The sequence below is a fragment of the Pseudomonas sp. PDM32 genome (assembly GCF_019219225.1).
Classification (GTDB): domain Bacteria; phylum Pseudomonadota; class Gammaproteobacteria; order Pseudomonadales; family Pseudomonadaceae; genus Aquipseudomonas; species Aquipseudomonas laurylsulfatiphila.
On the sequence record NZ_JAHUWE010000009.1, the window covers coordinates 286,070 to 340,391 of the forward strand.

Consider the following 54,322-nt stretch of genomic DNA (forward strand, 5'->3'; position numbering starts at 1 on the left):
ACGAAGCGGCGCGACTGATGCAGGACGTCTCGCGCCTGACCCAACGGGTCCGGCAAGTGGCCAATGGCTGGGAGAGCCGCCTGTGGATTGTCACCGACGAACTGCTGGAGTTCGAAACCCTGATCCCGGTGATCGACGAATTCGATGCGCTGCAATCCGGCGTACCGCTGCGCATCACCCAGGAAGTCCTCAAAGGGGTCTGGGAAGCCCTGCGCGAAGGCCGCGCGGACCTGATCATCGGCGCCACCAATGAGCCTGCGGCGATTCCGTCCTTGCGCTGGATGCAACTGGGGGAAATGGAATGGGTGTTTGCGGTGTCACCCAGACACCCGCTGGCCAAGGCCAAAGGCCCGATTACCCGGGCCATGGTCGCGCAGCACAGGGCCGTGGTGGTGGCCGATTCGTCCAGAGTCAGCGAGGGCAGCACCTACGGCGTCACCGGTGGGCAAGCGGTGCTGGCCGTGCCGACCATGGCCGCGAAAATCCTCGCCCAGTGCCATGCGCTGGGGGTGGGTTGGCTGCCGCGGCACCGGGTTGGCTCACTGCTGAAAAACGGCACGCTGGTTGAAAAGCCGATGGCCGACCCGCGCGAACCGAACATCCTCTACGCCGGCTGGCGTGGCGACCATGACGGTCGCGCCCTCGGCTGGTGGCTGGAGCAGCTTGAAAAACCAGGCCTGGCGACCCGACTGGTTCAGGGAACGGACCGGTTTGCCTGACGCCTGAGCCTCAGTTGGCAATCACACTCATATTGCGCCCACTGGCCTTGGCCACGTACAGCGCCTTGTCCGCCGCACCGATCAGGTCTTCGGAGCGAACCTGGGACGCACCATTGCTGGCACACACGCCAACGCTGACGGTGACGGCGCCTTCCGGGCTGTCGCTGTGGGCAATTTCAGCCTGCAGCACCGCGCGGCGGATTTTCTCCGCCACCAGGAATGCCCCCACGTAGTCGGTGCCGGGCAGCACCACTGCAAACTCCTCGCCACCATAACGGGCGGCCAGATCACCGGGGCGCTTGATGTTGTCGGTGATGATCGCACCGACTTTGCGCAAACACTCATCACCGGCCGGGTGACCGTAGCGGTCATTGAACGGTTTGAAATGATCGACATCGATCATCAGCAGCGCCAGCTCGCTCTGGCTGCGTCGGGCACGGCCCATTTCGGCATCGATGAACGCGTCGAGCTGACGCCGGTTGGCCAGCCCCGTCAGTGCATCCTTGAGGGCCAGGCCTTCGAGGTTGCGATTGACCTCCAGGAGCTTGTCCTGGGTGTCCAGCAACTCGACCTGCACCAGGTTCTGCTGCTTCATCAGCTTGATCAGCCGGAACCCAAGTACCCCGAGAACACTGAGCAACAGCGTGACGATGCCGGCGCTGAGCAGCGTTTCCTTGCGCCAACTGGCCAGCACCTCGTCCTTGTTCAGCGCGGCAAACACGATCAGCGGATAACCCTCGACCCGGCGGTACCCCGTCACCCGCTCGACACCGTCGATGACCGACGTGATCGTGGCCGTGCCCGCATCGCTCTTGGGCAACAACTGGGTGAACAACGGGCTCTTGGCAAGGCTGCTGCCGATATCCGACTCCTTGAAAGGCCGGCGGATGACAATGCTGGCGTTGTCGGCGATCAGGGTGATCACGCCATTGCTGCCCATGTCGATGCTGTCGTAGAGCTGCAGGAAATGAGTGAGGTAAATCGTCGCCAGCGCCACGCCGGCAAAACTGCCGTCGGGATGATTGAGCCGACGCGAAACCGTCAGGATCCACTCGCCGCTCGACCGGCTCTTGATCGACGGCCCGATGTGCGGCCCTCGGCTGGGGTTGTCGCGATGGAAGATGAAGTATTCGCGGTCGGAATTGTTGACGCCGGTTTGGCCGGCGCCATTGGAATTGGCGAGCCATTGGCCATTTTCGTCGAATATGAACAAGCCATGGAGCTGGCTCAGTTCACTGCGCTGGGCATTGAGCAATGCCGGCAGCCGGGATTGATCCACACCGTCGTGTTCCAGGCGATCGACCAACGTGAACAGCAGCGTATCGGCCTGCTTGATCGTTGCCTGCGCTTGCGAAGCCAGGGTCTGCGCCAGGTTGGACATCACCACTTCTTTGTCATGCAGGTGGTACTGGCGTGAACTCCAGGCTTCCCAGATCACGATAGCCACCATCGACAGGCACACCGCCATCAGCAGGGTCACCGCCGAGCGGACCTTGAGCCTTGCCACGGCTGGCCGAAGCATTTCAATTTGATCGTTGATCAATGGATGTCCCATGGTGCTCCCTATGTCGATGACGGACGAACCTTCCTGATCGCCGTTTTTGCTCACTATGCCCGAGCCGGGCTCGCATTGATGTTAGCGCTGCGCCTGCTTTAGCGCCTCCAGCCACGCCGGATCCAGTCGTGTCTGTTCGATTTCGATGCCCTGCGCTTGCATCCGTTCCTTGTGCTGGTCCATTTCGCGGATCAACTGGCCATGGTCACTGGAGTTGCCATCGAGTTGATGCATCTGGTTCAAGCCCAAATGGTAGAAACGCAACAGCTTCATCGCAACCGGATCACCCCGTTCTACGGCCGCCGTTACATGATGCATGACATTTGTGATGCTCATCAGGCTGCGCTTGAGCTGCCAACTGTAGACCGCAGGCGCCATCCACGCCTGGCGCCAGAACACCTTGCGCATCAGCACGACCATCGCCAGCACGGCAACAAACACGCCACCGACATTGAAACGCAGATTGTCGCCCCCGGGCGTGCCGAACAGCGCCACCGCCGCCGTGGACAGCAGCATCGCCAGCGCCAGGAAGATCAGGGCAATGATGACCGTGCTGCGCCGCGTCTGTTGTCGGTAGGTGTCAGCGTTCATCGGCTGGATTTCGAACATTGCGTCGGGTTTCCTGAGCTGAAAGGGTAACAAGGGGTCTGAGGCAAAAAGACAGCGGGCCATTATCCCCTCTGCGGGGGATTTAGCTATGCTGGGGCTCCTTTTCATCTTTTCATCGTCAAGCGGGGGACATGGCGAGACCGCGCAGTTCGTGCCATCTTCTTTCATGAATACACATTATTCGGATGCCATTCGTAGTTGCTGTGTGAATGACATCGTTTTAAGGATCATTGAATGACCCAACGCCAAGTTATCAACGCCTCCGTCAGTCCAAAAGGCAGCCTGGAAACGCTCTCGCAACGGGAAGTCCAGCAATTGAGCGAAGCCGGTTCCGGCAGTACCTACACCCTCTTCCGCCAGTGCGCCCTGGCCATCCTCAACACCGGCGCCCATGTCGACAACGCCAAGACCATTCTGGAAGCCTACAAGGATTTCGAGATTCGCATTCACCAGCAGGACCGCGGCGTACGCCTGGAACTGCTGAACGCCCCGGCCGACGCCTTCGTCGACGGCGAAATGATCGCCAGCACCCGGGAAATGCTGTTCAGCGCCCTGCGTGACATCGTCTACACCGAAAACGAACTCGACAGCCAGCGCATCGACCTGAGCAACTCCCAGGGCATCAGCGACTACGTCTTCCACCTGCTGCGCAATGCCCGCACCCTGCGCCCCGGCGTCGAGCCGAAGATCGTGGTGTGCTGGGGCGGGCACTCGATCAACACCGAAGAATACAAATACACCAAGAAAGTCGGCCACGAACTGGGTCTGCGCAGCCTGGACATCTGCACCGGTTGCGGCCCCGGCGTGATGAAAGGCCCGATGAAAGGCGCGACCATCGCCCACGCCAAGCAACGTATCCACGGCGGCCGCTACCTGGGCCTGACGGAACCCGGCATCATCGCCGCCGAAGCGCCGAACCCGATCGTCAACGAACTGGTGATCCTGCCGGACATCGAAAAACGCCTGGAAGCCTTCGTCCGCGTCGGCCACGGCATCATCATTTTCCCGGGCGGCGCCGGTACGGCCGAAGAGTTCCTGTACCTGCTGGGCATCCTGATGCACCCGGACAACGCAGGCCTGCCCTTCCCGGTCGTCCTCACCGGGCCGAAACATGCCGCACCGTACCTCGAGCAACTGGACGCGTTCGTCGGCGCCACCCTGGGCGACGCCGCCAAGCAGCACTACCAGATCATCATCGATGACCCGGCCGAAGTGGCGCGCCAGATGACCCTGGGCCTCAAGGCGGTCAAGCAGTTCCGCCGCGAGCGCAACGATGCGTTCCACTTCAACTGGCTGCTGAAAATCGACGAAGGCTTCCAGCGCCCGTTCGACCCGACCCACGAAAACATGGCCAACCTGAAACTGAGCCTCGACCTGCCCTCCCACGAACTGGCGGCCAACCTGCGCCGCGCGTTCTCCGGCATCGTCGCCGGCAACGTCAAGGACAAGGGCATCCGCCTGATCGAAGAGCACGGGCCTTACCAGATCCATGGTGACGCGGCGATCATGCAACCGCTGGACCTGCTGCTCAAAGCCTTCGTCGCCCAGCACCGCATGAAACTGCCGGGCGGCGCGGCGTATGTGCCGTGTTATCGGGTAGTGGCTTAACCCTTTCGGTGTAATAACGCCGACGTGAGCTTTACCGTCGCGGACCGCAGTGAAAGCTGCGGTTCGCGGCACTCTATGGAAAGAAAAAAATGCGCCAACGCAATTCCGCCAGACTGCTGGTGATCAATCCCTTGCAACAGGTTCTGCTGTTTCACTTCCAGCACAAAGGCGATGCCCTCGACGGCCAAAGCCACTGGGCGACACCCGGTGGCGGGCTTGAGCCAGGTGAATCCTTTGAGGCGGCGGCGGTTCGTGAACTGTTTGAAGAAACCGGGCTGAATGTCGCAGCCGTGGGAGCCAGCGTTGCAGAGCGCAGTTTTCCGATGATGCTGCCCAGCGGCGAAACGGTATTGTCGGTTGAACGGTACTTTGTGGTTCATACCGACAGTGAACGCCTGTCCCGTGAGGGGTGGACGGCTCACGAAGTTCGGGTAATGGCTGACCATAAGTGGTGGTCCGTAGCCGAACTGCGAGTGACCCGAGAAACAGTGTGGCCGGAGCAGTTGATCGAGATGCTGGAAAGCGCCTGAAGCGTTCCTGCGTACACAAACCCTGTGGCGAGGGGGCAAGCCCCCTCGCCACAAAAGTTCTGCGTTTAGTCCAATGGGGCGACGTTATCCAGTGCGCGGTTGACCGCCAGGTCCGCCAGCATGATCACCTGCTGGATCCCCAGCAACATGCTGCGTTGCGGGCCATCCAGGAATGTTGCGAAATCACTGGCCATGACGCTCGCCGACGCCAGCGATTCACAGGCATGGGCCAACAGGCTTTCGGTGTCGATGTTCGGCGCGATGGTGAACATCGTGCTGGGGTTGTGGGGTGCGTTGTTTTTGAGGATGGCGGGTTTTAGGTGGAGGCCGGATGCACGTTGGGTGGTATCGGCTTCTGATTCGGGGGGATTGGGTGTGGGTTTGACCATGGTGAAGCTCCTTGATTGATGGAGCCGCCACAATTCGCTGCGAAACGAAGAAGGTGGCGGCCATACGCAGGTTCGCAGACCGGGAATCAAGGAACCCGGCAGACCCGAAAGTCTCCCGCGCACAGCCGCCATAACGCAAAACAGTGGGCGAACAAAAGCGCCAACTGCAAGGCAATGGTGGCGCTGAGCGCCTTGATTAACCTGGGCTGCGAAACCCGATCGCTGAATTTGCAACGATCGGGTAACGATAGAGTCAGGGGTCAAGGCCCACAAGCCGGCGGATTCTGGCGTAGTTGTAGGCAACGACGCAAGGCAGTGTAGCTTCACTCCTGGTCCTACAGCCTTCTCTGACATTCACAATTTCTGGCCATTTTGATGGTGTGAGGCAGAGGATTTTCGTTGGCTGTAAGGCCGTCTTCGCGGGCAAGCCCGCTCCCACAGGTGCTGAGTACAGCTCCAAAAAATTGGTCGGCTGTCTGGCCGCCTTCGCGGGCAAGCCCGCTCCCACAGGTACCGAGTACAGCCCCAAGAAATTGGTCGGCTGTCAGGCCGCCTTCGCGGGCAAGCCCGCTCCCACAGATGCCGAGTACAGCCCCAAGAAATTGGTCGGCTGTCAGGCCGTCTTCGCGGGCAAGCCCGCTCCCACAGGTGCTGAGTACAGCTCCAAAAAATTGGTCGGCTGTCTGGCCGCCATCGCTGGCAAGCCAGCGCCTACAGGGATTGGGTATACCTGTGAGAAATTGGTTGTCTGGTAGGCCGCCTTCGCGGGCAAGCCCGCTCCCACAATTTGACCGAGTACATCTGAAAGAAATTGGTCGGCTGTCAGGCCGCCTTCGCGAGCAAGCTCGCTCCCACAGAAGAGCAAAGGCCGAGCAGTCCACACCGCGCCGCTTCTCACCACTCATCAGGCCGAGCGTTAGCTCGCCTACCGCTCTTGATCTTGATCCACCCGCCCCCTCGGCAGGCTGAGTGGAGGTGTTCATCCGGGGAATGGCGCGCAGCGCCGTTCGACGCAGTCGAACTCATTGCATGTAGGTCGAAGCGAAGCCGACCGGAGGGCAATGCCCCCGGATGAATACCGGAGTGAAGGAACCCCGAGCCTCAGCGAGGGGCCGTACGTAAGGGGCGAGACTTTTTGGTTCCTTTTGTGTCGTTTGACAAAAGGGACCCGCTGTAAGAGCGGAACCGTAAGCCGCCGTTACCGCAGCAACGGATATGTACTCAATAACCCAAGAACCTGGTCGGCTCGGAGGCCGCCAAGGTCAAAAGATCGCAGCCTTGGGTAGTTCCTAATCATCCACCTCGTTCTGCGTCAGATACCGCTCCAGCGTCTCATTCTGCACAGGCTGGGAATTGTCCCCCGCCACCTGCCACAACCGCCGCTCGATCCCCTGGGCCAGCAAATGCCCCACCGCCGACTCGATCGCCGACAACACACACAACTGCGCCGGCTCGTTGGTGGTATAGCCAACCTCGGCCTCAAGCAGTTTCTTGAACTCGATGAACTTGAACACCCCGGCACTGCGACCGACCGAATAAATGGTCTTGCTGGTCATCACGTTGGCCAGCACCTGCCCGCTGCGCACGTCCACCGCCCGCAGGTTCACCGTGACCTGATCCACGCGGTACTCACGGGAAATGTCGATGCCCAGGTAGCGAGCCCCTTCCCCGCCACTGCGCACGTTGGTGTCGTAGGCGATGATCCCGCCTTCGAGCATCATGTTTGCCGCCTGCAGCGGCGGCAGCTCACCCAGGATGTTCACCGGGGTATTGGGTTTCTTTTGCGAGGCGCGGATGATCTTGCGCTCGGTCAACAGGTTTTGCAGCCCTTCACGCTCCAGTACCACGAACCAGCCACTGGCCTGCAAGGCGTCCATCAGCATGCTCGCCGCGCCCTGGGTCACGCTGGTGGAAAACGAGCTGGCCGGGGTTGGCTTGTATTGCCCGGTCTGGTCGCGGAAACCGTACACCACCGCCATCAACTTGCCCTTGGGGCGTGGCATGTTCAACAAGTCGTAATAGGTCGAAGCCCTGGGGGTCAGGGTCGGCGTTTCAGTGTCCTGTTCAGCGGACATCGGTTCACGCAGACCACAGCCGCAAAGCACCGCCAACAGCATCCCTAGCAGCATTATTCTTTTCATATCCATAACTCCCCATCGGCCCATATCCCCATCAAGGGGTGGTGGTGATGCCGTTTACCTGGATTTCCGACACTTCACCGGTTGCACGGTCGGTCACGTTGATCGTCAAAGCGCCCGAGTCGTCGATGACGTTGACGATAAAGGCGTCAGTCGACAGGCTCCCGGTGTTGCCCGTGGAGATGTTGTCCAGCAGTTGCCCCAGCAACCGCGATTGCAACTGACTGGTAAACCGCTCCAGTGCCGAAGTGCCGGCTACAGGGGTACGGTTGTTCAGATCGGGATCGTCGTAGTCGTTCTGCGCCTGGGCGTTGTTGAGCAGCCAGGTCCCGTTCAACGGGTTGCCGCCGAACGCCGGGTTGATGGGTGTGTAGACCAGTTCTGTGGCATGGACCAGGCCACCACTTCCCGCCCCGGAAAACCAGAGGCCGAGCAACCACAGTCCCGTACGCTTGCCGAAAGCTGTTTCCTTCATATTTCGTCCCTCTCAAGGTCGGTGGTGTCCTGCAACAAGACTTCCAGCTTGCGCCGCACGATCTCCATGCGGACCTGGTCGGCAGCCTCATAGGCCTCGTCTTTCAACTCCACTGTGTTCGGCGGCAGGAAGCGCCGATAAACCAGCCGTTGCTGAAACTCCACGGTCACCAGGCTGCCCCAGCGCGCCGAAGGTCTTTCACGCACCACCAGGTTGAAATCCATCGGGCTAGTGGCACGCAGGCGTTCACTGAACGAGTAATAAAAGTCATGGCCGATGTGCGAAATCGTGTCGTCGATGATGAACCCCAGCATCTCGTCGTCTTGCGCCGAGGCGAAGCTCGCCACCAGCGTCAGGACCAGTGCCGCGAGCCAGTGCCGGATCAAGGTTGCAATGCCTGAGGTGCGCTGGACTGTGCTTTCGGCTGCCCGCTGGTGTCATCGAGGAAGGCTTTTTCGGCCACGAACTGCCAGTCCTTGTAGCTGGCCATGCCATTGAAGTCCGACCACTGGCTGGGAAAGTTCACCTGCTTGAGCGGCTTCTCCGTGGAGGAGCAGTACACACCGCTGATCCGTCCGTCGACACCGCGTATCACCTCCCATTCGCCCCCCGTCATCGGCTCCGGGTACAACTTGCGGATATGGTGCCTGGCCGACGGGAAGCGCTCATCCTGCAACAGGTCCGCGAGTTCTTTCGGGTACATGGCGACGCCGGGCGAGCTGCGGTAATAGCTGCGCAGCGCCTGGGCATACTGCGTTCCGACCCAGAGCAACTGGTTTTCGCGATCCCGGCGTGAAGCGGTGGCCCACAACTCGCCGGCACTGGCCAGGCCCATGCCCATCACGACAATCAGAAACAGCACACCCAGGTAGGTGAAGCCGTCCTGGCCCGAAGGCTTACCACTCGGAGTAAAGGCTGCCATCACGAGCCCTCCCGGAGGCGCCACTCTTGATATCGGCCACCCCGCCCGCCACGCCTTCCGGTGGCGCGACCATGACCCAGGTGTCCTTGCGCTCGGCAATCGGGTCCAGCGGCTGGTTGCGCAGGTAGCGCAGTTCGACCAGTTGTTCGATAGAGTCGGGATACCGCCCGGTGTCCCCGTAGTAATGATCCAGCGCCTCGCGCATGGCCGACAGGCTCTGGCGCAGGGTGGTCTCTTTAGAGGCTTCCAGGCTGGTGAAGTAGCGTGGCATGGCGATCGTCATCAGGGTCGCGATGATTGCCATGACCACCATCAGTTCCAACAAGGTAAAACCCTTTTGCCGACGCATATGCTCACCACTCCCGATAGGCGATGCCATTGAGCCCCTTGCCGCGAGCCTTGGAGTAAACGTCAAAGACGTCCTGGCCCTCCCGCGGGTTCTCAGCCGAACTGTCATAGGCACGCAGGCCCCAGCCGCCCTCGTCGTCACGCTTGACGGTGGCCAGCGGATCACGGGGGATGCGCCGCAGGAAATAGAACTTGGCCCCCTTGGCGCTGCGCACGTCACGTACACCATCGACCAGCACTTTCAGGTTCGGCGGGTAGCCGTTACTGTCGAGCGTCTTCTCGATGTAACCGGCGTCGAAGGCGCGTTTATAGGCGTCGATGCCATCGCGGATCTGGTACAGCGCGTTCCGCAGTTCCTGCTCTTTGCCCCGACGCACCACCGTCTCGGTCAGCGGTGCGGCCATGCCGGCCAACAGGCCGACCAGGGCAAGCGTCACCACGACTTCGATCAGGGTAAAACCGCGTTGCGGGGCGTTCATGATCATGGCTTCCCGACAGTAACGGTGGTGGCGATCGGTGCGCTCATGGGGCCGGTCTGGACCGTCGTGTTCATCGAACGGTCAGGGGCCTGGATGTGCATGCTGGTTTCGGTGCCGGTCGGGAATTCCATATCCGACGGGCTTTGGTACGGCAGGTTGCGCACGATCCGCGGAGTGATCGACAGCACCAGTTCGGACTTGCTGACATCGTCCTTGTTGCTGCCAAACAGGCGGCCCAGGCCAGGAATGTCGCCAAGGCCAGGGATCTTGTTACCGCTGCTGCCATGGTCGTTGCGCACCAGACCGGCGAGGATCTGGGTTTCGCCATCATGCAGACGCAAGGTGGTCTGGGCGTTGCGGGTATCGACCTGGACTGGAATGGTGCCCTGAGCGGTCGGCGTCAGCGGCGTGGCGTTACTGACTTCCAGCGCGATCTTGATCGCCACTTCGTTGTTCAGGTGCACGATGGGCTGCACTTCAAGCTTCAGACCGACGTCGAGGTAAGTCACGCTTTCGGTGATCACCGGGCCCTGGGTCGAAGGCACCGAGGTGGCGCTGATGATCGGCACGCGCTGACCGATGTGGATGCGCGCCTGTTCGCGGTTGCTCACCCGGATCACCGGGCTGGCCAGGGTGTTGATGTCCTTGTCCTGGGCGTTGATCTTGGCCTGGGGCGCCGGGCTGATGGAAATCCGGCTCGAGTCGATGCCTTTGAGCTGGTCAAGGATGGACACTGGCGAGCCGTCGCTGTTGATCACACCGAAGGTGTTGGGCCATTGCAGGCCGAGGTCGAGAATGCGTTGGCGGGCGACTTCCATCACTTCCACTTCCAGCACCACTTCGGGGTTGGACTGGTCCTGCGACTGCAGGAGTTTTTCCGCCATGCGGATGGCGTCGCCGGTGTCGCGCATGGTCAGGGTATTGAGGCGTTCATCGACGAACACGTCGCGGGTCTTGAGCATGGTCTTGATCATGTTCAATGCGGTGTTGGCATCGATGCTGGTCAGGTAGAAGGTGCGCATCACCAGCTCCTGGTAATCCTTGAGCTTCTGCGGCGAGTCCGGGTAAATCAGCAAGGTGTTTTCATTCACCACTTTCTGGTGCAACTGGTTCTGTTGCAGCAGCAATTCCACGGCGTCTTCGATGCGCACGTCACGTACGAAGATCGTGGCTTTCATGTCCGGGCGCAGGTCCTTGTCGAAGATGAAGTTCAGGCCGGCGACCTGGGACAGCACTTCGAAAATGGTCTTCAGGTTGGCGTCGCGAAACTCCAGGGTCACCGGCCGGTCCAGGCGTGTGCGCAGCTGCGGGTACTGCACCACGTTGCGGCTCTGCACCAGGCGGATGTTGTCTTGCAGCTCCTTGGCGCCCTCGTTGGTCGGGTCCAGTTCGAGGATCTGCTTGACCTGGCGGTCGGCACCGTAGATGTCACCGCGACGCAGGTCGCCACGGGCCAGTTCGAGTTTCTCGTCCATGCTGCGCAGGTAGTCGAGTTGGCGCAGGGAATCCTGGGCTCGACGGTTGTTCGGCTCGATGCCCAGGACCCGGCTGTAGCCCATGCGGGCCCCGGCGAAATTGCGCTGGGCGCGGTCCATGTCGGCCTGGGTCAGCAGTGCCGTCACGGCGCGGGCCCGACCGCTATTGAGCGCGATGTGCAGATCGGTATCGCGAGGATTCTCGCGCAACCCCTGTTCGATGCGAGCCAGGCCGGCTTCGTACTGGCCAGATTCCATCAGGGCGGAAGCTTCTTCCTTGGCGACCTGCGCCGAACTGCATGCAGCCAGCCCTGCGCAGAGACAAAGGCTCATCAGCAAACGGGATTTGTTCATTCCGTACTCCCCACAGACAAAGTCTGAGCTAAATGCAGAGGCAGGTAGACCAGGCTCAGCTCCTCTTTGGAAATGCGCTCGATCCGCCAGGTTTCGTCGATGACATCCCCTTTGCGCACGACGTATATTTTTTCGCCGCTCTGCAAGAACACCTGCAGATCGGAACGGTCATCCAGCCTGCCGACAAACTGGAAGGGCATCGGCGGTGCAGTGGGGACCTGCACCTCTGGCGTCACGACCACCGGCTGCTCAATGACGGTGCCGAGGACCGCCTCCGCTTTCCAGCTGCGGGCGGCGAACAGGTCGCCTGCCGGGCTCAGGTCCTTGATCGGCACGACCGCCGCGGCGCTCGATGCAGCCGCCGCTGCGCCCGGGGCCTTGCCTTTGGCTGGCGTGGCCACGGCGGCCAGCGCAGGGTCGCTGTCGTCAGCCGGTTTGAAGTATTCGGGGAACCAGGCCAGCGCTGCCGCTACACCGAAGAACGCCACCCACCCCACCACTCGCTTGGTATTCATCATGACCTCGACAGGTAAAGGGTCATGCGGATCCGCCCGGTCAGGTCGGTATCGGCGATTTTCTTGCGTTGAAACTCAACATCCTCCAGCACCACCGCCGGCAACTGGCCGAGCAAGGCGTGCAGGAAACGCCGCAGTTGCGGATAGCTGCCACGCACCGGCAGCAGAATCTGATAACGGGCCAGGTGCGTCTTGGGGTCCACGCCCAGGGAATATTCGCCCCGGGACAAGGTGATGCGCTCCTGGGCAGCCAGGGCGTAGATCTTGTCGATGGCCACGGTGGCCTGTGGCTGGGACGGCAACTTGCTGCGGAAATCGTCGAGCTGGCGCTGCGGCACCACCGGTGCAGCCACGGTGCCGTCTTCAACCTTGGCCAGGTACTCGGTGGCTTCGCGGGTCTGCTGGTTGAGGCTTTGCAGCGACTGCCAGTCCGGCAGCAATCCGGCCAGGCCATAGCTCAGCGCCAGCACCAGCATGGCCATCCCTGCCAGCCCCGGAACCCCCAGGCCTTGCAGGTATTCGTGGACGATCAATTTATGGATTTGCATCGCCGATCTCCCAGGTAGCCGACAGGTTGAACTGCACCGGGTGTTCCGGCACGTTGGCGACAATTTCGTGACTCAGCAGCGACACGTCGGACAGCTCGTCGCTGGCTTCGAGGCGACGGTGGAAATCGAGCATGGCGTCCAGGTCCAATGCCTCGGCGCTGATCCGTACCTGGCCTTTGCGAGCGTCCGGGGTCAGGGTCAGCAGGGCAATGTTGTCCCGCGGCATGGCTTCCAGCGTGGCGAACAGACGCTCCCAAGGGCGGCGCAACTGCTGGGAGACCTTGCGCATTTCGGCCAGGTTCTGCGCCTGCTCGCGAGTTTCCGCCGGGGTCAGGCCGGGCTTGCTGCCGCTGTCGCCAGTGAGCACCCGCTGGGTGGTTTGCAGGTGGCCCTGCTGTTGTTCGGCCTCGTTGTTCAGGTGCTGCTGCACCACAAGGCAAGTCAGTGTCAGCACCACGCCACCGGCCAGCAGGCTCCAGCCCAGAGGACCTGCACGGCGGCGCGGCTGAAAGTCGAGCATCAGGGGGCGCATGTCAGGCCACCGCCCGAGACATGACGTACAGGCAATCGCGTACGGCTGTCCGGTCTTCTTCGAGGGTGCGCAGATGCACACCGGGCACATCAGGGGGCGAGTCGATGCGCGCCGGCGCATGCAGGTAGACCGTCAACGGCCGTTCGCTGGTGGATGCCTGCAACTGGTTCTCACGGCCGATCAGCGCCGTCAGGGCCGCATCACTGTCGCTGCTGCCCACCGAGCGCACCGACGTCCAGCGCCCTTCCCGGGCCAGCAGCAACACGCTGCGTACCGGTTCGGCGACCACGAACAGGAAGTCCCCGGCATCAAGGCTTTTATCGAAATGGTTGAACGCCGCCATCAGATACGGTTGCACCGAACGCAGGCGCAAGCCACGCGCGCTGACCAGGGCGCGCAGGCGGTCGAGCAAGTCCTGGGGCAGCGCGGTGGCGATGCGGTCATAACCGGCAGGCTCGGCCGACAGCACCAGGCTCCAGGGTTGCGTCGGTGCACCGTAGAGGTCTTCGAAACACAGTTGGGCGAAGCCGAGCAATTCGGCCGGGCTGCTGATCTGATCGCTCCAGGGCACCAGGCAATAGCGGCTGAAGTGTCCCGAGATCACCACCGTCAGTTCGGCCCTGGCAACGGCGTGTTCGGCCAGCAAACGGTCGAGCGTGTCGAGGGCCACCGCCCAGGCCTGAAAACCTTCGTCGATGTAGCCGACGCTGCCCAGCCAGTGGGTTGCACTGCCCTGGCGATGCCCCAGGCCTACACCGCTGGCGCCGAGCACGGCGACAAATTGCTCACGAGATAAAAGTGACACGATTGATCTCCTCGAGAGTGGTCCGGCCTTGTTCCACCAGTTCCAGCGCCGACTCGCGCAACAGGCGCAAGCCACGTTTGCAGGCATGGGCCTTGATTTTCGAGATGGGTTGACGCTCGACGATCATTTGCCGCAATTCGTCATCCAGATGCAGCAGTTCGGCAATCGCACTGCGCCCGCGATACCCGGTGCCCCGGCAATGCCCGCAACCCTTGCCGTGGACGAACCGGTAGTGAGCGACCTTTTGCGGATCGAGCCCCGAGACCTCCAGCTCTTCTTCTGTCGGGCTGTAAGGGGCGCTGCAACTGGTGCAGACCAGACGGATCAAACGCTGGGCCAGGACGGCATTGAGTGCCGAGACCAGGCTGTAGGGATCGATTTCCATCTGGGTGAACCGGCCGATCACGTCGAACACGTTGTTGGCGTGGATGGTGGTGAACACCAGGTGACCGGTGAGCGCCGATTGCACGGCGATCTGTGCGGTGTCCGGGTCGCGGATTTCACCGACCATGATCTTGTCCGGGTCATGACGCAGGATCGAGCGCAGGCCCCGGGCGAAGGTCAGGCCCTTTTTCTCGTTGACGGGGATTTGCAGCACGCCCGGCAATTGATATTCCACCGGGTCTTCAATGGTGATGATCTTGTCCACGCCGTGGTTGATCTCGGTGATCATCGCGTACAGGGTGGTGGTCTTGCCGCTACCGGTAGGCCCGGTCACCAGCACCATGCCGTAAGGTTCGGCGGCCAGCCGGCGCAACTGGCGCAGAGTATCTTCTTCAAAGCCCAGGGCTTGCAGTTGCACGCCACAGACTTTGTCGGCGAGGTCCTGTTTGTCGAGCACCCGCAGCACCGCGTCTTCGCCGAAGATGCTCGGCATGATCGACACCCGGAAGTCGATCTGCCGGCCGCTGATGCCGATCTTGAAACGACCGTCCTGGGGCACGCGCTTTTCGCCGATGTCCAGTTCAGCCATGACCTTGACCCGGGAAATCACTTGTTCGGCGAACTCGCTGCCCTGGATCTTGCTGATGTTGTTGAGCACTCCGTCGATCCGGTACTTGATCACCAGGCCGCTGCCGGTGGTGCCGAGGTGAATGTCGCTGGCGTGCATTTTCAGCGCGTCGTACAGCGTTGAGTTGACCAGTTTGACCACCACGCTGGCGTCTTCGCTGATGCTGGTCAGGGACAGGCTTTGCAGGGTGTCGATCTCGGCTCCGCCCTCGGCCTGGGCGTTGAGCGATTCCACCGCGTGGAAACTTTCTTCGTGACGCGCCAGGTAGGCCTTCAGGTCGTCGGCATGCACCAGGTACAGCGGCGCGCCGTGCAGGCATTCATCGATCCAGGCCAGGCGTGCGCTGTCGAAGGGGTCGGCGAACACGCCGATGACCGCTTCGTCGTGACGCAGCAGGATGAATTCACGCTTGAGGCATTGGGCCAGGGTCACCCGGTCGAACACCGGGGTGGCGCTGAACAGACTGTCGGTGTCGAGCACCGGGTAGTGCAGGGTGACACCCAGGCACTGGATGAAAGGCATGGGAGCCAGTTCACTCAACTCCCCGAGGGTGTCCAGCATCCGCTCGCCGGAACTGGTGGCCAGGGCGCGCGCCTGGGCCAGTTGTTCACTGCTGAAGCGAGTCGGTACACATTCCACTTGCGCCGGTTCTACGGCAAGGGATAGACGGTCCATGGCTTGCTCTCCAACGCCCGGGGCTTTGAGCCCTGTCAGCGCGGCGAGTCATTTCGGCACAAGCCGGAACGTCTTGTCGCGCCACTACTCCCCGGTGAGCAATTGTTCGTCGTCTGGCGCCATGGAAGCCGAAGTATTTTTTCGGCGATCTGCAAGCACCCAACTACCGTCGTACAACTGCAGCGGGAAACTCTCGGTCCTGCTCTGGCGTCGTTCGACGAATCCTTCGCAAGTGCTCACACCCGGCCTGGGCTCGCGCCGCCTGCCCAGAAGATCAAGCACTGCACGGGCCAATTCCGCCAACGGAAAGGGTTTGAACAGGATATGGCTGACTCCCAGTAGCCGGGCCCGCTCGCAAACTTCCGCGGTTGGATGCCCTGTGATCAGCACAAAATGGCACTTCCTGTTCTGGCGGACGGCATCGAGCACCTGAAAGCCTTCCATATCCGGCAAGCGGTAATCGAACACCATCACATCGGGTGCGAAATCGTCTGCTTCGGCGATTCCATGTGCACCGTCGTGAGCAATCCGGACTTCCAGCGCTTGCGCCTGCAGGTAACCCTGGAGGTTTTCCGCCAGCAGCTGTTCGTCATCAACAACCAGTACTTTGTTTAACAAGGTCGACTCCTTGAAACCGCAGGTCCGGGTTTTGAACCTGGCGGAGCGCGTGCCCTGAGAGGACTAACGCACACTTCATGCCAGACTGAGCGCCGGTAATTTTAGGTCTTCATGTCCTTGAATTTAAAAACAATGCCTTTTCGTACAGCAGTCCCATCCCCCAAAAACGGGGAAAGCGATCGAATGGGCATTGACGTTTTTCCCCCACTGTTGGGGAACACCCCTAGTCATCATTAATCCGCTCGATCCGATTGCGCGAACGCAATTGCGCCAATGCCTGCGAGCGAGCCTGTACCTGTTGCTGCCGGGCAAGATAAGCCCGAACCCTCTCAAGTCCTTGCTCCTCCGGGACATGGGTCGCCTCCGTGTGGTTCTCTAAATAGATCAGATGCCAGCCCACCGACGTGCGCACGGGGTCGCTGATGGCCCCCGGTGCCAGGGCAAATGCGGCCGCCTCGAACTCCGGCAACATCCGTCCACGGGGAAAGTAGCCCAGGTCGCCCCCTTCGCTGGCCGACGTGTCTTCAGACCCGCTACGGGCAGCGCTGGCGAAATCGGCCCCGGCAACAATGGACGCCCTTATTTCAATTAAGCGTAGCCGCGCAGCCTCGACTGTGGAAGCGTCGGCACCGGGCGCTACCTTGACCAGGATATGCCGGGCCCGCACTTCTTCGGGCCGGCTCAGCTCGTCTCGGTGTTCTTCGTAGAACGCCCGGACCTGTTTTTCGTCCGGCCCGGCGGTCTGGATGAGGTCATTGAACACTTGCCGGGCCGCCAGTTCACGGCGGATGTATTCGGTGTAACCGGCCTCATCGAAACCGGCATCTTCAAGACGCCTGGCAAACACCTCGGTTCCGCCCATGGCCTGACGGGTCTGATCGATCTGGTCCTTGACCACGGCATCACTGATCACCACGCCGCGCTTGACGGCTTCCTGCCAGAGCAATTCGCGATCGATCAAGGCATCCAGTGCGGCCTTGCGCAGTTGCCTGTAGGCTTTTGGATTGCGGATGTTGCCTACCGCCCGGCCCTGGTCTTCCAGGTATTCGGCGAAGTAGCGCTCCAGGCGCAGTTGGGAAATTTCCTCGCCATTGACCCGCGCCGCGGCCGGACCATTGCTGCACCACGCCACGGGTGCCCATAGCGTCAGCAAGACCAGCACAATGTTGAGTTTCATGATCGGCCTCCGGTCATGGCGTGGCAACCACAGGTTTATAGGGGGCGACCAGATAGAATCGCTGGTCCGGCAGATCCACCGTGACGATATGGGCACCGCTCAAACCCAGGCGTCGGCCAGGGCCAAAGCTCATCAGGGGCGTCAGCCCGGTATCGAAGTCATGCAGGCCTTCCAGGGCACTGACCAGCTTCTCGCGGCTGGCATCCCGCCCGGCCTGTTTCATGCCTTCGCTGAGCAGCATCATCGAACTGAACGCGCCCACTTGCAGTATCGCGTGCTGGCCACCGAGGCCCTGGTGTTCGCGCAACTGGGTCAGGGCCAGGCGCCCGGCCTGGGTCCAGTCGCTGGGCACGAACGGATAGGCCAGGAACACTCGCCGGGAAAATCCGCTGGGCACCTGCGTCAGATTGCCCGCCACCTGGTTCGAGGTGGCGAACAGGTAAGGCACCTGCCCCGCCGTTTGCAGGCGCTCGGCCAGTCGGCTGAAGCCGCTGCTGGTGCCCAGGTAAAACACCGAGCGCGAGCCCAGGGGCAAATCTTCCCCGCTCGGGTCGTAGGCTTGCAGGCGCACCTTTTGCCAGGCGTGCCCCTGCAAGTACTGGCCGAGTTCCTGCGCCGCCCGCCGTTGGCCGGATTCGTCCGGATAGGCGATCAGCGTCGGCCCCTGAAGCACCCGCAGGCTGGCACTGGCGTAATCGGCCAGGGCGATCAATTGCTCACGAAGCCCCGGCAGTGGTTCGAATATCTGCGGGCTGGCGTGGGGCGTGCCCTGCAACGACAGCGGCCCGATCAGCGGAATGCCGGCCCGTTCCAGGCGCACGGCGAGGTCCATGTCCAGTGCCGGCGCCAGCGGGGCGATCAGGGCGAACACCTGCTCTTCATCGATCAGCCGGTCCAGCGCCTTTTCGGCACTGGCGCGATCGGTACCGGGGTCGAGGATGGTCAGGCGCAACTGCCGGCCGTGAATGCCCCCCGCCTCGTTGATACGCGTCACGCAGCCCTTGAGCACCGCCGCCACCGTGCCGCTCTCCTCGCTCAATGGCCCGGTGCCTGGCAGCAACGTACCCAGGTGCAGACTGTCGGGGGTCAGGCCCGGATCGCGGTCTTCGGCCAGGCGCTTGAGGTACGCCGTGAGGTTGCGCTGATCGTTCATCGACAACACGAACCGTGGCATCGACGGATCGAGCCGGTTATTGCCGGGGTCGCGCCCCTCCTGCACCGCCCGTGCCAGGGTGCTGTCGCTGTAGGCCGGGTAACTGCGGCCGTTGATGTGCTGCTGGCCATGGCTACTGGCCAACCGCGACCAACTCAGGTCCGGTGGGCGCACCCCGCCTTCCGGTCGCCCGAGGCCGTCTTCGCCATGACAGTTGGCGCACGGCAGGCTGGTGGCCGGCAGCACCATGTTCGATGCACCGACCCGGGCCATGATCGGCTCGCCGCTGGCCGATACACCTTCGCGGTACAGGCGCTTGCCGGCACTTTCACTGAGGCTCAGCGGCAGCGCCTGGACGCTGAGCGTAAAGCCGCCAAAGAGCAGCAGGCCAAGGACGAGGGCAGTATTGATGGCCATGGCTAGCGTCCGGCCACGGGCATTGCCAGCAGCTGCAGGCGCTGGGCAATGGCGGCCGCCGGGGCATCGGGACGGATTTTACTCCAGCGCTTGTTCGCCACGTCACCGACGATCAACTGAGTGGAGTGCTGCTCGGGGGTCGGCACGATCTGACCGATACGACCCAATACAAGGTCCATTTGCGCCTTGTCGCCGGTAAGAAAAAACCAGTGGGGCCCATCGACGCCCTGTTTCAAGGTGTAAGCCTTGAGTACCGCCGGGGTGTCCCGCAGCGGATCACTGGTAAGGGAGATAAAGGTGATGCCGTCGGCCTTGTCGCCGAGCACTTCACGCACTTCCTTGAGCTTGCGGGTAATCAGCGGGCAAGCATCGTCGCAACGGGTGAAAATCACATTGAGCAGCACCACACGGTCCTTCAATGTGTCGCTGTAGAAACGCAGCGTGTTGCCGTTCTGGTCCTGCAACGGCGTGTCGGTGAACCAGGTCTTCGCGTCGTGGGTGCCGCTGGACGGCTGCGCGGCGGCCACCGCAGGCGCGGTTGTCTGCTCATGCCCTTCGTGGGCAAACGCCACTGAACTGAAAATGCAGTAGCAGATGCCCAGGGCAAACCAGTCGATGGCTCTCATGGCTGTTGCTCCATGGCAATGGCAGTGTGCTTGGCGTGGACGTTGCGTTCACCACTGAGTTTCTCTACGGCCCGGGCCAGTTCCGTCGGGTCGGTGAAACCGTAATAGCGGGTCCAGAAGCGGTTGTTGCCGTCGCCCACCAGAATCAGCGGCGAGTGGTTCTTGAAGTCACCGCTGTAGGCGCCCAGGCCCTTGAGGGTGGCATCGACCGACTGCGGCGAACCGGTCAGCCAGCTCCAGCCCGGCCCCTGCTGGAAGGTGCGGGCGTAGTCGCTCAGGCGTTGGGGATCGTCACGCTGCGGGTCGATGCTGATCGACACCAGTTGCACCTCGGTGCCGACCCGCGCACCCAGCCGTTTCTGCACCTTGCCCATGATCGAGGACACCACCGGGCAGACCGTGGTGCAGCTGGTGTAGATGAACCCCATGACCACGATCTTGTTGCTCACCAGGTCTTTTTCCAGGCTGACGACCTTGCCGTTCTGGTCCAGCAAGGCCACGTCGGCAATCTTGATCCGGGCGGTCTCCTGGCCAGCCTTCCTGGCTGTCATGTCGTGCCCGGCGTGCTCGTCCGTCGAACGAGCCAGCGCCTGGCCGATACCGATGGCCAACAGGCAGAACGTCAGCAAGCCGCGATGTGCGAATCGGTTCATGTCAGTTTCCTCTTAGTGGGTATCGCCGGGTACGACCCGGACGCTGGCAAAGGTCTTGTCATCGAAACTCGAGCCCAGGGACGCCGCACGCACGTGCAGGTACCAGGCACCGTGCTGGTCGAGGGTTACCGGGGCTTCATACACACCGTCGGCGACTTCCAGCGCGGCAACCTCCTGTGGTCGCGAGGTCGGGGCGCGGAAGTAGCGCACCTGAGCATCCTTGACCCCGCTGCGTTGCGCCTTCTGCTTGCCCTCGACGATGCGAAAGCGCACCAGGTACGGGCTGCCCAGGTCAGCGGTGGACTTGTCGAGCATGAACTCCACTTTCGGCACCCCGCGGTGCGGGTCGAGCCGCTTGTCCTCCTCCACCAGGGTGCTGAAGCAGTGGATGATGTTCGGCTGGTTGAGCAGGAACGCCACGTCGAAACGCCCCGCCGCCGGTAGCTTGACCCGCGAGCTGTAAAGCCCCGGCTCGATTTCCCGCAGGCTGCGGTCAATAACCAGTGCTGCCCGCGCCACTTGCCCGCGATTGGGGTAGCCGGACATCGGCGCATTCATGCCTTCGGCGTAGAAGTAGGTGGTGTTGTCCACCGGGTTGACCACGAACACCGCGTTGTCGTCCCGCGAGACCGCCAGGCTTGACGCCAGTGGCAGATCACCGGCCATCCGTGGGGCCTGGGGTCCGGCCTCGAACCCCTGGATGATCGGCGTGCGGCCCTCGCCGAGGGAGGCCAGGTTGATCATCGTGACTTTCGGCGAAGCCAGCCCGCGCACGTAGGCATAGGCCTTGGTGAACACCACTTGCCAGGGCTCGGCGGAGACGTTCAGTTCATGGATCAACGCGTCGTTGGCGGTGTCGATCACCGCGGCCTGGTTTTCCAGGGTGTTGAGCACGATGCCAAAACGACCGTCGGCGCTGAAGCCCATCGGGCCCAGGCCCTGCTTGAGCCTGATCACCCGGCGCACCGACTGGCTGTTGCCATCGACGACGGTCACCGTGCCATCCTTGCCATCGGCCACATAGGCGGCGCCGGACAACGGCGAATACTTCACCGACAACGGGTGCGAACCGGTCTTGAGTTGTTTGCTGATGCTCAGGCTGGCGATGTCGACGATGCTCACCGTGCCATCGTCGCGGTTGGTGACAAAGGCAAAACGGCTGTCCTTGCTGAAAGCGATTTCGTGGTGCCCGGCCCCGGTGGTCAGGTGCTTGAGGGGTTTGAGGCTGGCGGCGTCAATCACCGTGACCCCGGATTGCCCGTCGGCCTTGGCGTTGTTGCCGACCCACAGCAGGCGTTCGTCCGGTTGCAGCGCCACGCGCACCGGATTGCTGCCGGCAACCACCGAGTCGATCAGCTTGAACTCTTGACTGTCGATCACCGCCACCTCGCCGGCGGCGGGCATCGAGACAAACACCCGTTTGTTGTCTTGGGGCGTCACCCAGTCCATCGGCGGCTGTTTCAGTTCAATGCGCGCCAGGGTGCTGGTGATGCCGCCGACAGACACCGACGGATCGATCACCGAGACGCTGGCGTCACGGTTCATCACCAGCAGGAAGTAGCTGTTGAGGTCGAGCAAGGGGCGTGCGCCGATGTTCGATTTGAGGAAGGTGCCGACCCGCGACTTGCAGCTACTGTCGCGGCCCTGGGCCTGGTCGGCGGCGACTGCTTGCGGGTCGAGCCAGGCGCCCGGCGAAACGCCGGACAAGGGTTGGCCCGAGGCTTTGTCCGTCACGCGAAATTGCACGTCGGCGAAGCCGCCCTCACGCAATACGCCGTCCTCGGCCAATGGCTTGACATCAAGGACCACCGAGATCCCGTCACGCTCTAGCGTCCGGTCGCCCCAGGTGTCGGGCAAGGCGACCTCGCTGAGCATGTTCGCAGGCGCGGTTCGCCACACGCCGATCCCGATCAGCGCCATGCCGACGATCAGCGCGCTGCCAACGATTTTGATGGTCCTGTCCATGTCGCATCTCCTCTTCAGAACCTACCTGTCCCTTTTGGTCACTCATGTGGCGAGGGGGCTTGTCGGATCGCCGCACCGCCCCGTAGGGCTGCGCAGCGGCCCCCTAAATCCACAATTGCATTCGCCTGACACACCGCATGTAGCGTTTTTACGACTGCTTCGCAGCCGAACGGGGGCAAGCCCCCTCGCCACAAAAGCTCGCTCCCACAGGGGTGGTGCTTTACAACCCCTTTCCTACGGTGTCGGTGCCGTTGTCGGCGCCGGTTCATTCGTGACCCGCAGCAAGCCCCACAGACCAGCGGTGTTGCCGAAGGACGCGTTGTCACGGAACAGGTAATCCCCGGCAATCGCATTGCTGCCACCGGCGCTCGGGTGCATGGCGCTGAAGTGGGCGGCCGGCAGCACGCTTTCGCGTGCGCCGATGTACATCGCCATCGGGTTCAGGCCGAACCGCACCGAACCGACGCCGGGGGTCCACATCGGATAGCCGTCGACATCGCTCTTCTCCGCCAGGTACGGATTAACCGACCAGAGGTGACCGTCGAGCTGGAAGGTCGAGCCGCGACTGCCGCCGGTCGGCATCAGCACATGGGTGCGGAACGGTTGCCCGGGTTTCACGTAGAACACCGGCGTTTGTGGATCGCCGCCCACCAATGCGTTGCTGTAGGCCATGTGGGCGTTGGGCACGTCACCATAACCAGAGCCGTCCGCGCGGCCGAACGGTGCATCCGGAGCGAGACCGAAGCGATACCACAGGGGCTCGGTCTTGTAGTTGATGGCCATGCCGGCGTTGTCCTTCGGATCGTTCGGCACGCCCATGCCTTCCGAGGCGATGCCTTCCACCGGCCGACCATTCGCCCAGCGCAGGTTCAAGGCGCGCTGCCAGACCATCGCGAAGTCACGGTAGACCGCCTGCCCTGTCGCAGTGACCGTGGCCGATGCACGCTTGGCGTCCTCGACCCAGGTGGCGCCGACCGGCAGCACACTCATCGCGCCGCCAAGGCCTTTTTGCGGCTGCTTGATCACATCCGCCGGGGTGAAATTCAAGCCGCCGAACTCCACCGCCGTGGCGTTGATGTTGTCGACGTTGCGGCCCAGTTGGGTCACCGGTTTGCCTTCACGCTCCAGGTGCCCGGCGTAGTACTGGTAGGTACGGGTCGGGTAGGCACCGCTGTTGCCGACCCGCGGTGGCACGGTCTGGATCGGGTTGACGCCGACGTTGGCGCCGTCGGATTTGGTGATGTCGTAGGCCAGCAATTGCGCATGTAGGCCGACATGGCTGGAGGGCCGCAGCAGGTTGTTGTTGAAGGTGGTCGAGCCGTTGCCGTCATTGCGATTGCGCTTGACCAGCCCCTGCAGGATGGCGGTCTGGGCCAGGTCAGGCATCACGCTCGGCAGACGGTTCTCCAGGGTGATATTGATGCAGTCCCCGGCCGCTGCGCGCAGCACCAGCGGTTCGACAGGCACCCCCGGCTTGAGCTTGCCCGTGCTCGGGTCGAGGTCGGCCTTGCGCACGTACAGGATCGCGGTCGGGTCATGGATCGGCCCGCTCTGGCCACCGATGGTGATGGTTTCGCCGTCCTCGGGATCGGTCACCGTCACCCGGGGAATGCTCACGGTCCGCGAGTTGAACACCAGGGTGCCGCCCGCCGGATTCAACGGCCCGCCGACATGCTGGCCGAGCCCCTCGGGGTCACCGATCGACAACCCCAGCGGATTGCTCAGGATGTCGTTGGCCAGCGCCGCCACGACCTCGTAGTTGCGCTGCACGGTGGGCCTTGTACCAATGCCGTTCGGGTTGGCGCCGACCCGGGGACAAGTGCCGTCAAACGCCACGGTGTTGCGCGTGCCCGCCGGCTTCGGGTTGTTCGGCAGGGCAAACAGATCGCTGCGTTGCGCGGTGTAGTTGCGCATCACGCCCCAGATGCCGTTCCAGTAGCCTTCGATCGAGGCATCCATCGAGTACAGATAGTCACCCGTGGTCGCCGCGGAACTGGAGAGCATCGACACCGGTGCAATGAAGCCCATCTGCTCGGAAATTCCGACCATTTGCGATGCACGCCAGCCCGAGTTGGAACTGTTGCCATAGCCGGTGCCGCTTTGCAGCCACTTCACACCGTGCAGGGTGACGTTGTGCTCCTCTTCATGGCCGCCGGCATGCACCCGCAACCGCACGTTGTCGCCGGTGTAGGTGCGCAGCATCGGTGTGAACGGGTCGCCCGGTTCCGCACCGCCACGGTTGATGTGTGGCGGGAACCGCGTAGTGCCGCCGGTCGGGCCGGTGGCCGAAGTCACCAGGTTCGGCGCCAGGTTCATCGCAGGGATCGCACGGTCGGTACGGCTTTGCATGGCAAACGACAGGTCGCCGCCGAGGCCGTCGGCCTGCATGCCGCGCTTACCGTCCGGGCCGACCTTGTTCGGGTCGAACACCCGCAGGCCCAGGGGTTCGTTGCGGTAATTGACCACGAACATGCCGGGGTCATCCACCGAGATTGCTTGCGGACATGGCCGGCTCGGGCAGCCAGGCTTGATGCCGCCACGGGCCTCGACCACCGACTCGAGCAGGTTGCCGGCGTTGTTGCGCACGGGCGGATTGATCGCATAGCGGAAGCTGTCGGATGTCGCCGGGAACGCCTGCGGATTGGGCACGCCGTTGGGGCCGGCGCCGACGTACACACCGGCTTCGTAGGCGTGCTGGAAGTCGCTGTACTCCAGGAAGAACTCACGGAAGCTGTCGTTCTTGCCGTCGTTGTCCAGGTCGCCGGTCGATATCACCGCCTGCCATGAAGTCGGCCCGCCGTCCGAGCGCGCGCCGCTGTACAACGGCTCGCCCGTTTCGGCGTGGAACCAGGTGGAACCGGCGGGTTCGGCCAGCACGGTGGCGTACAGGCCGATCTGTTGGTGAGTCGACGGGCCGAGGTGGTCGTGGGTGAAAATGGTCCCCAGGCCACGGTCGACACCCTTGGTGTTGATCACCGGATCGATGAACCAGCGCTGCATTGCCGTGCGCGCGCCCATCCAGTCCGCCCGACCATATTGACCAAAGAACGGATGCGCCTTGGCCACCGGGCAGGCGGGCGTGCCGTCACGCGGGTCGGTGCCCTGGCACTGGTTGAACGCGCGGATGGCATGGATGCGCTCCACCACGGCACCCGGGGAAAGCACGCCGTCCTCGTAGTTCCAGCCGTTGGACGAACCATCGGCGGACGTCAGGTCCCACTTCGGCAAGTGAATGTGCTGGCCGATCACATCGGTCGGGGTGCGTACCTGATAGTCGTCCATCTCATAGGTGGCCGGCACCAGGTTGGTTTGCTGGTACTGCACGCAGTCGAAGGTGTTCATGCGCATCACCAGCGGTTCCGGCGGACGCTGCTTGGTGATCACCGGCCAGGCGTCTTCCCACAACGCGAGGATGCGCGCCTGCGGGAAGTGGTAGCCGACCTTGTTGTACACCGCGTCGAACTGGATATTGGCCGCCTTGTAGATGCGCGGGCGGTCGGCGGTGAAAGTCGAGGAGCCAGTAAAGGACATGCCGTCGATGCGCTCGCCGCTATGGTATTCACCGCTGCCGGCACTGCTGGTCAGACGTTTGGCCCGATCATCCATGCAGGGTTCGTAGAACGGCGCACCGGCAATCGGCAAGGCGCCATTGGTGCGGAAGTTGCGCGCAACCACCGTTTTGCCCGGCAGCACGGCAAAACTGGGGTGATCCTTTTTGGCGTGGAAGGCCATGGCCGCCTGTTCGACTTCGGTCCCCTCTTCCGGCAGGTAAATCGGTTTGGCCCGCTTCACTTCCTTGGAGAAGTCCAGCGAGGTGGTCACCGTGTGCGCCTCGCCACCGGCCGACACGCCGTCCAGCGCATGGCGCCCCAGGCCACCGTCCCAGCCACCGGACTGGTTCGGGTCGAGGTTGGCCCATAGGCCGTTGCCGCTGGTTTTCAGCGCCTGGGCCTTGGCGGCGTCGAGCATGTCCAGCGGCGGGGTTGGCGGGCGTTGGCCGACCGAACTTTCCATGCCGCCGATCCAGAAGGGGAAACCGGGGTTTTTCAGGCTGCCGTCGGCGTTGCGATTGGCTTCGCTGCGATCGACCAGCGCCAGCGAGCCGATGGCTCTGACACCGCCATTGCCACCGTCATCATCGCCTTCGTCGTCGCCAGCGGCTATCAGGGTCTGGCCGATTTTCGGCACCACGACGACCTTGCCCGGCATCGGAGCCATGGCTTTGCCGGGCAGCGGTACCACCGCCGGGATCGGCGTACCGGCGATGATTTCGCCATCGGGCAAGGCCCGCGCACCGGCCGCCGGTTTGCCGTTGCGCAGCGCATAGGGTTGTTTGTGAAAGCCGTCTGCACCCTGCTGGGACACTTCGAGCCGGGTGCCTTCTTCGAACACATCGTGCACCCGCCACATGGCCCACATGCCCTGGGCGAAGTGCGGGTAGAAGTGACAGTGATAGATCGCATCGCCTGCTACGCGGTTACGGTTACCCGAACCACCGTTGGCGATTTCATAGGTGTAGCCGGAGCCCGGGCCGATGCCCTGGGCGTCCAGGTAATCGGTGTTGTCATCGTTCGGGTTGTACAGCCATTGATGCCCGTGCAGGTGGAAGATGTGGTGTTCGTAGCCGTTGTGGGTGTTGCGGAACTTGACGAAGTCACCGATGTAGCTGTGATTGACGTTGGACGGCTCCGACGGATAGAGCGCCATGGTCGCCTTGACCCCGACCTGGTCGGCACGCGGCACTTCGCCCGGGCGAATGTTTTCCAGGCCGGCGTTGGCCGGTACGTCCACCAGCATCGCCACGTCGCCCACGGTGTGCGAGCTGAGGAAAAACTCTTCATAGGCGCAAGACAGGCAATCGTGCATCGGTCCCACGCCCAGGCGGTTGGCGACCACTTCGGCGCCCATGCCGCCGGAGCCGTAGTTGATCATGAACGAGTCACGGGTCGGCTCCAGCACATGGCCCATCACCGGGTCTGCAAAGTACGCCGGGAAAGCTTGGGTGACGGCGGTTTCATCCTGGAACTGCGAAGCGAAATCGCGGAACGGCTCCAGCCGGTTCGGCAGCGCCGGATTGCGCTTGCCCATGGCTTCCAGTGGATAGGTCGAGGGCGGGAAGCTGCCGTCGGCGTTGCTGCCCATCACGATCGCGTCGCTTTCGCTGGAAATGATCTCACTGCCGTCCACCATATTGATGATCGGCGTACCGGCCTTGCCTTCGCGAATCCACGGCTCGCGCTGCGGGTAGCGCGCCTGGTAATCGACGATTGGCTGGCCGGCCGGCGTACGTCCGGTGCTGGCCAGGCGCATTTCTTCTTCCGTCAGGGTGTTGCGGTAAGTGCGCCCGCCCTTGGGCACGACCACGACCTGGGCGAACAGCCCGTTGGCGTTGTTGCCCGCGGCGCCCTCGCCACCGAAGGTCGCGCCACGGCTGCTGACGTCGAACGCGCCTTCACGTTCGGCATACAATGTGTAGGATCGGCTGCTGCCGGGGGCGACGAGGCTGTTGGCGTTGCGCCCGGTATAGGAGGCGATGTCATCGATGCTGTTGACGGCCTGCAGGCCGTTGACCTGGAAACCGACATGACGGTCGGCCACCTGCTCATCGGCCTTGAAGGCTTCGGCATTGCCGCCCTGGCCACCCTCTTGCTCGCCCTCTTGCTCAAACGCTTCATGACTGCCCGGGTTGGCCTGATAGGCCAGTAGGTTCTGCAGATTGACGGTCAGGCAATCGCCGGCAGCCACGCGCAACACCAGCGGACGCGGGCGCTTGTCGGGCCGCAGGGAAACCTTGCCCGGCACTGCTGCGCCCCCTTGGGCGAGGGAAATATCATGGTCATCGACCACATCGCGACGCAGCGCGAACATCATGCCGTTGACGTTCTGCGCCCCCAGGCGGTTGAACATCAGCGGCTGATCAAACGCCACGACGTTGGCCACCAGGTTGCGCTCGCAACGTGCAGCTGCGCTGGCAATCTCGATACCGAGCATCGAAGTCACCAACAGCAGTAAATTAATCAGGGACGGGGCGTGGGATATACCGACCATGGTCTCGGGCCTCGCTACAGGTTTGCAGGGAAAACTTCACGACAAATCGTCGAGAGCAATCCGCATGCCACAAAAAATAACGTTATTATTCAGTATGTTATAACTACTACTTAATAATCCGGGGGGGATATTCCCCACCCAATCCCCCACTTTTTCGCCGGGGCCACAATTCCCCACTATTGGGGAAAATCGCCCCCGCGGTTTCGATCACAGCGGCGCATCCGCGGACAACCCCTGCAAACGCCGATACTGGTTCAACACGTTGGGCACATAACGCTGGGTTTCGGCGAACGGCGGGACCACGTTGCCACGGCTGAGCACCGCTTGCGGCCCGGCGTTGTAGGCCGCTACGGCGAGGCGGATATCGTTGTCGAACATCGTCATCAGGCGCTTGAGATAGCGGGCGCCGCCCTGGATGTTGGCCTTGGGGTCGTAGACGTTGGTCACGCCCATTTCGCGGGCGGTGTCGGGCATCAACTGCATCAGTCCGCGAGCGCCCTTGGGTGAGGTAGCGCGGGCGTTGTAGCTCGACTCGGTCTTGATCACCGCGTGCAGCAGCGCCGCCGGCAGTTCATTGGCCGTGGCCGCCGCCGCCACCAGTTCGGCGTAGGGTTGCGCGGCGATCATCTGCGGTTGCTGGTCGAGGCTGACGACCGGCGCATCGGGTTCACGGATCACCCGTTCATAGTGGCGTCCGGGGCGGTGGACATTGGACAGGACGTAGCTGCCATTGGCGTCCACGGAAACAAACACATCGGCCTGTGCGGCACCGGTCAAGACCAGCAGACCCAGCAACCCGGTGGTGAGTGATTTCATTGTTAGACCTCCCCTTCCCGGCCCCGAAAAATGGGGGTAATGCCCCAATGGCCAGTTGTGCAACAGCCATACGCAAGCACTGTGCCGTAAGTGAGAAGGCCCGTAGCACGGGGGGTACAGAAGGATCACCAAGCATGAGCATGGCAATTGCATGCTGTTGAATGACAACTACTACATGGCAATTGGCAACACTGCTGCCTACCGTGCGAGGTCATCATGAATCAGCATCTGCGTTATGCCCGGCGATCCCAAAACGGATTCACCCTGCTCGAACTGTTGGTGGTGCTGGTGGTGCTGGGGCTGTTGGCTGGCATCGTCGCGCCGAAGTATTTCGCCCAACTGGGCCGTTCCGAAGTGAAAGTGGCCAAGGCACAAATAGAAGGCTTGAGCAAAGCCCTGGACATTTACCGCCTGGAGGTCGGCCATTACCCGTCGACCGAACAGGGTTTGCAGGCGCTGGTCACGGCCCCCGCCGACGAACCTCGCTGGACCGGCCCGTACCTGCAGAAAAAACTTCCCCAAGACCCTTGGGGCCACAACTACAGCTATCGCTATCCCGGTGAAAACAGCGAGTACGACCTGTTGTCCATGGGCAAGGACGGGCAACCCGGCGGCGAAGGCGAGAACGCCGAAGTCACCAACTGGAACTGACGGATATGGCGACCATGCGCTTTCATCTCAAAGCCGTCGGCAAGGCCGGTGTCGTCTCAATGACCGTCGATGCGCCGGGGCAAAGCGAAGCCAGGCGCATCGCCGAGGACCAAGGCCTGCGGGTGGTCAGCCTGCACGCCGAGCGACATTGGCGCGCGTTGCGCCTGCAAAGGCGCGAGACGTTCAACCTGGTATTGTTCAGCCAGGAGCTGACCACCTTGCTCAACGCCGGCCTGCCGTTGATCGATGCGCTGGAAAGCCTGGAGGAAAAGGAAAACGCGCCGCAAGCCCGCAAAACCCTGAGCGAGCTGGTGCGCCTGCTTTACGAGGGCAAATCGTTTTCCCAGGCCCTGGGCCAGTTGTCGGCCATTTTCCCGCCTTTGTACGTGGCGCTGGTGCAGTCCAGCGAGAAGACCGGCGCCGTCGGCGATGCCCTGGGTCGATATGTCAGCTATCGACAGCGCATGGACGAGGTTCGCCAGAAGATCATCAGTGCGTCGATCTACCCCATGCTGTTGCTGGTAGTGGGCGGCGGCGTGGTGTTGTTCCTGATGGGCTACGTCGTGCCGCGCTTCAGCCTGGTGTTCGAAGGGCTTGGGTCGAACCTGCCGTGGTTGTCGCAGATCCTGATGAGCAGCGGTATGTTCCTTCACGCCCACCAGGGCGAATTCTTCGGCGGCTTGCTGGCCATCATCGTCGCCCTCGTCCTGCTCAAGCGCCAACCGGCCTTTCGGCGGGGGCTGGACCGAGTGATCGAAAAACTCCCCGCGGTGCACCAGCGCATCTTCATGTATGAGCTGGCACGCTTCTACCGTTCCCTGGGCATTCTGCTGCAGGGCGGCATTCCCCTCGTCACCGCCATGGGCATGGTCCGCAACCTGCTCACCGTCGCCTCCCGCAGCCGGCTGGACCAGGCCTGCGAACGGGTGCGCGAAGGGCAATCGTTGTCCACCGCGCTGGAGCTCAATCAACTGGTGACCCCCGTGTCCCTGCGCCTGCTGCGCGCCGGTGAACAGTCCGGCAACCTCGGGCAGATGATGGAGCGCAGCGCCGACTTCTACGACGAAGAAATCAGCCGCTGGATCGAATGGTTCGTGCGGCTGTTCGAACCCTTGCTCATGACCTTCATCGGCCTGTTGATCGGGGTGATCGTGATCCTGATGTACATCCCGATTTTCGAACTGGCCTCGAGTATTCACTGACTTTTGGAACAGGGCCGCGCTGTCCGTTGCATTTCTTCAACCATCAAACTGAATAAATCAGCCTGCCGAGGTGTTTAACAGGTTCCCATGGGAAAAAGCAGCACGTTGCAAGCTTCATCAACGTTCCAGGCTCAAACAAGAAGACGGAGAACGACATGCACATCAATAAGCTTTTACTGGCAGTAGCTATTGGCGCGGTTCTGTCGGCGTCTACCGTACTGATTCCGGACAACCTGTCCGGGGTATCCAGTGCTCAGGCCAAGGATGGGGGTAGTGGCGGTGGGGGTGGCGGCAGTGGAGGCGGTGGTGGTGGTAATGGAGGCGGTGGTGGCGGCAATGGAGGCGGTGGTGGCGGCAATGGAGGCGGTGGTGGCGGCGGTGGCAATGGAGGTGGCGGCGGCAATGGTGGCGGCGGTGGCGGTAGTCACGGCGGAAGCGGCAGTGGTGGCAACGGCGGCAACAGCGGCAACAGCGGCAGCGGCCATAGCGGCGACCATGGCAGCAACAGCGGCCATGGCAGTGCCAACAGCGGTTCGAGCCACTCCGGAACGGCCTCGTCCTCAGGACGCAACGGCACCCATGATGAAGCGGGGGATGACCATGGCGTCCACGCCAATGGCGAACCCGGCGATGACCGTGGCGTTCATGCCAATGGCGAGCCCGGCGATGACCGTGGCGTCCATGCCAATGGCGAGCCCGGCGATGACCGTGGTGTCCATGCCAATGGCGAGCCCGGCGACAACCGTGGTGTCCATGCCGAACCCGGCGATGACAAAAGGAGCTGATTCCCGCTGATTCCAATACAACACAAAACCCTGTGGGAGCGGGCTTGCTCGCGAAGGCGGTGGGTCAGTCAACAACTTCTTTGACTGTCACACCGCCTTCGCGAGCAAGCCCGCTCCCACATTTGATTGTGTCGACCATTTTATTACAACCCACCCTCAGACTGATCCAGCGCCTCGCGCAAGAACTCAACCAGCACCTGCACCGGCCGCGAACTCTGACGATGCTGCGGATACACCGCCGATAACGTCAGCGGCTCGGGGCGCAAATCCTCCAGTACCTCCACCAGCCGTCCATCCGTCAACGCCGAGCCGACGATGAACGCCGGCAAATACGTGATCCCCAGGCCGGCGATAGCCGCATCCCTGAGCACCTCGCCGTTGTTGACCCGCATCCGCCCCGTGACGCTGACCGTCAGCGGCTTGCCCTGCCCCGCAAAACGCCATTGCACCTGTCGACCATGGCCGTAAGGCAGACAGTCATGACCGTGCAAATCCTCAGGTTTGAGCGGTGTGCCGCGCTCGGCCAGGTACGCAGGGCTGGCGCAATACACCCGCTGGATCGAGGCGATCCGCCGGGCAATCAAGGTCGAGTCCTCGAGCGTGCCGATGCGCAACGCCAGGTCGTATCCCTCACCCAGCAAATCCACAGGCCGATCGCTCAGATCCATCTCCACCGTCACGTCGCGATAGCGCTGCAAAAACACCGGCAACAGGCAGCCCAGATGCGCCAGTGCGAACGACAGCGGAGCGCTCACACGAAGGGTCCCGCGTGGCTCGGTGGTCTGGCCGGCGATGCCCTGCTCCACTTGTTCGACTTCACTGAGCAGGCGCAAGGCTGACTCGTAGTAGCTTTGCCCCAACGGCGTGACATCCAGTCGCCGGGTCGAGCGATTGAGCAGGCGCACGCCCAGGCGCTCTTCGAGTTGCATCAAGCGACGGCTGACAAACTGCTTGGACAGCCCCAGTTGATCGGCGGCAGCCGTGAAGCTTCCAGACTCCATGACCTGGCAAAAAATACGCATATCTTCGAAGGGGTTCATTGTCACTTCCTGGTTGACAGTCAAACACTTTATAGCCGCTTTTTCCCTTCCAAGCACTCTATTAATCTATGTTCACGGTGTCGAATTCACTCTCGCCGCCGGTGGTGGCAAACCGTTTGAACAACTGAGTTCAAGACGCATTTGAACTGAAACCTCGTCAGAATCGCCACTCAGCAATGTGTGGCGATTTTTTGTGAACACTGAAGTACCTGTGGCGAGGGGGCTTGCCCCCGTTCGGCTGTGAAGCAGTCGTAAAACCGACCAACGCGATACATCTGAAGCATCGCGGATGATGGTTTTGGGGCCGCTACGCAGCCCAACGGGGGCAAGCCCCCTCGCCACAAAGTGCCTCTGCGCTCTTCAGATCTACGCACACCGGAGCAGCCCCATGTCATACATTTTGTCCCACCTGCTCTCCCTGAGCACCCTGCTGCTGGCCATCGACGCCCTGCTCTGGCACCTCGCGCCATTCAAGCATCGCGTCAGCCGGGTCGGTGTGCGCCTGGCGCTGTTTGTGCTGTTCGGCGCGATGCTCATCAATGCTGGCGTCAGCCCGTTGCAGGTGCCGTTGTTTGCCGATGATCGCGTGGCGCAACTGGGGGCCACGGCGCTGGGGATTCTCTGGTGGCTGTACGCGGCGCGGGTGCTCACCGAAGTGATCGGCCTGGCCCTGATGCGGCGCATCGGCCACAGCGGCAGGCTGTTGCAGGATGTCATCGGCGCACTGGTGTTCCTGATTGCGGTGGTGGCCGCCGCCGGCTACGTGCTGGAACTGCCAGTGAAAGGTTTGCTGGCGACCTCCGGCGTCGTCGCCATCGTAGTGGGCCTGGCATTGCAGAGCACCTTGAGCGACGTGTTCTCCGGCATCGTGCTCAACACCACCAAGCCCTATCAGGTCGATGACCGGGTTTCCATCGACGGTATTGAAGGCAAGGTGCTGGACATCGACTGGCGTGCCACCCACCTGCTGACCAGCGCCGGCAGCACCGCGGTAGTGCCGAACTCGGTGGCGGCCAAGGCAAAGATCGTCAACCTCAGCCGCCCGTTCAACATGCACGGCGTGTCGATCAGCATTCAGGTACCCAACCACATTCGCCCGCGTCGGGTACTCGATGCTTTGGACCGTACTCTTCAGGGCAGCAGCAGCCTGCTCCTCGATCCGGCGCCGAAAGCCGTGCTCAAGGAGGCCGGCGAAACCATGTCCGAATACGTGGCCAGCGGCTTCATCGCCGAATTGGGCAAAAAGGGTGAAGTGCGCAATCAACTGTTCGACCTGGCCCATCGACACCTCGAAGCGGCAGGCATTTCCCGGCAACCCGATGGCGTGATCGAGCCGTCGACCCGCGCACGGGCACTACTCGACGAAGTGAAGATCTTCCGCTCCCTGAGCGCCGAGGAACGGGATCGCCTGGCCCAGAACATGGTGGCGCAGCAATACGCGGCCGGTGATGTGGTGCTGGACCTGGAGGAAGTACCGGACAGTCTGTTCGTCATCGCCACCGGCGTGGTCAGCGCCACCGTCCCCGACGGCAGCACGCAGATCGAAGCCGGGCGCATGGGGCCGAGTGAAGTCATGGGCGAACAAAGCATCCTCGCCGATACGCCGTCCCAGGCACGGTTCACTGCCATGACCTCAAGCATCATCTACCGCCTCGACAAATCCCTGACCCGCAACTGCATGGCGCAACGTCGGGAGGTCGATCGGGCGTTGAACAAGCTGCAAGCGGTGCGCCAGCAGAACAGCCGGATGGCGTTGATGGCCAAACCGGTTGCGGTCAGGAAAGGTGGTTTTTTGGGGTGGTTGCAGAGTCGATAAGCGGATGTGAACGCAAAACCCTGTGGGAGCGGGCTTGCTCGCGAAAGCTTTCTGTCAGTCAACACATGTGTCGACTGATACGCCGCCATCGCGAGCAAGCTCGCTCCCACAGGTGTACGTCTTACTTGGCCGTGAATTTCATGTAGCTGTTGATCAGGTTGCGATAGTTCGGCAGGCGCTCGGACAGCAGGTTGGCCAGGCCTTCCATGTCGTTGCGCCAGTCGCCTTGCAGCTCGCAGGCCACGGAGAACCAGTTCAGCAGGTGCGCACCGGCGGCCGACATGCGCGCCCAGGCCGCTTGTTGCACGGTGGTGTTGAAGGTGCCGGAAGCGTCGGTCACCACAAACACCTCAAAGCCTTCGGCAATGGCCGACAGGGTCGGGAATGCCACGCACACGTCGGTTACCACACCGGCGATGATCAGTTGCTTGCGACCGGTGGCCTTGATCGCCTTGACGAAATCTTCGTTGTCCCAGGCGTTGATCTGGCCCGGGCGGGCAATGAACGGCGCGTCCGGGAACTGCGCCTTGAGCTCCGGCACGATCGGGCCGTTCGGACCGCTGTCGAAACTGGTGGTGAGGATGGTCGGCAGTTTGAAGAACTTGGCGATGTCGCCCAGCGCCAGCACGTTGTTCTTGAACTCGTTGGGCGAGAAATCCTGCACCAGCGAGATCAGACCGGTCTGGTGGTCGACCAGCAAGACCACGGCATCGTCTTTGTTCAGGCGTTTGTACGGAACGTTGCTCATTGGAAGCTCCTTGATGGATGGTTATTGCATACCGCGCCGCCCTGTTGGGTCGGCACTTCTTTGAATGCGTCAGAAGGCAAAACACGAGCAGCCAAAGGCGCCCCAGAAACCGGCGAAATCGCTGACCGGCGCGTTCGACAGGCGCGCCCGCTCATGGCTGTGGGAATGCACCGCACACGGCCCGCTGCAGTGGTGAACCTGGGCCTGCATCGGCGACGTCGGGCGCCAGTGGCCCGGCACTTTCACCACCGGCGACCAGTCCGGCAGTACCGGCACGCTGGCCGGCCCGAGCTTTTCGAAGTCACCGGCGCCGTACACTACTTTGCCGCCGACCACCGTCAGCACCGACTCGATCCACTTGATCGCCTCTTCATCGACGCTGAAGAAGTCCGCACTGAGGGCGGCGACGTCAGCCAATTGCCCGACCTTGATCTGGCCTTTCTTGCCTTGCTCGGACGAGAACCAGGCGCTGCCGTGGGTGAACAGTTCCAGCGCCGTCAGGCGCGACAGGCCTTCGGCGTGCAGTTCCAGGCCGCCGACGGTGCGGCCACTGACCATCCAGTACAGCGAAGTCCACGGGTTGTAACTCGATACCCGCGTGGCGTCGGTACCGGCACCGACTGGTACACCCTCGGCGAGCATGCGCTTGATCGGTGGCGTGGCTTCGGCAGCTTTCGCGCCGTAACGCTCGACGAAATACTCGCCCTGGAAGGCCATGCGATCCTGAATCGCGATGCCGCCACCCAGCGCCCTCACCCGCTCGATGTTCTGCGGGGTGATGGTTTCGGCGTGATCGAAAAACCACGGCAAGCCATTGAACGGAATGTCGCGGTTGACCTTCTCGAACACGTCGAGCATGCGGCTGATGGATTCGTTGTAGGTCGCGTGCAAACGGAACGGCCAGCGTTGCTCGACGAGGTGACGCACCACCGGTTCCAGTTCGGCTTCCATGGTTTGCGGCAGGTCCGGGCGCGGCTCGAGGAAGTCTTCGAAGTCCGCCGCCGAGAACACCAGCATTTCCCCGGCGCCGTTGTGCCGCAGGTAATCGTCACCCTGGTGCAGCTTCACGCTACCGGTCCAGTTCTTGAAGTCGGTCAGCTCTTCCTTGGGTTTCTGGGTGAACAGGTTGTAGGCGATGCGCACGGTCAGTTGCTCATCCTTCGCCAACTGCTCGATCACCTGGTAATCGTCCGGATAGTTCTGGAAACCACCGCCGGCATCGATGGCACTGGTCAGGCCCAGGCGGTTGAGTTCGCGCATGAACTGGCGGGTCGAGTTGACCTGATACTCCAACGGCAGCTTCGGCCCCTTGGCCAGGGTCGAGTACAGAATCATCGCGTTCGGCCGTGCCACCAGCATGCCGGTCGGCTCGCCATTGGCGTCGCGCACGATCTCGCCACCCGGCGGGTTCGGCGTGTCGCGGGTGTAACCGGCGACACGCAACGCCGCGCGGTTGAGCAAGGCACGGTCGTACAGGTGCAGCACAAACACCGGGGTGTCCGGTGCCGCCTGGTTGAGTTCGGCCAGGGTCGGCATGCGCTTCTCGGCGAACTGGAATTCGTTCCAGCCACCGACCACCCGCACCCACTGCGGCGTCGGCGTGCGGTCGGCCTGATCCTTGAGCATGCGCAAGGCATCGGCCAGGGACGGTACACCTTCCCAACGCAATTCAAGGTTGTAGTTCAAGCCACCACGGATCAGGTGCAAGTGCGAGTCGTTGAGCCCGGGAATCACACAGCGGCCCTTGAGGTCGATCACTTGGGTGCTCGAGCCACGCAGGGCCATGGCCTCGGCATCACTGCCCACTGCGACAAAGCGACCGTCGCTGATCGCCACCGCATTGGCGAGCGGCTTTTCGCGGTCAACGGTATGAAATTGACCATTGAACAGAATCAGATCGGCGTTCATCAGGGTTCCTCGTGCAATGTGGCAGGAGACAGCCAGGGCGCGAACAGACGCGTCGCCATGGGCATGAAGATGTAAACCACCGAGAGCACGATGGTCAGGGTGATCAGGAACGTGGCCACCACATAGTTGGAGAGCAAGGCGTTGAGCCGTAACAGCGGCCCCCAGAGCAGCGGCACCAGCAAGGTGTGCGGCAAGATCACCAGCAGCGTCACCACGGCCTGCTTCCAGCGCGGCGGTGGCGTACCGGCTTCGGCCTGGGGCGAAAACCAGAACTCGTTGACCGGATTGACTTCGGTCTGGTCGCCATCGGCCAGCATCGGCGCGGCTTCGTCGACCAACGCCTGGCGCTGCGGTGAATCGAGCCAGTTCTGCATCGCCTCGGTCGAGCAAAAGCGCAGCACGCAGGTGTAGGTGTCGAGGCCGGCGTTCTTGCCGCGCACCACATCCACGCCCAGGTGCCCGACATTCTGCGCGGCCACCTTGACGATGTTGCGCAGCCAGGCTTCATAAGGCACTTCGAAACCGGCCTTGACCCGGTGCTTGACGATCAGGGTCACCACCTCATCAGGCCCGGGACTGGCCGGCTCACGGCGATTGAGATCAGACATAACGCAAGGCTCCGGTGAAACGGATATTGAGCGCCAGCCGTCCCGGCCCGGCGATGAGAATGCTGGTGAACACGATCAACAACAGCCAGCCGAACTGGCCCTCGAAGAGGGTCCACTGCGGATGCACGAGCAACATCGACACCCACAGCAAAAACAGAACAGGCAAACATGCCAGACGCACCAGCAACCCGCCGACGATCAGCAGCGGGCACACCACCTCGGCGAAGATCGCCAGCATCAACGTCAGGTTCGCGCCCAGGTGGAAAGGGTCTTCGATGTTCTGCAACTCGGCACTGTAGTAAAGCAGCTTGGGCAAACCGTGCACCCACAACAGAAACAACCCGCCGCTGACCCGCAGGAACAGCAGCCCCCAGTCTTGCGCCCGATCATCTCGTCGCGAAGCGTCCATGGCCCACCTGCACAAATGAAAAACCATCGGCGTCGATACGCCGGGACTGGATTCGATAGTGCCGGGACGGGGGGAGGAAAAATTGAATGTACGTGCTCTGTTTTGCGAGCGCGCCGGCGCTCTGCAAATCACACAAAATCCTGTGGGAGCGGGCTTGCTCGCGAAAGCGGTGGGTCAGTCAACATCAATGCTGAATGTCATGACGCCTTCGCGAGCAAGCCCGCTCCCACAGGTTTATTTGTTGTTGCTACTACCGGGTTATTCCTGCGGATCGAGATTATCCAGCGCCCGATTCACCGCCAGCTCACCCAACATGATGATCTGCGCAATCCCCAGCAGTGAATTGCGATGCGGGCTTTGCAGAAATCCCGCGAGGTCACTGGCCATGATGCTGGCCGAGGACAGGGATTCGCAGGCGTGGGCCAACAGGGTTTCGGTGTTGATGTCGGGGGTGATGACAAACATCGTGCTGGGATTGCGCGGTGACGCGGGGTCTTTCGGGGGATTCGGGGTGGGTTTGAACATGGTGGAACTCCTTGATCAATGGAGCCGCCACAAGTCGCTGCTAAACGAATTGGGTGGCGGCTGTACGCGGGTTAGCAGACCAGGGATCAAGGAACCCGGCGCACCGAAGTGCCCCACGCACAGCCACCAAATGACAGACCGGACTGATCTGAAGGTGACACTGGCGAGCCTTGAAATTTACCGAGCTGCTAAACCCGATCGCTGAATGGGCAGCGACGGGCAGAACGTTAGAGATCAGGGCCAAGACACACAAGCCGGCGGATTCTGGCGTAGTTGTAGGCAACGACGCAAGGCGGCGTGGCTTTCAGGAACAGAGGCTGACGGCTTTTAAACAGAGCTGTCAGAACACTGCATACTCCCTGTGAGAGATTGGTTGGCGGGCAGTCCGCCATCTCGGGCAAGCCCGCTCCCACAGGGATTGGGGACATCTGCAAAAATCAGGTCGGCTGGCAGACCGCCTTCGCGAGCAGGCTCGCTCCCACAGTTGGACTGGGTACATTCGAAAGAAATTGGTCGGCCGGCAGGCCGCCATCGCGAGCAAGCTCGCTCCCACAGGGATTGGGGACATCTGCAAAAATCAGGTCGGCTGGCAGGCCGCCATCGCGGGCAAGCCCGCTCCCACAGGGATTGGGGACATCTGCAAAAATCAGGTCGGCTGGCAGGCCGCCTTCACGAGCAGGCTCGCTCCCACAGTTGGACTGGGTACATTCGAAAGAAATTGGTCGGCTGGCAGGCCGCCATCGCGAGCAAGCTCGCTCCCACAGAAGAGCAGAGCAAAAGCAGATCGGCGTACACCCACGCTTTTCACCACTCATCAGGCCGAGCGTTAGCTCGCCTGCAGCTTTTGATCTTGATCCACCCGCCCCCTCGGCAGGCTGAGCGGAGGTGTTCATCCGGGGATGGGCGCGCAGCGCCGTTCGACGCAGTCGAACTCATTGCATGTAGGTCGAAGCGAAGCCGACCGGAGGGCAATGCCCCCGGATGAATACCAGAGCGAAGGAACCCCGAGCCTAAGCGAGGGGCCGTACGTAAGGGGCGAGCGTTTTTTGCTTCCTTTTTTAGGCGCTTGTAAAAAAGGGAGTCGCCGTAAGGGCGAAACCGCCAGCCGCCGTTACCAAAGAAACGGATATGTACTCAATCAACCCAGGACCTGGTCGGCCCAAAGGCCGCCAAGGTCAAAAGCCTAACGAATATCCAAAGCCACAGACATGAACTGACTGATCCGCGAGCGCAACCACCGCTCCGCCGGATCATTGTCATGCACCCCGCTCCAGGCCATCGACAACTGCGCCGCCTCAATCTCGAACGGCGGATCCTCGGCGCGCAACCCGCACCCCTCGACCAACGCACACGCCGCATAATCCGGCACGGTAGCGATCATCTCGGTGCCCGCGAGCAACGCCCGCAACCCACTGAACTGCGGCACCCCCAGCACCACACGACGACTGCGCCCGACCTTCGCCAGATCCAGATCGATATTGCCGCTCAAGTCACCGGAAAACGACACCATCGCATGGGGCCGTTCGCAGTACTCATCCAGGGTCAGCGGCCCCGGCCGGGTATCACCGCGCAGTACTTTGCAGGGAATATCGCGCAGCTTCTTGCGCTTGGCATTGGCCGGCAGGTCCGTGGTGTAACTGACGCCCACCGAGATCTCTCCCGACGCCAGCAACGCCGGCATCAACAGGTAATTGGCCCGCCGCACAACCACGACGATGCCCGGTGCCTCCTCTTGCAATTGACGCAGCAACGGCGGAAACAATCCGAACTCGGCATCGTCCGACAGCCCGATGCGGAACACATCGCAACTGGTCGCCGGATCGAACTCCTTGGCCCGGCTGACCGCACCGGAAATGGTGTCCATCGCCGGCTGCAGCTCCTTGAGAATCGCCAGCGCCCGCGCCGTCGGCTCCATGCCGCGACCGTTGCGCAGCAGCAACGGATCGTCGAACAGATCACGCAGTCGCCCCAGCGCGGCGCTCACCGCCGGTTGACCCATGAACAGTTTTTCCGCGACGCGGGTCAGGTTCTTTTCGAACATCAGCGCCTCGAATATCACCAGCAGGTTCATATCGACGCGACGCAGATCATTACGGTTCATAGGCACGGTTCCCTTGTGTGTTCGGCCAGGCGCGAGGTTGGGAAGTGTGTCTGACTTTACCCAGGCCGTCCCGCGCTTAACGAGGAATTAACAACGATTAACTCGCAAGCCAGAGCCTTCGGGTCCAAAAATGAAGCCTACCGACTCGGACATTTACCATGGCTCACGTTCAGCAAAATGCCGCGCCCGCGCCATTCACGCCGGTGCCAAAGAAAAGCACCGGCGGCCTCAGCCCGCAGCGCGAACGGCTGGTTAAACAACTGATCCTCGAGCGCCTCGGCGACAGCCTGGAAGTCACTGAACTGGCACAGGCCTGCGCCCTCTCGCGCAGTCATTTCTCCCGTGCCTTCAAGTGCAGCACCGGACTTTCGCCGCAGGACTGGATTCGCCGGCAACGCATAACCCTGGCCAAGCAATTGATCCAGTACACCGACATGAGCCTTACGCAGATCAGCCTCGAATGCGGCTTCTGCGATCAAGCGCACTTCTGCCACCTCTTCACCCGCAGCGAAGGCATCAATCCGTTTGCCTGGCGCTGTCAGATGGTGCGTGGCCTTGAAAGCAAAAAATCGCAGCCTTCGGGCATGCACGCTACCGTGTAGGAGCTGCCGAAGGCTGCGATCTTTTGATCTGGCTTTTTAACCTTTCAAAAACGCCAACAGGTCTGCATTGAGCTGATCCTTGTGGGTGTCCGTCAGCCCGTGAGGGGCACCCGGGTAGATCTTCAGGGTCGAGCCTTTCACCAGTCTGGCCGAGGAGACACCCGCCGCCTCGTAAGGCACGACCTGATCCGCGTCGCCATGCACCACCAGCGTCGGCACGTCGAATTTCTTCAAGTCTTCGGTGAAGTCGGTTTCCGAGAACGCCTTGATGCAGTCATAAGCATTCTTGTGGCCGGCCATCATGCCTTGCATCCAGAACCAGTCGATCATGCCCTGGGACGGGTTCGCGCCGGGCTTGTTGAAGCCGAAAAACGGCCCGCTGGCGAGGTCGATGTAGAGCTGCGAGCGGTCGGCCAGCGAGGCCTGGCGGATGCCGTCGAACACTTCTAGTGGCAAGCCACCGGGGTTGGCTTCGGTCTTGAGCATCAGGGGCGGCACCGCGGAAATCAGCCCGGCCTTGGCCACGCGGCCAGTGCCGTGGCGACCGATGTAGCGCGCCACCTCACCACCGCCGGTGGAGAAGCCGAACAGCACCGCGTCTTGCAGGTCGAGCAGCTCGATCAACTGCGCCAGATCGTCGGCGTAATGGTCCATGTCATTGCCCGACCATGGCTGACTGGAACGCCCATGACCGCGACGGTCGTGGGCGATGACCCGATAGCCGTTGGAGGCCAGGAAAATCATCTGCGACTCCCAACTGTCGGCGTTCAGCGGCCAGCCGTGGCTGAAGACAATCGGCTGACCGGTGCCCCAGTCCTTGTAGTAAATCTCGACGCCGTCGCGGGTGGTGAAGGTGCTCATGGGTGATGCCTCCTTAACGAGGGTTGGGGGGTGAATCAAACCGGTAGTTGGTTCAGGCGATCGGCCAGGCGCGCCACCCGCTCGCCCAGATGCGCGGCGGTGCAGCGGTCCTCGGGGGGCGGCGCATCGTCGGGGGATTGCTCGACATTCGACTGGGCCATGGCGCCCAGTGAGCTGCCCAGGCGATTGAGCTGGCCGTTGAACGCGCCGGTGCCGGAACGCGCCGGCAGCAGGTCGAGGCCGACCCAGATCATCGAGTGCTGCGCGGCGAACACCGCCATCTGCAGCAAGGTGTTGAGTTTGTCGCCGCACAGGCAGCCGGAATTGGTGAAGCCCGCTGCGAGTTTGTCGCGCCAGGGCTGGGCCAGGTAGAACGCGGCCGTGGCCTCCATGAAGCCCTTGAAGGCTGCCGAGGCGCTGCCCATGTAGGTCGGCGCGCCGAAGATGATGGCGTCGGCGTTGTGCAGCCGCGCCCAGTGCTCGTCCACTTCCTCGACCGGGATCAACCGGCAGGTGCTGCCCAGGTGCCGTTCCACTCCCGCGGCCACGGCTTCGGCCATGACCCGGGTGTGCCCGTAGCCACTGTGATAGACCACCACCACGTTGCTCATTGCTCTGTCCTTTGTGGGAGCGAGCCTGCTCGCGAAAGCGCTGTGTCAGTCACCGCATAGACTGAATGTGACACTGCCTTCGCGAGCAGGCTCGCTCCCACATCGAGCTGCTCGCGGCTGACTGACATTTCATCCCTGCCTTCAGTGGAAGTTGAAGAAGGAGAGTTTTGGGCGTAGACCGAGCGCGCGACGAGTTAATCGTTGTTAATTTTCCTTGGCGCGCAAAAAGCCCCGGCATGTCATGCCCATCTGTCGCACCCAATGTTTTCGGGACCGACAGCCGCTGGACGATACGCTAGAGTCAATGCCTGCCCCTTCAGTCACCCGGGCGGCACGTTGCGCTGCGTAAAAAACCTGAGGAATATGCTCGTAAACCGCGAACCAGACGGCTGCAGCAGGAGCGACTCGTTGACCCTTTCCCCCGAACAGGCTGTGCATTTCGGCCCCTACCGGGTCTACCCCGGACAACGCCTGGTGATGGAGGCCGACCAGCCCTTGCGCCTGGGCCGGCGCGCCATGGACATCCTGTTGATCCTGCTGGAACACGCCGGAAATGTGGTCAGCAAGCAGCAATTGATCGCCCGGGTCTGGCCCGACAGCGTGGTCGAAGACATCAACCTGCGGGTGCACATGGCCGCGTTGCGCAAGGCGCTCGGCGACGGTCAGGCCGGCCAGCGCTACATCGTCACCGTGGCACAGCGTGGGTACAGCTTCGTCGCACCGCACTCACGGGAGCCGGTCGAACAAGCGCCGGCGCCCGTGTCCTGCGTGCCGAGCCGGCATAACCTGCCGGTGCGCCGCACACGCATGATCGGCCGGCGGACGCTGGTCGACAATCTGGTGGATCAACTGCCGCGCCAGCGCTTCATCACCCTCGTCGGTCCCGGCGGAATCGGCAAGACCACCGTGGCCTTGCGAGTCGCCGAACAAATGATCGGTCGCTACCGGGACGGCATTCGCCTGCTGGACCTGGCCCCGATCAACTGCCCGCTGATGATCAACGGTCATCTGGCGACGTTGCTTGAATTGGCCCTGCACGACGACGAATCCCTGAGCGGGCTGGCGGACTACCTGCGTGACCGCCACATGCTGCTGGTCATCGACAACTGCGAACACTTGGTCGACGCCATCGCCCTGCTCTGCGAAAACATTCTGCGCAGTGCGCCGCACGTGCACATTCTCGCCACCAGCCGCGAGAGCCTGCGGGCCGAAGGCGAATTCGTCCAGCGCCTGGCATCACTCGACTGCCCGCCGCCCATCGCCGTCCTCGACCGTGCCCAGGCCATGACCTTTTCCGCCCTGCAACTGTTTGTCGAGCGGGCCATGGCCAGCCATGACAGCTTTGAACTGACGGACGATGAACTGCCGCTGTTGATCGACATCTGCCACCGACTGGACGGCATTCCATTGGCCATCGAACTGGCGGCGGCGCAAGTGGGCAACTTCGGATTAGCCGGTTTGCTGGCGCAGTTGCACAGCAGTTTCCGGGTGTTGACCCAGCCCTGCCAGACGCCCCCGGCACGCCATCAGACCCTGCGCGCGACACTGGACTGGAGCTTCGAGCTGCTCAACGCCTGCGAAAAGACCTGCCTGCGCCGACTGAGCGTGTTTCGCGGCGGCTTCACCCTGGAGTCCGCAGCGGCGGTGATTGTCGGCGAACACATCGAACCTCGCGAAGTCTTCGGCTCGATCACCCAACTGGTCGCCAAGTCCCTATTGAACGTGGAGGTGGGCGATGAGGATGTTTACTACCGTCTGCTCGATACCACCCGCAGCCATGCGCTGGAAAAACTCGCGCAAAGCCCTGACCTGCCCGGCACGCGGGAGCGCCATGCCGAGCGTTGCCTGGCGCTGATGCAACAGGCGCAGGACGAATGGGAGAACACTTCGACCGGCCTGTGGCTCGAGCGCTATGGCCGGACCCTGGAGGACATCCGCGCGGCCCTCGACTGGGGTCTGCACGCGCAGGGGCCGCAGGCACTGGCGATACGCCTGACCGCAACGTCCACGCCCCTGTGGCAGGAGCTGTCACTGCTCAAGGAACACGGCGGTTATGTGCGCAAAGCCCTGGCCCTGCTCGAGCAGTCTGCCGAGCCGTGCCCGCGCTTGCAGATGACCCTCAAGCTGGCCCTGGGCAGTGCCTGTTACCACGTTCAAGGCGCGAGCGCCGAAACCGTTGGCGCCTTTGTCAGCGCCAGAACCCTGGCCAGCCGACTCAACGATGTGGCCGGTCAACTGCGGGCGATTTCCGGTCATCTGGCGGTCAATCTCAGTTGCGGCCAATACCAGATGGCCCTGCAACAGAGCCGGCAATTCGATCAACTGGGACTGCATGACGACGCCCTGTTATCCCTGAGCACACATCGATTGCGGGTGCTTGCCCTGCATTTTTCCGGCGACCAGCAACAGGCCGGGGAGTATGCCGAACAGGTACTGCAACGCATGGCCCACAGTGGTCACCTCAACCGTTTCACCCATGGCTTCGGCGTGCAATACGACCAGAGTGTCGCGGCGCTGACCATCCAGGCGCGCATCCTCTGGCTGCGAGGCCAACCGGAACAGGCCTGGCGCGCAGCCCGGCAGGCGCTGGACATTGCGTTGCAGATCAACCACGGCACGTCGATCTGCTACACCCTCGCGCTCGCCGGCTGCCTGATCGCCTACTACAACGGTGATACCCGCAGCGCCCGCGAACTCCTGCGCCTGCTGCTGCAACAGGCGCAGAAACACTCGGTCCTGCTGTTCCATACCTGGGCGCAACACTACGCGCAGGTGATCGGCGGCGTCGATGTCGCGCCCGCCAAGCAACGAAGTGTCGGTTTGATCAAGGACATCATGGTCACGCTGGACTCCACCTGCGTCGATGACGACTTGCTCGAACGTGCGCAAAACGGTGCGTCGGGCTGGAGCACGGCAGAGATTCTACGGGCCAGGGCCGAGACGTTGCTGGCAACGGAGTGTCCGGCCAACACCGCGATGGCTGAAACCGTGTTGCTCAAGGCACTCGACGTGGCAAGAACCCAGGGCGCCCTGGCCTGGGAGCTGCGCAGCGCCACCTCGCTGGCGCAATTGTGGCAGCGTCAGGGTCGCCACCAACGGGCGCATGCATTGCTGGCGCCGGTCTACCAGCGCTTCACCGAAGGTTTTGCCACGCCGGACCTGAAGGCCGTGCGCCACTTACTCGGTGAGTTGCATTGCCACTTGCCGGTCTGAAAGCCGGGGCGTTTGACTGACGTAACCGGCATAACGCATTTCAAGGGTGCGCAGCTCACCACTGAGTTCGAGCTTTTCCAGGGCGTAGGTGCGGGTGGTATTGAGAAAGCGGTAACGGATCACCCCGCCGCCCTGCTCCAGGGAGAGCAGTGATTTGAGTGCGAGGTTGTCCAGCACGTCGGCCAGCTCGGCGACCGGTAACGCGTCGCCACTGATCACGCCTATCGCGGCATCCTGGGTGAAGGCCATCTTGAATACCGCCAAACGCTGCAACACGGATTGCTCCAGCGGATTCAACCGTTCGTAGCTCCAGTCCAGTGCAGCCTTGAGCGTCTGATGCCGGGGGACGGCCGTACGGCGGCCTTGGGACAGCAACTGAAAACAGTTATCGAGTTGCGCTTGCAACCCCACCAGCGCCAGCGCATCGATTTGCGCCGCCGCCAATTCAATCGCCAGCGGCAGGCCGTCGAGGCGCCGGCAGATTTCCCGTACGGCCCTGAGGTCCTGTTCGCGCAAGGTGAAGCCTTGTTGACGGGCCCGGGCACGGCTGACGAACAACTGCACCGCCGAATAGCCCATGACCTCGGCAACGCTGCGCAGCGCCGACGTCGGCGGCACCGCCAGCGGTGGCAGACGCAACACGGTTTCGCCCGCGGCCTTGAGCGGCTCGCGGCTGGTGGCGAGGATCGACAGTCGCGGCAGCGATTGCAGCAGAGTCTCGACCAACGTCCGGCAGCGTTCGAGCAGATGCTCGCAGTTGTCCAGGACCAACAAGGCATGTCGCTGCGCCAGCGCCTCCAGCGTGGTGCCGACCTCCAGCCCAAGGGTTCGTGAGAGATGATCGGTCACTTGCGCCGGGTCATCGATCGCCGCCAGGTCCACCAGCCACACGCCGCGCCGATAGTACTGCAACAACAGTTCGGCCACGCGCAAGGCCACGGTGGTCTTGCCGATCCCGCAAGGCCCGACCAGGGTCATGAATCGGCGCACCGGCAACTGTCGCACCAGGCTGCCGACCACCGCATCGCGCCCGGTGATCGGTGTGAGCCGCGCCGGCAAGTTGTGCAGGGGCTTTTTTACGGTATCGCTGGGGAACGCTACGGCCTGCGGCGAATGCTGTACCGGGGCGACAAAACTGTAGCCGCGCTGGGGAATGTTGACGATGTAGCACTGACCGTTCTGCCCGTCGCCCAAGGCCCGACGCAGGGCGGCAATGTGCACCCGCAGGTTGATCTCTTCGACCACGGAGCGTGGCCAGACCTGCGCAATCAACTCGTCCTTGCTGACCACCGAGCCCGCGTGCTCGACCAGCACCTGCAACACGTCCAGGGCGCGGCCGCCCAGGCGCAGCGGTCGATCACCCTCCAGCACCAGTCGCTGACTGAGGTGGAAAGCGTAGGGTCCGAACTGAAGCACCGCTTCGTTGCTGACATCTCTGAGGCTATTCATGGGCATTTACCCGCGGGACACCTGATCTGGCACGTGAGTCCATCCAGGCTCCGCACCTTCCTTGCAATGAGTTACCTCGTATCTTGGCAGCCCTCTGTGACGGTACAACCGCCACAGGGGGAGCGTCACGGCCATTGCGGTGCGCGCAACGGACATGCGCGCTAGCTGAACTGCTCGCGGTATTGGGTCGGGGTCAGGCCAAGCTTTTCACTGAACAGAAAACGCATGTGCCGCACGCTGCCGAAGCCGCTTTTGAAGGCCACGGTCTTGAGCGGCAACTCGCTGGTTTCCAGCAGGTTCCTGGCGCAATCGATGCGCGCGCTTTGCAAAAACTCCATCGGCGTCATGTCCACCTCCCGGGCGAACACTCTGGCGAAATGCCGCGGGCTCATGTTGGCCAGGCTCGCCATGCGCTCGATGCTGAAGGACTCGTCGAGGTGCTCGAGCACGTGGTTCTGCACGCGGGTAATCGCCGTTTCGTGAGGCGCCACCGCCGCCATCAACGGGCTGAACTGTGCCTGCCCGCCCTGACGCTTCATTACGACCAGCAACACCTTGGCCACGTCCTGGGCGACTTTTTTGCCGTGGTCCTGCGCCACCACCGACAACGCCAGGTCGATCCCGGCGGTGACGCCGCCGGAGGTGATCAGGTTGCGATCCTGGACAAAGATCTGGTCGGTTTCGACGGTCGCCTTCGGAAAGCCCTTGATCAGCCGCTCGGTGTAGTGCCAGTGGGTGGTGACCCGATAGCCGTCGAGCAAGCCCGCATGCCCCAGCACGAACGCCCCGGTGCAGATCGAGCCGTAACCGGCGGACCGGCTGACGTTGTGCCTGAGCCAGTCGAGCAACGGCGGATGCTTTTCGTTGTAGGCACCGGGACCACCGGGTACCAGCAGCAAATCAAAACCTTCGCAAGCCTGATCGATGTGCCGGTCGGCCTGCACGCTCAGGCCATTGGACGCGCGCAATGCGCCGGGTTCGGTGCCGATGGTCGACAGCACATAGTGATCGTCGGGTTTCAGATAACGGTTGGCGATGGAAAACACTTCCATGGGCCCGGCCATATCGAGCAGGAGAAAGTCGGGAAAAAGCACCATTGCCACGGTTTTCATGGATTGGAATTCACTGGATTAATTGAGACGGTGCACATCCCCTGTGGGAGCGGGCTTGCTCACGAAGGCGGTGGGTAAGTCAGCATGGATGTTGATTGACCCACCGCCTTCGCGAGCAAGCCCGCTCCCACAAAAGACATGCCATTCATCAGGGCCGAATATCGGAACAGAATAGCTGATTTGCGCTCATAAACTGTCAACCATTAGGAGACAGTATTTCAATTTTCATCTACTTATTGCACAAACCAGTAAACATTAACCTTCTCCTCACTCGGACGAATTCACGTCCCCACAGGAGATTTCATCATGCTGACTCTTCGCAAAGCCTCGGATCGTGGCCTGGCCAATCACGGCTGGTTGAAGTCGTTCCACACCTTTTCCTTCGCCAACTACCGCAACCCGAAAGAGCAGGGTTTTTCCGACCTGTTGGTGATCAACGACGACCGCGTCGCCGCCGGCAAAGGCTTTGGCCAGCACCCGCATCGCGACATGGAGATCTTCTCCTATGTGCTTGAGGGTGCCCTGGAACACAAGGACACCCTGGGCACCGGGTCGGTGATCCGCCCCGGCGATGTGCAACTGATGAGCGCTGGCAGCGGCGTGGCTCACAGCGAGTTCAACCACTCCAGCACGCGGCCGGTGCACTTTCTGCAGATCTGGATCGTGCCCGACGTCAGCGGCGCCAAACCGCGCTATCAGCAGGAGCACTTCAGCACCCAGAAAAAACGCGGGCGCCTGCAACTGATCATCTCGCCGGACGGCGCCAAGGGTTCGCTCAAGGTGCGTCAGGATGCACGGGTGTATGCCGGCCTGATCGACGGCAAGGAAAGCGCCACCCTGGAACTGGCCGCCAACCGTTATGCCTACGTGCACGTGGCCCGGGGCAGCGTCGAACTCAACGGCGTGTTGTTGCAGGAAGGCGACGGTGTGCGGGTTCGTGATGAACAGGCACTGACCTTGAACAACGGCGTGGACGCTGAAGTATTGGTCTTCGACCTGCGCCCGCAGGAACTGCCGGAAATGCCATGACCGATCCCTGTGGGAGCGAGCCTGCTCGCGAAGGCGGAGTGTCAGACGACATCACTGTTGAATGACCTATCGCTTTCGCGAGCAGGCTCGTTCCCACAGTCCCCCTGATAACGGGCCCGATAGCGCCCCGGACTTTCCCCGGTCCACTTCTTGAACGCCCGATGGAAGGCGCTGGGCTCCTGGAAGCCCAGTTGCTCGGCGATATCGCTGATACTCGCGTCGCTCTGACGCAATTGCTCAAAGGCCACGCCACGACGTACTTCGTCCTTGATCTCCTGATAGGAACAGCCTTCGCGCTCCAGCTTGCGGCGGAAGGTGCTGGGGCTCAGGTGCTGTTCCAGGGCAAAGGCCTGCAACGTCGGCCATTCACTGTAGTGACTGCCGCGCAAGCGCTGATGAACCTGCGAGGCCAGGCCATGCTGGTTACGGAAGCGGATCACCAGCCATTGCGGCGCGGTGCGCAGGAACACTTTCAGCGACGCCAGGTCCTGAACCACCGGCAGGCGCAGGTAATGGCTGGCAAATTCGATTTCAGTGCGCTCGGCACCGAAGGTCAGGTTGGGGCCCCAAAGCAGGCGGTCGTCACTCAGTGACAGGCGCGAATGGCGGAAGTCCGCTCGGTCAATGGGAATGCGCCGCCCGCCCAGCCAGCACAGCAGACTGATCATCAACACCAGGAAGGTTTCTTCGCCAAACCGGCTGGCATCGTTGTCCTTCGAACGGGTCTGCAGGCTGATGACCGCACGCTTGCCTCGCACGGCCAGCGCGCCACGAAAGTCGCGCAGGAACAACCCGAAGTTGGCCAGGCACTGACGCATGGCCTTGTGCAGATCGGGCTCCTGAATCAGGGCGCGGCAAATCAGGGCGAAACTGCCCGGCGGCATGCCATGGGAATCGAGTCCGAAAAACTCGTCGTCGAGTTCGCGAATCTGAATCAGCCACAACGCCGCAAACGCGTTGGCCGGCACCCGCGCCGTGGGTTGTTGCATGACCGCCGGATCAATGCCCGCCCGTTCGAGCACGGCCGTCACGCGCTGCGGATCGTCCTTCAGCCCATGGATCATTGCCTGCACGAAATAGGCGGCAACCGAGTCCTTTTCCCGCATTGGTTCGCTTCTCTCTCATCACCCGAATGGCAAAAAACATCAGTGCCGTTGAACAGTTTTGGCATAGGACAACCGCCCTGCCGGCTCTAGACTCGCGGCAATAGTACGCCTTCGGCCGCATTCGCGGCCAAGGTATCGCAGGGTTTGATCGAAGGACGGAAAATGAATCTGCAAAACATCGGGGTAATCGGCGCGGGCACCATGGGCAACGGCATCGCACAAGTCTGTGCCATGGCCGGTTTCAACGTGACCCTGCTCGACATCTCTGAAAGCGCGTTGCAAAAAGCCGTCGCGACGGTCGGTAAAAACCTGGACCGGCAGATCGCCAAGCAGACCCTGACGCCGGAGCAGAAACAGGCCACCCTCGACAAAATCCGCACCAGCACCGATTACAGTGTCCTGCGTGACGCGCAACTGGTCATCGAAGCGGCCACTGAGAATCTCGACCTGAAACTGCGTGTGCTGCAACAGATCGCCGCGCAAGTCGGCAGCGAATGCGTCATTGCCTCCAATACCTCGTCGCTGTCGATCACCCAACTGGCCGCCAGTGTCAGTCAGCCAGAGCGCTTCATCGGCCTGCATTTCTTCAACCCGGTGCCGGTGATGGGCCTGATCGAAGTCATCCGCGGCCTGCAAACCAGTGACACAACCCACCAACTGGCGCTGGACATGGCGACCACCCTCGGCAAAACCGCGATCACCGCCGGCAACCGTCCGGGTTTCGTGGTCAACCGGATCCTGGTGCCGATGATCAACGAGGCGATCCTGGTGTTCCAGGAAGGCCTGGCCAGCGCCGAAGACATCGACGCCGGCATGCGCCTGGGCTGCAACCAGCCTATCGGTCCGTTGGCCCTGGCGGACCTGATTGGCCTGGATACCCTGCTGTCGATCCTCGAAGCCTTCTATGACGGATTCAACGACAGCAAATATCGCCCGGCGCCATTGCTCAAGGAAATGGTCGCTGCCGGTTACCTGGGGCGCAAGACGGGGCGCGGCTTCCATGCCTATGCCTGAGCGTTGCTCGCGCTTTGCCGAGTACCGGGACAAGGTCCTGGAGCTGTTTGCCTGCAAGGGGTTCGGCCAGGTCGGCATGCGTGAGCTCGCGACGTGCCTGGGGCTGTCCCCAGGCTCGCTGTATCACCATTACCCCAGCAAACAGCATCTGCTGCTGGACCTGATCGAGGAGTTCTACGAGGAGCTGCTGGCCACTCTGGGGCGCATCCAGCAAAAAGCGCCCGGCAAACGCGACAAACTCAACAGCCTGATCCGCGCCCATCTGAATCTGCACCGGGAAATGCCTTGGCATTTCCGCCTGGTGGAGCGCGACAGCGGTTGCCTGAACGAAGAGCAACAGGCTCGGGTCCGGCAACTGCGCGAGCAATACGAACGCACCTTGCTGAAGATGCTGGGCGCGAAGTCGCGTTTCAGCGAGCAAGGCCTGCTGGCCGCCGGGCATGCCATTGGCGCGCTGCTCAACAGCGCCCCCAGCTGGCTGACGCCCCATGTGCTGGACGAGCAGGAACGCGAGGAGCTGCTGGAAAGCATGGTCAGCGGCGCCATCGAACGTGTGCTGGCACCGCGGCGTGTGCCGGAGGCGATAAGCCTCGCCCGTCCTATGGAAAAAACATCTAAAGAAACACAAGCTCCGACAAAGATTTAGCGCTTTGCTTGTCGGCTCGACACAATCGGAATTCGCCGAAAAAACCGGCGTCCAAACCGATGTATGTACTCGAGCACCTGGAGCCGACCATGAAAATCAATCCCTACCTTATCTTCAACGGCGACTGCAAAGCCGCCTTCACGTTCTACGCGAAATGCCTGCAAGGCCAGATCGAAGCCATGTTGACCTTTGGCGAAACCCCTGCGGGTGAGCATTTCCCCAAGGACCTGCACAACCTGATCATCCATACCCGCCTGATCGTGGGCGATCAGGCGCTCATGGGGTCGGACACCACACCGGATCGCCCCGTCGATAAAATGAGTGCCTGCTCGATTTCACTCAACGTCGACAGCATTGCCGAGGCCGAACGGGTGTTCAATGCACTGGCGGACGGTGGCAGTGTGCAGATGCCACTGGAGACCACGTTCTGGGCGGCGCGCTTCGGCATGCTCGTCGACCGTTTTGGTGTGTCGTGGATGGTCAATTGCGAAAAGGATCAGTGAACGGCCTTTGTCGATCGACAGAAATGAAGGCTCAAGAAAGCCCAATCTGAAAAGGTTGGGCTTTCTGGCAACTCCCGGCCTGTCTGCTACCGTCAACTTGCCACATCGATAGCAGCGAACCAGAGGAGCAAACCCGCTATGCCAGCCCATGACCTGTCCTGGCCCAGCCGTTTCAAATGCTTGCTCCTGGAGCCTATGCCAACGGTCCGCTGTGGGCTCGCGACGTAACGACCATCGAGGGACGCAAGCTCGAAAGCAGCGTGATCAAGTACCGGTAGATATCTCCCCCCGGAAGGTAGCGTCAACGGAGGTTGAATTTGAATGACCTGGTGATCGCCCTCATTGTTTTCGCCTGCCTGTCCGCCAGCGCACTGCTGGGTTCGTACGTGAGGGAGCGGTTACCGAGCCATCATCTGAGTGATGACTCCGTGGCGGTGCTGAAGCTGGGCACCGGCCTCATCGCAACGATGTCGGCGCTGGTCCTCGGACTGCTCGTTTCCACTGCCAAAGGCACCTTCGATACGGCCAATGCCGAGTTGGAGGGCGCGGCGGCGAAAGTGATTCAATTCGACCGCTTGCTGGCCCGCTATGGCCCCGATACCCAGGGCATCCGCACCGAACTCAAGCACAACTACGCCGAAGTCACCCAAGTGCTCGCGACCCGCGATCGCCGTCAGATTGCACAACTCGACAGCCCCGAAGTGATACGTCGCTCCGAAGGCCTGCAACGCCAGGTCGAATCACTGTCTCCCGATAACGATGATCAGCGCTCACTCAAAGCCAAGGCATTGCAAGACATGGACACCGTGTATGCCGCCCGCTGGCTGACCCTGCTGCAGTCCAATCAATCGATTCCACCGGTGATGCTGGTGATCCTGGTGACGTGGCTGGGGATTATCTTCGGCTCGTTCGGCCTGTTTGCACCGCGCAACGGGACCATCGTCGTCGTCTTGTTGATGTGTGCCCTGTCGACGGGGGCGACCATCCTGCTGGTGGAGGAACTCAATCGACCGCTTGATGGTTTTATCTGTGTATCGCTGGAACCGCTGGAGCACACACTGGAGCGGTTGGGGCAGTAGTTTGAATTTCCTGCTGGCAAAAACAAAACCCCAACTGCTTTCGCAATTGGGGTTTCGGAATTTAATCTTGACGATGACCTACTCTCACATGGGGAAACCCCACACTACCATCGGCGATGCATCGTTTCACTTCTGAGTTCGGG

General features: G+C 62.0%; 49 protein-coding genes (1 of these 49 only partly in view). 14 read left to right on the forward strand and 35 right to left on the reverse strand.

Features of this window, described 5'->3' with window-relative positions:
- Window positions 1-719 carry the 3' portion of a LysR family transcriptional regulator gene (locus tag KW846_RS19065; protein ID WP_218484257.1) on the forward strand. Its footprint begins 199 nt before the window's first position, so the window shows 719 of its 918 coding nt (coding positions 200-918); the start codon falls outside the window, past its left edge; it ends in the stop codon at window positions 717-719.
- A gap of 10 nt (window positions 720-729) precedes the next feature.
- Here KW846_RS19065 and KW846_RS19070 read toward each other — a convergent pair whose 3' ends face one another.
- Window positions 730-2,274: a sensor domain-containing diguanylate cyclase gene (locus tag KW846_RS19070; protein ID WP_218484259.1), complete on the reverse strand. Its 1,545-nt coding sequence runs from the start codon at window positions 2,272-2,274 to the stop codon at window positions 730-732.
- 81 nt (window positions 2,275-2,355) lie between these two features.
- Window positions 2,356-2,883, reverse strand: coding sequence for a DUF3087 domain-containing protein (locus KW846_RS19075; RefSeq protein ID WP_218484261.1), 528 nt, complete (start codon window positions 2,881-2,883; stop codon window positions 2,356-2,358).
- 234 nt (window positions 2,884-3,117) lie between these two features.
- On the opposite strand from KW846_RS19075, the gene ppnN reads away from it, so the two are divergent.
- Both ppnN and KW846_RS19085 read left to right on the forward strand, forming a co-directional pair.
- Window positions 3,118-4,491 carry a nucleotide 5'-monophosphate nucleosidase PpnN gene (ppnN, locus tag KW846_RS19080; RefSeq protein ID WP_218484263.1) on the forward strand — a complete coding sequence of 458 codons (1,374 nt, stop codon included), beginning with the start codon at window positions 3,118-3,120 and terminating at the stop codon, window positions 4,489-4,491.
- An 89-nt stretch (window positions 4,492-4,580) separates the two neighbouring features.
- A complete protein-coding gene (locus tag KW846_RS19085; protein WP_218484265.1) occupies window positions 4,581-5,021 on the forward strand; it encodes an NUDIX hydrolase in 441 nt (146 codons plus the stop codon).
- Between the two features lie 65 nt (window positions 5,022-5,086).
- On the opposite strand, the gene KW846_RS19090 is transcribed toward KW846_RS19085, so the two are convergent.
- The 21 genes from KW846_RS19090 to KW846_RS19190 all read right to left on the reverse strand — a co-directional run bounded on the left by KW846_RS19090 (window position 5,087) and on the right by KW846_RS19190 (window position 29,161).
- Window positions 5,087-5,410, reverse strand: coding sequence for a DUF6124 family protein (locus KW846_RS19090; RefSeq protein WP_218484267.1), 324 nt, complete (start codon window positions 5,408-5,410; stop codon window positions 5,087-5,089).
- A 1,289-nt stretch (window positions 5,411-6,699) separates the two neighbouring features.
- Window positions 6,700-7,551, reverse strand: coding sequence for a CsgG/HfaB family protein (locus tag KW846_RS19095; RefSeq protein ID WP_218484268.1), 852 nt, complete (start codon window positions 7,549-7,551; stop codon window positions 6,700-6,702).
- Between the two features lie 31 nt (window positions 7,552-7,582).
- On the reverse strand, window positions 7,583-8,023 hold the full coding sequence (locus KW846_RS19100) for a curli assembly protein CsgF (RefSeq protein WP_218484271.1): 441 nt from the start codon (window positions 8,021-8,023) through the stop codon (window positions 7,583-7,585).
- Window positions 8,020-8,409: a curli production assembly/transport protein CsgE gene (csgE, locus tag KW846_RS19105; RefSeq protein WP_218484273.1), complete on the reverse strand. Its 390-nt coding sequence runs from the start codon at window positions 8,407-8,409 to the stop codon at window positions 8,020-8,022. The genes KW846_RS19100 and csgE overlap by 4 nt, the downstream gene beginning before the upstream one ends.
- The gene (locus KW846_RS19110; protein ID WP_116582639.1) at window positions 8,406-8,945 is read right to left on the reverse strand and encodes a type II secretion system protein; all 540 of its coding nucleotides are present in this window, start codon (window positions 8,943-8,945) and stop codon (window positions 8,406-8,408) included. Before KW846_RS19110 ends, csgE begins: the two co-directional genes overlap by 4 nt.
- Window positions 8,920-9,294, reverse strand: a complete 375-nt coding sequence (locus KW846_RS19115; protein WP_007977246.1) for a type II secretion system protein — start codon at window positions 9,292-9,294, stop codon at window positions 8,920-8,922. Before KW846_RS19115 ends, KW846_RS19110 begins: the two co-directional genes overlap by 26 nt.
- 4 nt (window positions 9,295-9,298) lie before the next feature.
- Window positions 9,299-9,772: a type II secretion system protein gene (locus tag KW846_RS19120; protein ID WP_218484276.1), complete on the reverse strand. Its 474-nt coding sequence runs from the start codon at window positions 9,770-9,772 to the stop codon at window positions 9,299-9,301.
- Window positions 9,773-9,774: 2 nt separating this feature from the next.
- Window positions 9,775-11,601, reverse strand: coding sequence for a secretin N-terminal domain-containing protein (locus tag KW846_RS19125; protein ID WP_007977242.1), 1,827 nt, complete (start codon window positions 11,599-11,601; stop codon window positions 9,775-9,777).
- A complete protein-coding gene (locus KW846_RS19130) occupies window positions 11,598-12,116 on the reverse strand; it encodes a hypothetical protein (RefSeq protein ID WP_218484278.1) in 519 nt (172 codons plus the stop codon). Before KW846_RS19130 ends, KW846_RS19125 begins: the two co-directional genes overlap by 4 nt.
- Window positions 12,116-12,664: a type II secretion system protein M gene (locus KW846_RS19135; protein WP_218484279.1), complete on the reverse strand. Its 549-nt coding sequence runs from the start codon at window positions 12,662-12,664 to the stop codon at window positions 12,116-12,118. Before KW846_RS19135 ends, KW846_RS19130 begins: the two co-directional genes overlap by 1 nt.
- The gene (locus KW846_RS19140; RefSeq protein WP_218484281.1) at window positions 12,651-13,196 is read right to left on the reverse strand and encodes a PilN domain-containing protein; all 546 of its coding nucleotides are present in this window, start codon (window positions 13,194-13,196) and stop codon (window positions 12,651-12,653) included. Before KW846_RS19140 ends, KW846_RS19135 begins: the two co-directional genes overlap by 14 nt.
- Window position 13,197: 1 nt before the next feature.
- Window positions 13,198-14,001 carry a hypothetical protein gene (locus KW846_RS19145; protein WP_218484283.1) on the reverse strand — a complete coding sequence of 268 codons (804 nt, stop codon included), beginning with the start codon at window positions 13,999-14,001 and terminating at the stop codon, window positions 13,198-13,200.
- The gene (locus KW846_RS19150) at window positions 13,982-15,688 is read right to left on the reverse strand and encodes a GspE/PulE family protein (RefSeq protein ID WP_007977232.1); all 1,707 of its coding nucleotides are present in this window, start codon (window positions 15,686-15,688) and stop codon (window positions 13,982-13,984) included. The genes KW846_RS19145 and KW846_RS19150 overlap by 20 nt, the downstream gene beginning before the upstream one ends.
- A gap of 84 nt (window positions 15,689-15,772) precedes the next feature.
- Entirely contained in the window at window positions 15,773-16,306 is a 534-nt protein-coding gene (locus KW846_RS19155) for a response regulator (protein ID WP_102675568.1), read from the reverse strand.
- Between the two features lie 223 nt (window positions 16,307-16,529).
- The gene (locus KW846_RS19160) at window positions 16,530-17,483 is read right to left on the reverse strand and encodes a peptidylprolyl isomerase (protein ID WP_218484286.1); all 954 of its coding nucleotides are present in this window, start codon (window positions 17,481-17,483) and stop codon (window positions 16,530-16,532) included.
- Between the two features lie 13 nt (window positions 17,484-17,496).
- Window positions 17,497-19,047: an ABC transporter substrate-binding protein gene (locus KW846_RS19165; RefSeq protein WP_218484355.1), complete on the reverse strand. Its 1,551-nt coding sequence runs from the start codon at window positions 19,045-19,047 to the stop codon at window positions 17,497-17,499.
- A gap of 8 nt (window positions 19,048-19,055) precedes the next feature.
- A complete protein-coding gene (locus KW846_RS19170; protein ID WP_104448796.1) occupies window positions 19,056-19,679 on the reverse strand; it encodes an SCO family protein in 624 nt (207 codons plus the stop codon).
- On the reverse strand, window positions 19,676-20,332 hold the full coding sequence (locus KW846_RS19175) for an SCO family protein (protein WP_218484287.1): 657 nt from the start codon (window positions 20,330-20,332) through the stop codon (window positions 19,676-19,678). The genes KW846_RS19170 and KW846_RS19175 overlap by 4 nt, the downstream gene beginning before the upstream one ends.
- A 12-nt stretch (window positions 20,333-20,344) precedes the next feature.
- Window positions 20,345-22,297 (reverse strand): YncE family protein, encoded by a 1,953-nt coding sequence (locus KW846_RS19180; RefSeq protein WP_218484289.1) that lies wholly within the window; start codon window positions 22,295-22,297, stop codon window positions 20,345-20,347.
- 234 nt (window positions 22,298-22,531) lie between these two features.
- Window positions 22,532-28,345: a manganese-oxidizing multicopper oxidase MnxG gene (gene mnxG / locus KW846_RS19185; protein WP_218484291.1), complete on the reverse strand. Its 5,814-nt coding sequence runs from the start codon at window positions 28,343-28,345 to the stop codon at window positions 22,532-22,534.
- 207 nt (window positions 28,346-28,552) lie between these two features.
- Complete coding sequence (locus KW846_RS19190) at window positions 28,553-29,161, reverse strand: lytic transglycosylase domain-containing protein (RefSeq protein WP_007977214.1); 609 nt, start codon at window positions 29,159-29,161, stop codon at window positions 28,553-28,555.
- 216 nt (window positions 29,162-29,377) lie between these two features.
- Between KW846_RS19190 and gspG the strand changes: the two genes are divergently transcribed.
- The 3 genes from gspG (at window position 29,378) to KW846_RS19205 (ending at window position 31,799) form a co-directional block, all read left to right on the forward strand.
- Entirely contained in the window at window positions 29,378-29,812 is a 435-nt protein-coding gene (gene gspG / locus KW846_RS19195) for a type II secretion system major pseudopilin GspG (protein WP_007977211.1), read from the forward strand.
- Window positions 29,813-29,826: 14 nt separating this feature from the next.
- Window positions 29,827-31,014, forward strand: a complete 1,188-nt coding sequence (locus KW846_RS19200; RefSeq protein ID WP_218484293.1) for a type II secretion system F family protein — start codon at window positions 29,827-29,829, stop codon at window positions 31,012-31,014.
- 155 nt (window positions 31,015-31,169) lie between these two features.
- Window positions 31,170-31,799, forward strand: a complete 630-nt coding sequence (locus KW846_RS19205; RefSeq protein ID WP_218484295.1) for a hypothetical protein — start codon at window positions 31,170-31,172, stop codon at window positions 31,797-31,799.
- 143 nt (window positions 31,800-31,942) lie between these two features.
- Here the strand turns inward: KW846_RS19205 and KW846_RS19210 are convergent, their stop codons facing one another.
- The gene (locus tag KW846_RS19210; RefSeq protein WP_218484297.1) at window positions 31,943-32,839 is read right to left on the reverse strand and encodes a LysR family transcriptional regulator; all 897 of its coding nucleotides are present in this window, start codon (window positions 32,837-32,839) and stop codon (window positions 31,943-31,945) included.
- A gap of 388 nt (window positions 32,840-33,227) precedes the next feature.
- On the opposite strand from KW846_RS19210, the gene KW846_RS19215 reads away from it, so the two are divergent.
- Entirely contained in the window at window positions 33,228-34,655 is a 1,428-nt protein-coding gene (locus KW846_RS19215) for a mechanosensitive ion channel family protein (protein WP_218484299.1), read from the forward strand.
- A gap of 121 nt (window positions 34,656-34,776) precedes the next feature.
- On the opposite strand, the gene ycaC is transcribed toward KW846_RS19215, so the two are convergent.
- The 6 genes from ycaC to KW846_RS19245 all read right to left on the reverse strand — a co-directional run bounded on the left by ycaC (window position 34,777) and on the right by KW846_RS19245 (window position 40,954).
- Window positions 34,777-35,403, reverse strand: coding sequence for an isochorismate family cysteine hydrolase YcaC (gene ycaC, locus KW846_RS19220; protein ID WP_007977200.1), 627 nt, complete (start codon window positions 35,401-35,403; stop codon window positions 34,777-34,779).
- Window positions 35,404-35,472: 69 nt separating this feature from the next.
- Window positions 35,473-37,311 carry an amidohydrolase gene (locus KW846_RS19225; RefSeq protein WP_218484302.1) on the reverse strand — a complete coding sequence of 613 codons (1,839 nt, stop codon included), beginning with the start codon at window positions 37,309-37,311 and terminating at the stop codon, window positions 35,473-35,475.
- Window positions 37,311-37,919 carry an antibiotic biosynthesis monooxygenase gene (locus KW846_RS19230; protein WP_007977196.1) on the reverse strand — a complete coding sequence of 203 codons (609 nt, stop codon included), beginning with the start codon at window positions 37,917-37,919 and terminating at the stop codon, window positions 37,311-37,313. The genes KW846_RS19225 and KW846_RS19230 overlap by 1 nt, the downstream gene beginning before the upstream one ends.
- Entirely contained in the window at window positions 37,912-38,328 is a 417-nt protein-coding gene (locus tag KW846_RS19235; protein ID WP_218484304.1) for a DoxX family protein, read from the reverse strand. Before KW846_RS19235 ends, KW846_RS19230 begins: the two co-directional genes overlap by 8 nt.
- Window positions 38,329-38,586: 258 nt before the next feature.
- The gene (locus KW846_RS19240; protein WP_218484306.1) at window positions 38,587-38,853 is read right to left on the reverse strand and encodes a DUF6124 family protein; all 267 of its coding nucleotides are present in this window, start codon (window positions 38,851-38,853) and stop codon (window positions 38,587-38,589) included.
- A gap of 1,183 nt (window positions 38,854-40,036) precedes the next feature.
- Complete coding sequence (locus KW846_RS19245) at window positions 40,037-40,954, reverse strand: LysR family transcriptional regulator (RefSeq protein WP_218484308.1); 918 nt, start codon at window positions 40,952-40,954, stop codon at window positions 40,037-40,039.
- A 158-nt stretch (window positions 40,955-41,112) separates the two neighbouring features.
- Here KW846_RS19245 and KW846_RS19250 point away from each other — a divergent pair, with 158 nt between their 5' ends.
- On the forward strand, window positions 41,113-41,556 hold the full coding sequence (locus tag KW846_RS19250) for a helix-turn-helix domain-containing protein (RefSeq protein ID WP_218484311.1): 444 nt from the start codon (window positions 41,113-41,115) through the stop codon (window positions 41,554-41,556).
- A gap of 36 nt (window positions 41,557-41,592) precedes the next feature.
- Here KW846_RS19250 and KW846_RS19255 read toward each other — a convergent pair whose 3' ends face one another.
- Window positions 41,593-42,417: an alpha/beta fold hydrolase gene (locus tag KW846_RS19255; protein ID WP_218484325.1), complete on the reverse strand. Its 825-nt coding sequence runs from the start codon at window positions 42,415-42,417 to the stop codon at window positions 41,593-41,595.
- 35 nt (window positions 42,418-42,452) lie between these two features.
- Window positions 42,453-43,028, reverse strand: a complete 576-nt coding sequence (locus tag KW846_RS19260; protein ID WP_218484328.1) for a flavodoxin family protein — start codon at window positions 43,026-43,028, stop codon at window positions 42,453-42,455.
- A 408-nt stretch (window positions 43,029-43,436) separates the two neighbouring features.
- Between KW846_RS19260 and KW846_RS19265 the strand changes: the two genes are divergently transcribed.
- The gene (locus KW846_RS19265; protein ID WP_218484330.1) at window positions 43,437-46,241 is read left to right on the forward strand and encodes a winged helix-turn-helix domain-containing protein; all 2,805 of its coding nucleotides are present in this window, start codon (window positions 43,437-43,439) and stop codon (window positions 46,239-46,241) included.
- Here the strand turns inward: KW846_RS19265 and KW846_RS19270 are convergent.
- Both KW846_RS19270 and KW846_RS19275 read right to left on the reverse strand, forming a co-directional pair.
- Window positions 46,206-47,690 carry a winged helix-turn-helix domain-containing protein gene (locus KW846_RS19270; RefSeq protein WP_218484333.1) on the reverse strand — a complete coding sequence of 495 codons (1,485 nt, stop codon included), beginning with the start codon at window positions 47,688-47,690 and terminating at the stop codon, window positions 46,206-46,208. The genes KW846_RS19265 and KW846_RS19270 overlap by 36 nt on opposite strands.
- Before the next feature lie 161 nt (window positions 47,691-47,851).
- The gene (locus KW846_RS19275; protein WP_218484335.1) at window positions 47,852-48,802 is read right to left on the reverse strand and encodes a GlxA family transcriptional regulator; all 951 of its coding nucleotides are present in this window, start codon (window positions 48,800-48,802) and stop codon (window positions 47,852-47,854) included.
- Window positions 48,803-49,108: 306 nt separating this feature from the next.
- Here KW846_RS19275 and KW846_RS19280 point away from each other — a divergent pair, with 306 nt between their 5' ends.
- Window positions 49,109-49,831, forward strand: a complete 723-nt coding sequence (locus tag KW846_RS19280; protein WP_218484337.1) for a pirin family protein — start codon at window positions 49,109-49,111, stop codon at window positions 49,829-49,831.
- Window positions 49,832-49,872: 41 nt separating this feature from the next.
- On the opposite strand, the gene KW846_RS19285 is transcribed toward KW846_RS19280, so the two are convergent.
- Window positions 49,873-50,937 (reverse strand): AraC family transcriptional regulator, encoded by a 1,065-nt coding sequence (locus KW846_RS19285; protein WP_218484339.1) that lies wholly within the window; start codon window positions 50,935-50,937, stop codon window positions 49,873-49,875.
- Window positions 50,938-51,099: 162 nt separating this feature from the next.
- Here KW846_RS19285 and KW846_RS19290 point away from each other — a divergent pair, with 162 nt between their 5' ends.
- From KW846_RS19290 to KW846_RS19305, 4 genes are all read left to right on the forward strand, one after another.
- Window positions 51,100-51,951, forward strand: coding sequence for a 3-hydroxybutyryl-CoA dehydrogenase (locus KW846_RS19290; RefSeq protein ID WP_218484341.1), 852 nt, complete (start codon window positions 51,100-51,102; stop codon window positions 51,949-51,951).
- Window positions 51,938-52,597: a TetR/AcrR family transcriptional regulator gene (locus tag KW846_RS19295; RefSeq protein WP_007971197.1), complete on the forward strand. Its 660-nt coding sequence runs from the start codon at window positions 51,938-51,940 to the stop codon at window positions 52,595-52,597. The genes KW846_RS19290 and KW846_RS19295 overlap by 14 nt, the downstream gene beginning before the upstream one ends.
- Before the next feature lie 89 nt (window positions 52,598-52,686).
- Window positions 52,687-53,100, forward strand: a complete 414-nt coding sequence (locus tag KW846_RS19300) for a VOC family protein (RefSeq protein ID WP_116583413.1) — start codon at window positions 52,687-52,689, stop codon at window positions 53,098-53,100.
- 317 nt (window positions 53,101-53,417) lie between these two features.
- On the forward strand, window positions 53,418-54,179 hold the full coding sequence (locus KW846_RS19305) for a DUF4239 domain-containing protein (protein WP_007971199.1): 762 nt from the start codon (window positions 53,418-53,420) through the stop codon (window positions 54,177-54,179).
- The last annotated feature ends 143 nt before the right edge of the window (window positions 54,180-54,322 follow it).

Coding starts and splice junctions, on each gene's coding strand:
- KW846_RS19250 (WP_218484311.1), top strand. CDS start 41,113: ATGGCTCACGTTCAGCAAAATGCCGCGCCCGCGCCATTCACGCCGGTG.
- KW846_RS19140 (WP_218484281.1), bottom strand. CDS start 13,196: ATGCGCCCCCTGATGCTCGACTTTCAGCCGCGCCGCCGTGCAGGTCCT.
- KW846_RS19240 (WP_218484306.1), bottom strand. CDS start 38,853: ATGTTCAAACCCACCCCGAATCCCCCGAAAGACCCCGCGTCACCGCGC.
- KW846_RS19235 (WP_218484304.1), bottom strand. CDS start 38,328: ATGGACGCTTCGCGACGAGATGATCGGGCGCAAGACTGGGGGCTGCTG.
- KW846_RS19225 (WP_218484302.1), bottom strand. CDS start 37,311: ATGAACGCCGATCTGATTCTGTTCAATGGTCAATTTCATACCGTTGAC.
- KW846_RS19070 (WP_218484259.1), bottom strand. CDS start 2,274: ATGGGACATCCATTGATCAACGATCAAATTGAAATGCTTCGGCCAGCC.
- KW846_RS19170 (WP_104448796.1), bottom strand. CDS start 19,679: ATGAGAGCCATCGACTGGTTTGCCCTGGGCATCTGCTACTGCATTTTC.
- KW846_RS19285 (WP_218484339.1), bottom strand. CDS start 50,937: ATGCGGGAAAAGGACTCGGTTGCCGCCTATTTCGTGCAGGCAATGATC.
- KW846_RS19230 (WP_007977196.1), bottom strand. CDS start 37,919: ATGTCTGATCTCAATCGCCGTGAGCCGGCCAGTCCCGGGCCTGATGAG.
- KW846_RS19190 (WP_007977214.1), bottom strand. CDS start 29,161: ATGAAATCACTCACCACCGGGTTGCTGGGTCTGCTGGTCTTGACCGGT.
- KW846_RS19255 (WP_218484325.1), bottom strand. CDS start 42,417: ATGAGCACCTTCACCACCCGCGACGGCGTCGAGATTTACTACAAGGAC.
- KW846_RS19110 (WP_116582639.1), bottom strand. CDS start 8,945: ATGGCAGCCTTTACTCCGAGTGGTAAGCCTTCGGGCCAGGACGGCTTC.
- KW846_RS19095 (WP_218484268.1), bottom strand. CDS start 7,551: ATGAAAAGAATAATGCTGCTAGGGATGCTGTTGGCGGTGCTTTGCGGC.
- KW846_RS19245 (WP_218484308.1), bottom strand. CDS start 40,954: ATGAACCGTAATGATCTGCGTCGCGTCGATATGAACCTGCTGGTGATA.
- KW846_RS19295 (WP_007971197.1), top strand. CDS start 51,938: ATGCCTATGCCTGAGCGTTGCTCGCGCTTTGCCGAGTACCGGGACAAG.
- KW846_RS19090 (WP_218484267.1), bottom strand. CDS start 5,410: ATGGTCAAACCCACACCCAATCCCCCCGAATCAGAAGCCGATACCACC.
- KW846_RS19205 (WP_218484295.1), top strand. CDS start 31,170: ATGCACATCAATAAGCTTTTACTGGCAGTAGCTATTGGCGCGGTTCTG.
- KW846_RS19275 (WP_218484335.1), bottom strand. CDS start 48,802: ATGAAAACCGTGGCAATGGTGCTTTTTCCCGACTTTCTCCTGCTCGAT.
- KW846_RS19180 (WP_218484289.1), bottom strand. CDS start 22,297: ATGGACAGGACCATCAAAATCGTTGGCAGCGCGCTGATCGTCGGCATG.
- KW846_RS19115 (WP_007977246.1), bottom strand. CDS start 9,294: ATGCGTCGGCAAAAGGGTTTTACCTTGTTGGAACTGATGGTGGTCATG.
- KW846_RS19215 (WP_218484299.1), top strand. CDS start 33,228: ATGTCATACATTTTGTCCCACCTGCTCTCCCTGAGCACCCTGCTGCTG.
- KW846_RS19160 (WP_218484286.1), bottom strand. CDS start 17,483: ATGAAACTCAACATTGTGCTGGTCTTGCTGACGCTATGGGCACCCGTG.
- KW846_RS19150 (WP_007977232.1), bottom strand. CDS start 15,688: ATGGACCGTCTATCCCTTGCCGTAGAACCGGCGCAAGTGGAATGTGTA.
- KW846_RS19125 (WP_007977242.1), bottom strand. CDS start 11,601: ATGAACAAATCCCGTTTGCTGATGAGCCTTTGTCTCTGCGCAGGGCTG.
- KW846_RS19280 (WP_218484337.1), top strand. CDS start 49,109: ATGCTGACTCTTCGCAAAGCCTCGGATCGTGGCCTGGCCAATCACGGC.
- KW846_RS19120 (WP_218484276.1), bottom strand. CDS start 9,772: ATGAACGCCCCGCAACGCGGTTTTACCCTGATCGAAGTCGTGGTGACG.
- KW846_RS19135 (WP_218484279.1), bottom strand. CDS start 12,664: ATGCAAATCCATAAATTGATCGTCCACGAATACCTGCAAGGCCTGGGG.
- ycaC (WP_007977200.1), bottom strand. CDS start 35,403: ATGAGCAACGTTCCGTACAAACGCCTGAACAAAGACGATGCCGTGGTC.
- KW846_RS19175 (WP_218484287.1), bottom strand. CDS start 20,332: ATGAACCGATTCGCACATCGCGGCTTGCTGACGTTCTGCCTGTTGGCC.
- KW846_RS19200 (WP_218484293.1), top strand. CDS start 29,827: ATGCGCTTTCATCTCAAAGCCGTCGGCAAGGCCGGTGTCGTCTCAATG.
- KW846_RS19075 (WP_218484261.1), bottom strand. CDS start 2,883: ATGTTCGAAATCCAGCCGATGAACGCTGACACCTACCGACAACAGACG.
- KW846_RS19270 (WP_218484333.1), bottom strand. CDS start 47,690: ATGAATAGCCTCAGAGATGTCAGCAACGAAGCGGTGCTTCAGTTCGGA.
- ppnN (WP_218484263.1), top strand. CDS start 3,118: ATGACCCAACGCCAAGTTATCAACGCCTCCGTCAGTCCAAAAGGCAGC.
- KW846_RS19300 (WP_116583413.1), top strand. CDS start 52,687: ATGAAAATCAATCCCTACCTTATCTTCAACGGCGACTGCAAAGCCGCC.
- KW846_RS19290 (WP_218484341.1), top strand. CDS start 51,100: ATGAATCTGCAAAACATCGGGGTAATCGGCGCGGGCACCATGGGCAAC.
- KW846_RS19130 (WP_218484278.1), bottom strand. CDS start 12,116: ATGAATACCAAGCGAGTGGTGGGGTGGGTGGCGTTCTTCGGTGTAGCG.
- gspG (WP_007977211.1), top strand. CDS start 29,378: ATGAATCAGCATCTGCGTTATGCCCGGCGATCCCAAAACGGATTCACC.
- mnxG (WP_218484291.1), bottom strand. CDS start 28,345: ATGGTCGGTATATCCCACGCCCCGTCCCTGATTAATTTACTGCTGTTG.
- KW846_RS19210 (WP_218484297.1), bottom strand. CDS start 32,839: ATGAACCCCTTCGAAGATATGCGTATTTTTTGCCAGGTCATGGAGTCT.
- KW846_RS19100 (WP_218484271.1), bottom strand. CDS start 8,023: ATGAAGGAAACAGCTTTCGGCAAGCGTACGGGACTGTGGTTGCTCGGC.
- KW846_RS19260 (WP_218484328.1), bottom strand. CDS start 43,028: ATGAGCAACGTGGTGGTGGTCTATCACAGTGGCTACGGGCACACCCGG.
- KW846_RS19085 (WP_218484265.1), top strand. CDS start 4,581: ATGCGCCAACGCAATTCCGCCAGACTGCTGGTGATCAATCCCTTGCAA.